Origin of the sequence: Olivibacter sp. SDN3 (assembly GCF_014334135.1) — a bacterium.
Taxonomy (GTDB): domain Bacteria; phylum Bacteroidota; class Bacteroidia; order Sphingobacteriales; family Sphingobacteriaceae; genus Olivibacter.
The window spans coordinates 3921663-3979333 of sequence record NZ_CP060497.1 but is presented as its reverse complement, the minus strand read 5'-3'; the positions used below and the strand labels follow the sequence as shown (position 1 = coordinate 3979333).

Annotated in this window: 52 protein-coding genes (1 of these 52 only partly in view); 29 read left to right on the top strand and 23 right to left on the bottom strand. The window is 39.4% G+C overall.

Annotation, left to right across the window (positions count from 1 at the left end):
• Window positions 1-253: 253 nt before the first annotated feature.
• Window positions 254-568 (top strand): hypothetical protein, encoded by a 315-nt coding sequence (locus tag H8S90_RS16515; protein WP_187338961.1) that lies wholly within the window; start codon window positions 254-256, stop codon window positions 566-568.
• A 550-nt stretch (window positions 569-1118) separates the two neighbouring features.
• Here the strand turns inward: H8S90_RS16515 and H8S90_RS16510 are convergent.
• From H8S90_RS16510 to H8S90_RS16495, 4 genes are all read right to left on the bottom strand, one after another.
• Window positions 1119-2387, bottom strand: coding sequence for a S9 family peptidase (locus tag H8S90_RS16510; protein ID WP_222852118.1), 1269 nt, complete (start codon window positions 2385-2387; stop codon window positions 1119-1121).
• A 158-nt stretch (window positions 2388-2545) separates the two neighbouring features.
• A complete protein-coding gene (locus tag H8S90_RS16505; protein WP_187338960.1) occupies window positions 2546-3007 on the bottom strand; it encodes a PA2169 family four-helix-bundle protein in 462 nt (153 codons plus the stop codon).
• Between the two features lie 49 nt (window positions 3008-3056).
• The gene (locus H8S90_RS16500; RefSeq protein ID WP_187338959.1) at window positions 3057-3689 is read right to left on the bottom strand and encodes a gluconate 2-dehydrogenase subunit 3 family protein; all 633 of its coding nucleotides are present in this window, start codon (window positions 3687-3689) and stop codon (window positions 3057-3059) included.
• Window positions 3690-3695: 6 nt separating this feature from the next.
• Window positions 3696-5432, bottom strand: a complete 1737-nt coding sequence (locus H8S90_RS16495) for a GMC family oxidoreductase (RefSeq protein ID WP_187338958.1) — start codon at window positions 5430-5432, stop codon at window positions 3696-3698.
• A gap of 282 nt (window positions 5433-5714) precedes the next feature.
• Between H8S90_RS16495 and H8S90_RS16490 the strand changes: the two genes are divergently transcribed.
• From H8S90_RS16490 to H8S90_RS16470, 5 genes are all read left to right on the top strand, one after another.
• On the top strand, window positions 5715-6272 hold the full coding sequence (locus tag H8S90_RS16490; protein WP_187338957.1) for an RNA polymerase sigma-70 factor: 558 nt from the start codon (window positions 5715-5717) through the stop codon (window positions 6270-6272).
• Window positions 6273-6341: 69 nt separating this feature from the next.
• Entirely contained in the window at window positions 6342-7514 is a 1173-nt protein-coding gene (locus H8S90_RS16485; protein WP_187338956.1) for a FecR family protein, read from the top strand.
• A gap of 106 nt (window positions 7515-7620) precedes the next feature.
• Window positions 7621-11004 (top strand): TonB-dependent receptor, encoded by a 3384-nt coding sequence (locus H8S90_RS16480; RefSeq protein ID WP_187338955.1) that lies wholly within the window; start codon window positions 7621-7623, stop codon window positions 11002-11004.
• Window positions 11005-11008: 4 nt separating this feature from the next.
• Window positions 11009-12490 (top strand): RagB/SusD family nutrient uptake outer membrane protein, encoded by a 1482-nt coding sequence (locus H8S90_RS16475; RefSeq protein ID WP_187338954.1) that lies wholly within the window; start codon window positions 11009-11011, stop codon window positions 12488-12490.
• 30 nt (window positions 12491-12520) lie between these two features.
• Window positions 12521-13792, top strand: coding sequence for a polysaccharide pyruvyl transferase family protein (locus H8S90_RS16470; RefSeq protein ID WP_187338953.1), 1272 nt, complete (start codon window positions 12521-12523; stop codon window positions 13790-13792).
• A 393-nt stretch (window positions 13793-14185) separates the two neighbouring features.
• On the opposite strand, the gene H8S90_RS16465 is transcribed toward H8S90_RS16470, so the two are convergent.
• On the bottom strand, window positions 14186-15442 hold the full coding sequence (locus H8S90_RS16465; RefSeq protein ID WP_187338952.1) for a PQQ-dependent sugar dehydrogenase: 1257 nt from the start codon (window positions 15440-15442) through the stop codon (window positions 14186-14188).
• Window positions 15443-15967: 525 nt separating this feature from the next.
• On the opposite strand from H8S90_RS16465, the gene H8S90_RS16460 reads away from it, so the two are divergent.
• Window positions 15968-16171 carry a hypothetical protein gene (locus H8S90_RS16460; RefSeq protein ID WP_187338951.1) on the top strand — a complete coding sequence of 68 codons (204 nt, stop codon included), beginning with the start codon at window positions 15968-15970 and terminating at the stop codon, window positions 16169-16171.
• 105 nt (window positions 16172-16276) lie between these two features.
• Here H8S90_RS16460 and H8S90_RS16455 read toward each other — a convergent pair whose 3' ends face one another.
• Entirely contained in the window at window positions 16277-16792 is a 516-nt protein-coding gene (locus H8S90_RS16455) for a DUF892 family protein (RefSeq protein WP_187338950.1), read from the bottom strand.
• 718 nt (window positions 16793-17510) lie between these two features.
• Here H8S90_RS16455 and H8S90_RS16450 point away from each other — a divergent pair.
• From H8S90_RS16450 to H8S90_RS16440, 3 genes are all read left to right on the top strand, one after another.
• Entirely contained in the window at window positions 17511-18833 is a 1323-nt protein-coding gene (locus tag H8S90_RS16450; RefSeq protein WP_255501634.1) for a BamA/TamA family outer membrane protein, read from the top strand.
• 296 nt (window positions 18834-19129) lie between these two features.
• A complete protein-coding gene (locus H8S90_RS16445; protein ID WP_187338948.1) occupies window positions 19130-20206 on the top strand; it encodes an acyl-CoA desaturase in 1077 nt (358 codons plus the stop codon).
• Between the two features lie 451 nt (window positions 20207-20657).
• Window positions 20658-21749: an adenylate/guanylate cyclase domain-containing protein gene (locus H8S90_RS16440; RefSeq protein WP_187338947.1), complete on the top strand. Its 1092-nt coding sequence runs from the start codon at window positions 20658-20660 to the stop codon at window positions 21747-21749.
• Window positions 21750-21782: 33 nt separating this feature from the next.
• Here the strand turns inward: H8S90_RS16440 and H8S90_RS16435 are convergent, their stop codons facing one another.
• The 6 genes from H8S90_RS16435 to H8S90_RS16410 form a co-directional block, all read right to left on the bottom strand.
• Window positions 21783-23078 carry a hypothetical protein gene (locus H8S90_RS16435; protein ID WP_222852117.1) on the bottom strand — a complete coding sequence of 432 codons (1296 nt, stop codon included), beginning with the start codon at window positions 23076-23078 and terminating at the stop codon, window positions 21783-21785.
• 22 nt (window positions 23079-23100) lie between these two features.
• Window positions 23101-26280, bottom strand: coding sequence for a GH92 family glycosyl hydrolase (locus H8S90_RS16430; protein WP_187338944.1), 3180 nt, complete (start codon window positions 26278-26280; stop codon window positions 23101-23103).
• Window positions 26267-27667, bottom strand: a complete 1401-nt coding sequence (locus tag H8S90_RS16425) for a sugar porter family MFS transporter (protein WP_187338942.1) — start codon at window positions 27665-27667, stop codon at window positions 26267-26269. The genes H8S90_RS16430 and H8S90_RS16425 overlap by 14 nt, the downstream gene beginning before the upstream one ends.
• 7 nt (window positions 27668-27674) lie before the next feature.
• Window positions 27675-29414, bottom strand: a complete 1740-nt coding sequence (locus H8S90_RS16420; protein WP_187338938.1) for a class I mannose-6-phosphate isomerase — start codon at window positions 29412-29414, stop codon at window positions 27675-27677.
• Window positions 29415-29575: 161 nt separating this feature from the next.
• Entirely contained in the window at window positions 29576-30304 is a 729-nt protein-coding gene (locus H8S90_RS16415) for a GntR family transcriptional regulator (RefSeq protein WP_187338937.1), read from the bottom strand.
• Between the two features lie 65 nt (window positions 30305-30369).
• On the bottom strand, window positions 30370-32196 hold the full coding sequence (locus H8S90_RS16410) for a beta-N-acetylhexosaminidase (protein ID WP_187338935.1): 1827 nt from the start codon (window positions 32194-32196) through the stop codon (window positions 30370-30372).
• A 179-nt stretch (window positions 32197-32375) separates the two neighbouring features.
• Between H8S90_RS16410 and H8S90_RS16405 the strand changes: the two genes are divergently transcribed.
• On the top strand, window positions 32376-32567 hold the full coding sequence (locus H8S90_RS16405; RefSeq protein WP_187338933.1) for a hypothetical protein: 192 nt from the start codon (window positions 32376-32378) through the stop codon (window positions 32565-32567).
• Between the two features lie 216 nt (window positions 32568-32783).
• On the opposite strand, the gene H8S90_RS16400 is transcribed toward H8S90_RS16405, so the two are convergent.
• Together H8S90_RS16400 and lspA are read right to left on the bottom strand one after the other, a co-directional pair.
• A complete protein-coding gene (locus H8S90_RS16400; protein ID WP_187338931.1) occupies window positions 32784-33362 on the bottom strand; it encodes an O-methyltransferase in 579 nt (192 codons plus the stop codon).
• A gap of 231 nt (window positions 33363-33593) precedes the next feature.
• The gene (gene lspA, locus H8S90_RS16395; RefSeq protein ID WP_187338930.1) at window positions 33594-34091 is read right to left on the bottom strand and encodes a signal peptidase II; all 498 of its coding nucleotides are present in this window, start codon (window positions 34089-34091) and stop codon (window positions 33594-33596) included.
• A gap of 58 nt (window positions 34092-34149) precedes the next feature.
• On the opposite strand from lspA, the gene H8S90_RS16390 reads away from it, so the two are divergent.
• The gene (locus tag H8S90_RS16390) at window positions 34150-34323 is read left to right on the top strand and encodes a hypothetical protein (protein ID WP_187338928.1); all 174 of its coding nucleotides are present in this window, start codon (window positions 34150-34152) and stop codon (window positions 34321-34323) included.
• Window positions 34324-34499: 176 nt separating this feature from the next.
• On the opposite strand, the gene H8S90_RS16385 is transcribed toward H8S90_RS16390, so the two are convergent.
• On the bottom strand, window positions 34500-34688 hold the full coding sequence (locus tag H8S90_RS16385) for a hypothetical protein (RefSeq protein WP_187338926.1): 189 nt from the start codon (window positions 34686-34688) through the stop codon (window positions 34500-34502).
• A 356-nt stretch (window positions 34689-35044) separates the two neighbouring features.
• On the opposite strand from H8S90_RS16385, the gene H8S90_RS16380 reads away from it, so the two are divergent.
• The 4 genes from H8S90_RS16380 (at window position 35045) to H8S90_RS16365 (ending at window position 36811) form a co-directional block, all read left to right on the top strand.
• On the top strand, window positions 35045-35251 hold the full coding sequence (locus H8S90_RS16380; RefSeq protein ID WP_187338925.1) for a hypothetical protein: 207 nt from the start codon (window positions 35045-35047) through the stop codon (window positions 35249-35251).
• 70 nt (window positions 35252-35321) lie between these two features.
• Entirely contained in the window at window positions 35322-35474 is a 153-nt protein-coding gene (locus H8S90_RS16375; RefSeq protein ID WP_222852116.1) for a hypothetical protein, read from the top strand.
• Between the two features lie 445 nt (window positions 35475-35919).
• Entirely contained in the window at window positions 35920-36561 is a 642-nt protein-coding gene (locus H8S90_RS16370) for a LuxR C-terminal-related transcriptional regulator (protein ID WP_187338924.1), read from the top strand.
• Between the two features lie 19 nt (window positions 36562-36580).
• A complete protein-coding gene (locus H8S90_RS16365) occupies window positions 36581-36811 on the top strand; it encodes a hypothetical protein (RefSeq protein ID WP_187338923.1) in 231 nt (76 codons plus the stop codon).
• Window positions 36812-37288: 477 nt separating this feature from the next.
• Here H8S90_RS16365 and H8S90_RS16360 read toward each other — a convergent pair whose 3' ends face one another.
• Complete coding sequence (locus H8S90_RS16360) at window positions 37289-37498, bottom strand: hypothetical protein (RefSeq protein ID WP_187338922.1); 210 nt, start codon at window positions 37496-37498, stop codon at window positions 37289-37291.
• Between the two features lie 73 nt (window positions 37499-37571).
• On the bottom strand, window positions 37572-37748 hold the full coding sequence (locus H8S90_RS16355) for a DUF6496 domain-containing protein (RefSeq protein WP_187338921.1): 177 nt from the start codon (window positions 37746-37748) through the stop codon (window positions 37572-37574).
• Window positions 37749-37905: 157 nt separating this feature from the next.
• Between H8S90_RS16355 and H8S90_RS16350 the strand changes: the two genes are divergently transcribed.
• From H8S90_RS16350 to H8S90_RS16320, 7 genes are all read left to right on the top strand, one after another.
• The gene (locus H8S90_RS16350) at window positions 37906-38766 is read left to right on the top strand and encodes an SDR family oxidoreductase (RefSeq protein WP_187338920.1); all 861 of its coding nucleotides are present in this window, start codon (window positions 37906-37908) and stop codon (window positions 38764-38766) included.
• Window positions 38767-38845: 79 nt separating this feature from the next.
• Window positions 38846-39589 (top strand): nucleotidyltransferase, encoded by a 744-nt coding sequence (locus H8S90_RS16345; protein ID WP_187338919.1) that lies wholly within the window; start codon window positions 38846-38848, stop codon window positions 39587-39589.
• A gap of 4 nt (window positions 39590-39593) precedes the next feature.
• Window positions 39594-40331: a metallophosphoesterase gene (locus H8S90_RS16340; RefSeq protein ID WP_187338918.1), complete on the top strand. Its 738-nt coding sequence runs from the start codon at window positions 39594-39596 to the stop codon at window positions 40329-40331.
• A gap of 72 nt (window positions 40332-40403) precedes the next feature.
• On the top strand, window positions 40404-41054 hold the full coding sequence (locus H8S90_RS16335) for a response regulator transcription factor (protein ID WP_187338917.1): 651 nt from the start codon (window positions 40404-40406) through the stop codon (window positions 41052-41054).
• 208 nt (window positions 41055-41262) lie between these two features.
• On the top strand, window positions 41263-41904 hold the full coding sequence (locus H8S90_RS16330; RefSeq protein ID WP_187338916.1) for a response regulator transcription factor: 642 nt from the start codon (window positions 41263-41265) through the stop codon (window positions 41902-41904).
• A 73-nt stretch (window positions 41905-41977) separates the two neighbouring features.
• Window positions 41978-42421 carry a hypothetical protein gene (locus H8S90_RS16325; RefSeq protein ID WP_187338915.1) on the top strand — a complete coding sequence of 148 codons (444 nt, stop codon included), beginning with the start codon at window positions 41978-41980 and terminating at the stop codon, window positions 42419-42421.
• 74 nt (window positions 42422-42495) lie between these two features.
• A complete protein-coding gene (locus H8S90_RS16320; protein WP_187338914.1) occupies window positions 42496-43122 on the top strand; it encodes a LysE family translocator in 627 nt (208 codons plus the stop codon).
• 18 nt (window positions 43123-43140) lie between these two features.
• Here H8S90_RS16320 and H8S90_RS16315 read toward each other — a convergent pair whose 3' ends face one another.
• A complete protein-coding gene (locus tag H8S90_RS16315) occupies window positions 43141-46203 on the bottom strand; it encodes an SbcC/MukB-like Walker B domain-containing protein (protein ID WP_187338913.1) in 3063 nt (1020 codons plus the stop codon).
• Window positions 46200-47423, bottom strand: coding sequence for an exonuclease subunit SbcD (locus H8S90_RS16310; RefSeq protein WP_187338912.1), 1224 nt, complete (start codon window positions 47421-47423; stop codon window positions 46200-46202). Before H8S90_RS16310 ends, H8S90_RS16315 begins: the two co-directional genes overlap by 4 nt.
• A 689-nt stretch (window positions 47424-48112) precedes the next feature.
• Here H8S90_RS16310 and H8S90_RS16305 point away from each other — a divergent pair.
• From H8S90_RS16305 to H8S90_RS16290, 4 genes are all read left to right on the top strand, one after another.
• Complete coding sequence (locus H8S90_RS16305; protein WP_187338911.1) at window positions 48113-48946, top strand: sulfite exporter TauE/SafE family protein; 834 nt, start codon at window positions 48113-48115, stop codon at window positions 48944-48946.
• Window positions 48947-48948: 2 nt separating this feature from the next.
• The gene (locus H8S90_RS16300; protein ID WP_187338910.1) at window positions 48949-49335 is read left to right on the top strand and encodes a DUF1634 domain-containing protein; all 387 of its coding nucleotides are present in this window, start codon (window positions 48949-48951) and stop codon (window positions 49333-49335) included.
• Between the two features lie 67 nt (window positions 49336-49402).
• The gene (locus H8S90_RS16295) at window positions 49403-50380 is read left to right on the top strand and encodes a D-glycerate dehydrogenase (protein ID WP_187338909.1); all 978 of its coding nucleotides are present in this window, start codon (window positions 49403-49405) and stop codon (window positions 50378-50380) included.
• Window positions 50381-50497: 117 nt separating this feature from the next.
• The gene (locus tag H8S90_RS16290) at window positions 50498-52258 is read left to right on the top strand and encodes an aromatic amino acid hydroxylase (protein ID WP_187338908.1); all 1761 of its coding nucleotides are present in this window, start codon (window positions 50498-50500) and stop codon (window positions 52256-52258) included.
• 4 nt (window positions 52259-52262) lie between these two features.
• Here the strand turns inward: H8S90_RS16290 and H8S90_RS16285 are convergent, their stop codons facing one another.
• Both H8S90_RS16285 and H8S90_RS16280 read right to left on the bottom strand, forming a co-directional pair.
• A complete protein-coding gene (locus tag H8S90_RS16285) occupies window positions 52263-53147 on the bottom strand; it encodes a flavin reductase family protein (protein WP_187338907.1) in 885 nt (294 codons plus the stop codon).
• A gap of 3 nt (window positions 53148-53150) precedes the next feature.
• On the bottom strand, window positions 53151-54146 hold the full coding sequence (locus tag H8S90_RS16280) for a fumarylacetoacetate hydrolase family protein (RefSeq protein ID WP_187338906.1): 996 nt from the start codon (window positions 54144-54146) through the stop codon (window positions 53151-53153).
• Window positions 54147-54454: 308 nt separating this feature from the next.
• Here H8S90_RS16280 and H8S90_RS16275 point away from each other — a divergent pair, with 308 nt between their 5' ends.
• Window positions 54455-55615 carry a homogentisate 1,2-dioxygenase gene (locus H8S90_RS16275; protein ID WP_187338905.1) on the top strand — a complete coding sequence of 387 codons (1161 nt, stop codon included), beginning with the start codon at window positions 54455-54457 and terminating at the stop codon, window positions 55613-55615.
• Between the two features lie 58 nt (window positions 55616-55673).
• A complete protein-coding gene (gene hppD, locus H8S90_RS16270) occupies window positions 55674-56804 on the top strand; it encodes a 4-hydroxyphenylpyruvate dioxygenase (protein WP_187338904.1) in 1131 nt (376 codons plus the stop codon).
• Between the two features lie 68 nt (window positions 56805-56872).
• On the opposite strand, the gene H8S90_RS16265 is transcribed toward hppD, so the two are convergent.
• The gene (locus H8S90_RS16265; RefSeq protein WP_187338903.1) at window positions 56873-57070 is read right to left on the bottom strand and encodes a cold-shock protein; all 198 of its coding nucleotides are present in this window, start codon (window positions 57068-57070) and stop codon (window positions 56873-56875) included.
• A 353-nt stretch (window positions 57071-57423) separates the two neighbouring features.
• Window positions 57424-57671 carry the 3' portion of a peroxiredoxin gene (locus H8S90_RS16260; protein ID WP_187338902.1) on the bottom strand. It continues 388 nt past the right edge of the window, so 248 of the gene's 636 nt are visible here — the last part of the coding sequence; the start codon falls outside the window, past its right edge; it ends in the stop codon at window positions 57424-57426.

Genomic DNA, 57671 nt, shown 5'->3' with positions numbered 1-57671 from the left:
CCAAAACACACAAACTTTCACACAGTTGACCATTCAGTTACTGATAAATTCTCCGCTAGATTTGTGTTTTTTAACTAAAAGGTTTTCATTTCTTTTTTTCGTCTTTACTCCGTTCCCTAATCTTGTTAACAAATGTTAAATCCATATTCTTCGAATAATAAATCGAACAGTTGGAATATTTTTTGACCCATCTTTTGTTACGAATAAAAATCGTGGTAAATCGGAATTAGCCGTTGTTAATAAAAAAAATTAAATGAGATATACTATAGGTGTCTTAATAGCATGCTTGTTAATTTCTTGCAGCAAAAAAGAACTAGATTCATCAATGGCCAGTGAAGTTCACAAATGGAACCGTGAGTTATATAAAGTTAACACACCTTATCAATACATTAACGATGTAAAAGTAAGCGGAAACCCTATTGAAGAATTTGTCTCTTATAAAATTATTTACTTAAATTCGAAGCAAGCACAGAAACAACAAGATAGCTTGTTTCAAACGTCAAATGGCAAATATATATATCGGTTCAAGAGAGTAGATGATTTAACAGCAAAGGGATTAATGAAATAAAAAAGCCCTGCTTGGGGACGCAGGGCTCTAAACATATTAATATGTTTTAATCAACCTAAACCTAAAATAGTAAACGTAATGGAATATCGATTATTATCTATTAACTACAAAATTATTCCATACGGCAACGTTAAAAATCCATCGGACGAAAAGCACCTCCTAAGTTCCTTGTCCTTCTCACTATTGTTCTTTATAGTGTATCCGTTTTTTCAATTGAAATAAAAACATCACAATCAGCAATTTATCTTCCATCATTCCATCAGCTGGTTTATGAGTATACGAAGCAAAAATTTTTTACAGATCTATGGAATACCAGACGTTGTGAAAAACTCACCCTTAATCACACATCGGTTAACACATGGATTGCAATTCATTCGCCTCAGGAGAATGCCGCTAGCTTTGCTGTTACCTCAAGAAATGGATATACATATAAACGCGATTGCTTGTGTGCTCGGTTATGCTAAGACCAGTAACTTCATACAAGCTTTTAAGAGAAAAATCACATCATCAAAAAATACTGAAAGAAATAGAAAAAATCAAACCGATCAAGCTACAAATGCTTATCTGCAAAATCTAAAAATTTCGTCCAATCGTAAACCGTGATATCATGTTTACCGGGTCGAATATGGTACCCCAAATTACCTTTCGTAACAGCTTTTCCAACTGGCGGAGGGTCTGCTTCACTCAGTGTTTCCTGCCCATACAACTGATAAACAGGCCCTGCATGGTAAAGAGATAAATATTCTCCCAATGGGTCCGCCCACAAATCGTCTGATGCACTCGCTACATATAACGGTCTGGGTGCTACGAGTCCTAGCAACTGATGGAAATCAACTGGCAAATTGTCTTCATTACCATTGAATTGTTTAAAATTATCGCAAAACCAATGAGGGAAGGATTTATTTATTCTTTCAATCGTTTCGCCAAACCGTCGTCGCGTAATAGCAGCACCACCTTCACCAGAGTTATTTGCAATGGCCATGGCAAAACGCTTATCCTGAGCAGCCGCCCATAGTGCTGCTTTACCTAAACGCGAGTGGCCAATTACGGCAACACGTTGAGCATCTATTGTGGCATCCTCAAAAAGGTAATCCAATGCTTTGCTGAGCTCCCAAGCCCACACGCCAATAGCTCCCCAGCTGTCGGCCTCTTTTTTCTTTCCTGTTTGTTCAAAAAACCATTTATGAAAACTTTCTTCTGACTGATCAATAGTTGGTTTATCTAGCTCCACATCACCATAATACGCTGTTGCCAAACCATAACCTTTAGAAAGAATTAATTCTACCGGCCATCGAGACGATCGCACGCCCCTGCTCTCTTCTGTGGCATAACCTGATTCCGTGAATCCTGGTTTTCCACCAAAAGCTGTCCATTGCTTAGAAATGGTTATTCCGGTATCTGGGTAAATAGCTTGATTGCCAATAAAGTTTAATCCAAGAAATACCGGAACGGGTTTATTCCTTTTAGGCAGATAAATCAATAAGGCTATTTTTTTTGATTTATCGGACGATAAATAGATAGTCACTTCTTTTCTTATAGCTGTTCCGTGTATTGCCTGCGTGTCTTCAGAAGTGACTTCATAAGTAAAAAGATCTTCACCTAAGGTCTTACCATAAACATTTTTCTCAAAAAGCATCTGGGTCTCTGGACGCCCCCATCGCTCCCATTCAGCCACTGAATGAACAGTTTGCCCATTGCTCCTTTTTAAAATATCAGGAAGCGAATACGGTGGAATCTGGTCTTCATCATAAAGCCCCTCTTGCCCGTATAACATGGTAAATATAAAACCGAGAAATATCGATAGAGCTGTTTTCTTCATAAACTTGTATGCTTTACAGAATACGGCTATAAATGGGTAAAAATGTCAACTAGTTAAAATTATAAAAGAAACTTTAGGCAAACAATATACAAATTAATAGAAAATACTTTATAAGCAAAAAGCGGACAAATTTGTCCGCTTTTTGCTTATAAAGTATTTCATGATTCATTATCTCGTAAATCCCGAATTTTATCATGACCTTGCAGTTGCTCGTCAGCCTGATTTCTAATTAACTGCTGCACCTCTGTTGGAAAATCTATCGCCTCGCCTAATGCATCGTTATATGCTTTTTTACTGGCATCTTCTCCTCTTTCGCATTCCTGTAAAATAGATTGCCGGTCTTTCCCTGTAATAGTTGTCTTAAGATCGATCCAAATACGGTGCAATTTCCCCGTCGTCGTCGTTCCTTTATCCGGCAATTCACCTGCATACTTAGCAACAGCTTCTGAGAGCTCTCTATTAAATTTTTTAGTTTGTGCTACATAAAACTCAAATAATGCTTTCAAATCAACGTCGCTCCAGGAAGTATCTTCTACTGCGGTTTGGTAACCTTTGATCCGATCATTGTTGATTTTTATTAAATCATTTAATACATCTGCAATTTTCTCTCTTGTTTCCATTGATTGTGTGTTTAACCAAGAAACAAGTAATTAACCTAAATGTTTCGTGTCAGTCTTCTCCAGTAAAACCATATTGTTTCAACACATCGGGAGGAACCCCATCCCAGAACTCAGGTTTATTCCCTACATAACCAATGTCTTTTACTCCAATTTCACTGGTGAAGAAGCCAGAAGCTGTTAGATTACGTATCAGACTAAAAAAAGTCACCCCCTGTTGCATTGCCGGTTCGGCCTTATTAGGATAAGCAATTTCATCCAACATTTCCAATTGTTCCTTTGCATCGCACTCGATAAAAACGTGATTATATCTTTTTAAGCACTGTATATCTAACCATTTTAATCCTCCACGCATAGGTATTTTATAAGCTGGTATATCTTTTACCATGAACTCAATAAAATCAGGCACACCTGTCGTAGAAGCACTCTCGGAAAATTCATCTTTAGGAATAATAATATCTGACAAAATGCTGATTGTCGCCATTTCGTGATCATCAAAGAAACGTTCACTATTTAACCGATTATTCCTTGCATGCTCAAAATCCTGTACGCCGGGCAGCTTTTGCTTTTCAGCATTTTCAGTGAGCGTTTGTTTTTTTGAATCGCCCTGTTTACACGATTCCAGCAGTAAGCCTGTACCAACTGTGGTCAGACCTAATGCTTTTAGAGATTCCCTTCTATTCATAATCGTTTATACGTTTAGTTTATTTCGCTGGTCTAAAATATATTCCGCTGTACGCATCGATAAAGCCAAAATAGTCCAAGTTAGATTTTTATCTCCTTGTTGTACAAATGGCGCCGCATCTACTACGAATAGATTTTTACAATCGTGCGCCTGACACCATTTATTGACTACCGATGTATTTGGATCATTTCCCATTCTTGTTGTTCCACCCTCATGTATAATCTTTCCCGGGGTCTCCAATCCATAAGACGTATCGGCCCCCTGCTCAGGCGAAGTAACAATGGCCCCCATTTCGTGCATAATAGATTTAAAAGTTTCCTGCATATGTTTGGCTTGTGCGACCTCCTCCCTTGCCCATTTATAATGGAAACGAAGTACCGGAATCCCATATTTATCCACCCTATCCGGATCTATTTCACAGTAATTATTCTTATGCGCCAGTGCGGTACCCCTCCCCGCCATCCCTACATTCGCTCCATAAAAACGTCTATAATCATTCTTCAATGAAACGCCATACCCTCCCTGCTCTTTTTTGGAACCATCTTTTGCAGGCACCATACCATTAACCGCAGGCACCCAATCTAGAAAACCATAAGCGGGCATATGTAAACCACCGCCATATTCAATATGATAACCTCGTGGAAAATCAAGCTTTTTATTATCCAGCCACCAGGGAGAATAAATATGCACACTGCCCACTCCGTCCTCATTGTAACGTTTTCTTTCCATAAGTTCAGGAATAAAACCAGACATACTAGATCCTGTAGAATCATGGAGATATCTCCCCACTAAACCACTACTATTTCCTATGCCACTTGGATGTGTTTTAGACTTAGAATTAAGCATTAACCTAGCAGATTCACAAGCACTTGCGCCGAGTATCACCATCTTAGCTTTAACAGTATACTCCTGAAAATCAACAGTATTAACATAAGAAACCCCAGTAGCAAGACCTTCATCATTCGTTAACACTTCTCGTACCATGGCATTATCTACTACCGTCAAATTCTTCGTCTTCATTGCTGGAATAACCAAACAAGAAGAAGAAGAAAAATCTCCATATACCTTACATCCCCTACCACACTGACCACAAAAAAAGCAAGTACCCCTCCCTTCCATGCCCGGCAGCGCTTCGGTCAAAACGGAACCTCGTCCAGGAATAACAGTAACGCCTGCCTTTTTTGCTCCGCGTTTTATAAACAACTCATTAAGCCTAGGTTTTGGTGGCTTTAGGAAAATGCCATCGGGTTCATTACGAATTCCTTCCACTGTACCATATATACCGATGAAGCGGTCTACCTTATCGTAATAAGGTTTTACCTCTTCGTACGTAATGGGCCATTCGTCAGTCACTCCATCTTTAGGCTTAAAATCATCCGGTCCCATCCGAAGCGAGATACGTCCCCAATGGTTCGTTCTACCTCCCAACATGCGAGCTCGAAACCAAGTGAATTCGGTACCTTGCGCAGTGGTATAAGGTTCACCATCCAACTCCCACCCACCATAAGCGGCATCAAAATCGCCAAAAGGTCGTATTGTCGACGCTCCACGCCTTGGTGATTCCCAAGGCCATCTCAATTGTAAAGCATCCTTTGCAGGGTCAAAAAAAGGACCTGCCTCGAGCATTAACACTTTGAGCCCTGCTTTTGCGAGCACATAACCCGCCATGCCGCCCCCGGCACCTGAACCTACAACAATCGCATCATAAAGCTGCTCCTGCTCCTGTATTTCAAACTGTCTCATCAGATTATATATGGTTATTTAGCAATTAGTATTTAACGGCAATGAAATTACTATTATTATTTAATAAATCATTGCTAAAACGTTTTTTAAATTGATCATTTCTCATAAAACCAAGAAAATTAATCCAATACCACAGCTGGAACTCTTGGGTTTACACTTCAAACATACATAATAATCACTAAATCTTATTTTTTTCTTACCTTTACTGGTATAAATGTGTAACGGAGACCTCCGCCGCCTGTAAACAATTATAAACAAAACACAACTGCACAAGCAAAAAATATGATGACCAACGTTATAAACTTAGGAGAAAGTGTCGTATTTGAGGAGGTTTATAAGCTATATTACCCTTCACTTCGATTCTTCGCCGCCAAGTATGTAGGAGATGAAGAAAGTGAAGATATTATCGAGAACTTATTCTTTCGTTTATGGACGCAAAAGAAAACATTTATGAATGTCTCGCACATGCAGGCTTCTCTATACCAATCTACTAAAAATGCTTGTCTGGATTTCATAAAAATGTCGGGTAGGAAACACCGTAATCTTGACTTCATCAATCTGCAGAGTAGTACGATAGAAAACGACCATTTACATGATATCATCCGTTCAGAAGTGGTATCAGAAATTTATAGAGCAATTAACAATCTCCCGCTACAATGTCGCAAGGTAATCCATTTAGAGTTTATAGACGGTTTAAACAATGAAGAAATAGCCAAGGAACTGGCGCTATCCATCCAAACTGTCAAAAATCACAAGGTACGGGCCTTAAAAATACTGAGACAACAGCTTTCTGGAAACGGCATTGCTCTAGCGCTAGTTGTGCATATATTATGTCGTTAAAAAAATAAAGCATCTATAGGTACGTTTTTGGGTTACTGTCGTATTAACCTATAAACCAATTTACCTGAGATGGCATACGATTCTTTTCACGAGATAGAACGGATGATATACTTATTATCCAAAAGATTGCAGCAACAGCTTTCAGCAGAAGAAGAGCTGGAGATCCAGCGATGGAAGGCCGAGTCTGCAAAAAACAAATCTCTTTTTCATGAACTGGAACATGAACAGTCCGTCCACCGCTTAGTAGAAAAAATGCAAAAATATGATGTGGAAAGTTCTGTTAGTCGACTTAAACATCGTATGGAGGCTTATCGTACCAAACGGAAGTGGTCCCGGTATGTGCTAGCTGCATCTGTCATGTTAATAATAGGTGTAGGTTTATTTTTGATATCGCACGACAATATTTTTTACTCCAAATCGGTAACAGACATACCCCCAGGTCAACATAGCGCCCAATTGCTTTTGCAAGACGGCTCTGTAGTGGCATTGGATAGCATGCGCATAGGTGAAACAACCAATAAAGCGGGCATGGTCATAACCAAGGCAGCCGATGGCAAGGTTAGCTGCGATTACAGCAAAGCCACACCTCAAGTTGCACATCCTGCCTATCATACCATCTGCACTCCACTTGGAGGAGAATATCAGATTACGCTGCCCGATGGTTCGACAGTATGGTTAAATGCAAACTCCTCTCTTAAATTTCCTTCACAATTTCAAACAGGAGAACGTTATGTAGAGTTAGCCGGAGAGGGTTATTTTGAAATAACAAAGGATAGCAACAAACCTTTTATAGTTTCCACTAACAAACAGACCATCGAAGTTTTAGGCACAAAATTCAATGTATTTGCCTACAATGATGAGGTACTCATGCGAACAACGTTGGTTGAAGGCTCTATCAGCGTTCAGACAAGTGCAGACCATCAGATTTTGAAGCCTGGCCAGGAAGCGAGAAGCTCCCGGCATTCAGAACATCTATCCGTTGTTCCTGGGGATATTCAAGAAGCCACAGCTTGGAAAAATGGTTATTTTCTCTTCAACGAAGAAAACATAGAAACCATTATGCAAAAAGTAAGTAGATGGTATGACGTGGAAGTGGTTTATGAAGGTAATGTTAAAGATAGCCTGTTTGGTGGCACCTTTTCAAAGAATAAAAGTCTTCAGCAACTCTTAAAAAGTCTAGCATCAACCGGACAAATTCGTTACAAATTAACAGGAAGGAGGGTAACAATCATGTCTGAGTAAATTACCAAAAGAATATCAGGAGTGTTGGCGCACTCCTGATAGAAAAGCGATAGCTTAACATTAGGTAAAATTCGCAAAAATTCATTCATTATAACCTAATATTCAAATGTACAAAAAAAATGCTGCATGGAATAGCTGGCTATGCCACAGCTATTCCACAAAATTATTTGTAGTGATGAAACTCATTTTCATGCTAACTATTCTATTTACACACAGTTTTGCATCCATCAAAGCACAGCTCGTTACAATAGAAGTAAAGCGAGAACCAGTTAAAGCCGTTTTGCTCAAGCTTAGTAAAATCAGTGGTTACGATTTCATCTACAACGCCGATTTGATACGTGAACTCCCCAAGGTTACTTTAAATGTCAAGAGGGAACCTATTGAGAAAGTTTTGGCTCAGTGTTTTGCGCCACTCCAAATTGACATTGTTTCTAGAGAAGATGAAACCATCGTTATCAAACTAAAAGAGGCTATTCCTCCCTCAAACATATATACAAGTTATAACCTCCAACAACTAATCATAGAAGGAAGAGTTTTAGATCAACAAGGTGATCCTTTGGAAGGGGTATCTGTGATCGTAAAGGATCAACCTAAAATAGGTACAGCCACCGATAAAGATGGATATTATACCCTTAAAGTAACAAGTGGTAACACCTTGGTATTTTCATACACGGGCTACCAGCGAGTAGAAGAAACCATCAATAACCGAACACAGATTAATATGACTTTGATAGAACACGAATCGGCTTTGGATGAAGTGGTAGTGGTTGGGTACGGCTCCGTAAAAAGAGGAGATCTCACAGGAGCTGTTTCTACGGTGGGTGAAAAAGACATACAGGCTACTCCCATTGTTGCTTTAGATCGCGCCATGCAAGGGCGTGTAGCAGGCGTCAATGTTACCACAAATTCTGCCCGTCCAGGCGGTGCAACCACCGTTCGGATCCGTGGAACAGGTTCTGTAAACGCCGGGAATGAGCCACTATATGTTATTGATGGTTTTCCAACTGGCAATCTAAATTCAATCAATATTAACGATATCGAATCCATGGAAGTACTAAAAGATGCCTCAGCCACTGCCATCTATGGTTCAAGAGGCTCCAATGGCGTGATCTTGGTTACTACGCGCCGTGGTAAAGCGGGGCAGTCGATTATCACTTACGACGGCTATTATGGTCAACAATCCGTTCGTCGCAAAATCCCATTGCTAAATGCACAGCAATTTGCCGAGTTTGTGAACGACGCTTATATAAACAACGGATCTGCACCCTATTTTGATGGCAGTAGTTCGGAAAGACCGCTTCCTTCCTCCTTGGGGGTTGGTACTGACTGGCAAGACGTGATCTTACGAACGGCCCCCATACAAGATCATCAGTTAAGTGCCATGGGAGGTTCTGACAAAACCAGGTACGCCATATCGCTTGGCTACTATGGACAGGAAGGGATTGTCCATAATTCCGACTTCAATCGTTATTCATTACGGGCTAATCTAGACAGTGATGTCTCCTCTCGCCTAAAAGTTGGGTTATCTGCCCAGGGAGTGTATACTCACGGCAACAATGCCCGTACAGAAGTAGATGGTAACACGTCTTATGGGAGTATCATACCCTCGGCCCTGAATTATTCTCCTACTTTTCCCGTATTCAATGAAGATGGTTCCTACTATAATAATTCAGGACCGCTCAATGGCTTACAGGCCGATAATCCCTATGCTATGACACAGGAATTCACCAATAAGAATGCACTCATCCGCTTTTTGGCGAATTCCTATGCTGAATTTCGAATTACCGATGACCTGAAATTTAGAAGCACTTTAGGTGCAGACTTACAAGCGAACAAAACAAGTTCCTATATATCACGGTTGGTCATCGCCGGCGCTACCCTCGGTGGCAGTGCTTCTGTTGCTTCCTCCCAAACTATCAATTGGCTTAATGAAAACACCCTAACCTATGATAAACAATTTGGAGAAGTACATCAACTAAATGCGTTATTGGGTTATACCTACCAGCAGTCTGACTATGAAACGGCTACTGCCAGGGCCAATACCTTCAATGATGATTTTGCAGAATATCATAACCTTGGCGCAGCATCCACTTTGGTTCCTCCTGTATCTGAGGCTAATCAGTGGCGCTTAATTTCCTATATTGCGCGGGTAAATTACGGTTATGACGATCGCTTCTTGCTCACCTTAACAGGGAGACGCGATGGTTCTTCTCGTTTTGGACCAAATAACAAGTTCGGATTCTTTCCTTCAGGCGCATTGGCTTGGAAGTTTAATAACGAGCAATGGATGCAAGGAATACAACCACTGTCGGATGCTAAATTAAGAATAAGCTATGGTTTGTCTGGGAACCAGGAAATCAACAACTATCGATTTCTTGCCAACATTGCGCCATACGCTTATGTGCTGGGCGGTGCATTGCTATCTGGAAATGCGCCCTCCGGTATCACCAACCCCAACCTCAGATGGGAAAAAAATGCTCAGCTAGACATTGGGCTTGATATAGGCCTATTCAATAACCGCCTGTTACTAACGTCAGACTATTATATAAAGACAACATCCGATCTATTGTTCGATGTAGGTGTACCCACTAATTCCGGCTTCTCTAACATGCTACAAAATATTGGCCGTGTAGAAAACCGTGGGTTTGAACTAGCTATTAACAGTACCAATATCGATCGTGGAGGCTTTATGTGGACCACCGCATTCAATATCACGTTTAATAGAAATAAAGTACTGGCACTGGATAATCGGAACGAATTCAGGAGCGGCACAGCTTCTGATTTACATAATACCACAATGACACCTATCCTGATGCGTGTTGGCACACCCATTGGCAATTTTTTTGGCTTCCGAACAGATGGTATCTTCCAGAATGAAGTGGAAATTAACGCCTCTGCACAACCGAATGCTCAACCGGGTGACCTCCGCTACATTGATATGAATGGCGACGGAGTGATCAACGATGATGATCGAGATATCATCGGAAATGCCAATCCAGACGCCTTTGGCGGATTAAATAACACCTTTTCTTATAAGGGTTTTGACCTTAACATTTTTATTCAGGGCACCTTTGGTAATGAAATTCTGAACTACGGCACATTTGACCAGATGAACATGACGGGAGGTAATAACCAATCGTCGCGCGTATTAGATCGCTGGACGCCAGAAAATCCTGGTAATACCGTACCACGTGCCAATGCTGCCGGAGGGTCGCGCTTATTATCAACCTTACATGTAGAAGACGGCTCTTATATTAGGTTTAAGAATATATCTATTGGTTATACTTTCCCGAAAAAGTGGTTACAATCGCTCTCTGTTAGTGAATGCCGTGTATATCTTACCGGACAGAACCTCTTCACCATCACTTCCTATACTGGATATGATCCGGAAGTTAACCGCTTCGGAAATGCTACGATCAGTCAAGGGATCGATTACGGGGCCTATCCGGCCGCAAAAACCTATCTTTTTGGTTTAAACCTTAAATTTTAGCAAAATGAGTATGAATCTTAACAAACAGATAGTCTCAACAAAGATATGCTTCGGCATGATCATACTATCCTTTTTACTCGCTTTTACCTCATGCGAGAAACGCCTGGACGTCACACCGCTGTCGAATCTGACAGACGCAACCTATTACAATACCGAAGAAGATGCAAAAGCAGCATTGGGTGCCTGTTATGCAAACATTAGTAATCCAGATGTCTTTATTGATTTGGCTATGGCAGATGATGCAGTGCCTTTTCTTACCGGCGACGCTAACCGACCGCTACTTTGGCGTTACGATATCACACCCGATAATGGTTACATACGCTTTTATCCCGGTGCCTACAATAATATCAATCGTTGTAATATCGTCATCAACCTCATACCCAACATTGAAATGGACGAAGGTCTTAAACAACGTTATGTTGCGGAGGCCAAATTTTTACGTGCGCTAGCATATTTCAATCTGGTAAGATTGTATGGGGGCGTACCAATTGTCACTACGGCAACCGAAGGTGCAGAAGGACTGGAAGCACCCCGGGCAACCGTGGAAGAAGTGTATACATTGATTGAAAGTGATCTGCAAGAGGCTGAACAAATACTACCCGAAAGCTACGACGCCACCGATAGAGGTAGAGTAACGAAAGGCGCTACACGGGGCTTGTTGGCCAAAGTGTATCTCACTAGAGCAGGTGCCGATCAGGGGTCTTCATACTGGGCACAAGCCGCAGTTAAAGCGGAAGAGGTAATCAACGGTGGGGTGTATAATCTATATCCGACTTTTGCCGAAGCATTTGCCTTATCAGCTAGAGGAGGTATAGAAAACATTTTCGAGATACAACATATCACGGATGTAAGGGGACATAGTTTGGGTAGGGGTTACGGCGTCCGAGCTGCCCCCATCTACCCGGGTACCGGCGCTGGTATTGCGCGAGTGACAGCAAACCTTTTCAATCTTTATGCAGATGATGATCAGCGCAAAGCAGTAACTTTCCTTACCTCTTATACTTACCAAGGCAACACGGTAGAACTCTCAGTAACTGACCCCAATCCTGCCAATGCCGTATCCTTCCAAAAACTATGGGACCGAACGGCCACCACAAATGGTGGCGAAGGCACAAGTATTCCCATATTACGTTTTGCAGACGTACTACTGATCTATGCGGAGGCTCTAAATGAAGCCAGCGGAGGCCCTACAGCAGAAGCTTATGAAGCGATTAATCGCGTACGTTTCAGGGCAGGATTAAATCCTTTGGCTAATCTCGACTACCAAAGTTTTAAAGAAGCTGTATTGTTGGAACGAAGATTGGAACTTACCTTTGAAAATAACCGTTTTTTTGACTTGCTTCGAACCGATAAGCTAGTGGAAACCATCCGTGCGGATAATAGCTTTAATCGGAATGCTCAAATACAAGTCCATCATGTGTTGCTTCCCATACCGCAACTCGATATGGATGTCAATCCGTTGTTGGAACAAAACCCAGGTTATTAATTAATTTTAAAAAAAGAAAAAGAACAAATCATGTTAACACGTAGAGCATACTTAAAAAATTTAGGAACCCTCACAGCAGGAGTACTTTTAGGAAACAGATTATTTGCCGTTTCGCGACAAAGAAAATCCATATTATTACGATCATCTTGGCAAACGGTTAATATAGGTGATATTGGGCATACACCAGGTGTATTAACCCTCTTAGAAAAACATCTACCTGATATAGACATTCGCTTATGGCCAATGAGTGTAACCAACGGAGTCGATGCTATGCTAGAAAAGCGATTTCCGCAGGTAAAAATCATCCAAAGCGATGAAGAAGTACAACAAGCTTTCAGGGAATGCGACTTCCTACTTCACGGCTCCGGCCCTTCGCTAGTTGCCGCACGTGATGTTAGCAGATGGAAAGAAGAAACAGGTAAGCCCTATGGTATTTATGGGATCACCTTTCCGGGATTCTATGGTCCACCAACTCCTTCCCAGGAACAAGCGTTGGATCAAAACATCGAGTTGCTAAGTCAAGCCAATTTCTGTTATTTTCGAGATTCCGTATCGCTGGAATTCGCAAAACAAAATGGCGCCAACTGTCCTGTCATGGAATTCGGCCCCGATGGTGCTTTTGCGGTAGACCTTAGCAATGATGAGGCCGCTGAACAGTTCCTAAAAGAATATGAACTGGAAGCGGGCAATTTTCTATGTGCCATTCCACGGCAACGCTATACCCCATGGTGGGAACTCCCTGAAAAAAATGCCACTTTTGACGAGCGAAAGAATGCACGTAATGAGGAAATGCGAGAACATGATAATAAACCCATAAGGGATGCAATTATAGAGGTAGTACGCCAAACCCCCATGAAAGTGCTGGTATGTCCAGAGGACGCTACTCAAGTAAAATTGGGAAAAACAGCCATTATCGACAAGCTTCCGGAAGACGTACGCGATAAGGTTGTTTGGAGAGATCAGTATTGGCTTACAGATGAAGCTTTAAGTACTTATAAGCGATCTGCTGGTTTGTTCGGTCTAGAAATGCACTCGCCTATTATGTGCATTGGCAACGGCATACCGGCACTTGTTGGCAGATTTGAGGAGCAGACCTCCAAAGGTTATATGTGGGCGGATATCGGACTGGAAGATTGGCTTTTTGATGTTGATGTACCAGCAGATGTCGAAAGAATTACGCCAGCAGTACTATCATTGGCACAGGACCCCGTATCGGCTAAAAACAAAGCTTTACAAGCAAAGGAACGCGTTGATGAGCTTTTCGCAAATAGTATGAAATTACTGGGAGAGCAATTATCTTAGACTATACCTCATTACGTCAACTACAACTTCAACCCTAATATCGGTCGATGTGGGGTTGAAGTTGTAGTTCCTGTAACCCAAAAAACATTATATTCTGCGAATAGCGACCACCGAAGATGATCGCATACTGGTTATATGGCATAGGGCACCTGAATTTATTGAATTATTTTTTTGAATGTTTCCCAGAATACGCCTTAATCATTCGGATAAAATACCTCAGGTGATAAATAACATCAACATTTAACAAAAAACATCCAGCAGGATATACAAAAAGGGACAAAGGCTCCGCTTTTTGGGAAAGCTAGAGCCTTTGTCATATAATCAACCTAAACCTAATATTAAAAACGTAGCGATAGACAAATTATTGTACGCTAGTTAATGAATAACAGAAAATTAATCTTGATCTTCTTTCTTTCCTATTCTGAATAACCACCCCGAATCTGTAACAGCATATAAAGCGCCATCAGCTCCTTCAGTGACATCTCTGAAACGTTGCGCTTGATCAGAAAGCAATCTCTCCTCTCCTACGATCTTATTGTTATCATCGATTACCAATCGCGCGATATGCACCCCACTCAATGCTGCTATAAATAAATTATTTTGCCATTCTGGAATAACATCACTACTGTAAAATGTGATGCCACTGGGTGAAATTACGGGGTCGTAATAATAAACAGGTTGCTCCAACCCTTCTTTCTGCTGGATACTATCACCCACTTTTTCTCCACTATATTCAATTCCATAGGTAATAGTAGGCCATCCATAGTTTTTACCCGGTCTTATCAGGTTTACTTCGTCGCCCCCTCTCGGTCCAAATTCAGTCTCCCAAAGGTCACCTGTCACTGGATGAAATGCTAAACCCTGTACATTTCTATGTCCATAGGAATAAATTTCTGGTCTGGCCTCAGCGTTTTCTTCAAATGGATTTCCCGGTGCGGGCTCGCCATCTTTGGTAATACGTATGATCTTCCCTAGTGCCGACTTTAAATCTTGAGCTTGCGGCCTTGTTTCCAAATCAGAACGTTCCCCGGTACTGAAAATAATATTCCCTGTTTTGTCAAATAAAATACGGGAGCCGTAATGCAATTTGCCATCATAAGCGGGAGTAGCTTGGTATATAACCTTTACCTGTTCGATAGTTTTCTCATCTTCAGACAATTTTCCTTTGGCTACAGCGGTGAGGTTTTTACCGTCCAACGGTTCAGAAAAAGTCCAGTAAACCATGCTGTTTTCTGAAAAATCAGGATCAAGCGTCAGGCCAAGTAACCCACCCTGTCCTCTGTGGTCCACTTTAGGCAAACCTTTAATAGCCTCACTTAAAGTACCTTCTTTAGACACGATACGCATTGTACCCTCTTTCTCGGTAATTAAAAACCGTCCATCCGGTAGGGCAATAATTCCCCAGGGTTGCTTAAGATCTTTATTTAATACCGCAACATCATATGGAGTCGTAGTTTTCACTCCTCCAATGCGTGTTTGTCCATCAAAAGCCGGTTGATAATCACTATTAGGAGCTCCGGTTTCCACCGGGTCCAAACGTGCAGAATCTAATGCCGTTTGGTCATTGTTCTTGTTTGCAGAAGAACTGCAGGAGGCCATAACTATTGCTAACCCGGAGGCAAGCCCCAAAATATTAAAGGTTCTTGACATAAAATAATTTCATTTTAGATTATAAATCTATTAATATTTATTTATTTTCTCAACAAAATGGCAAAATACTCGCCAGACACATACAAATTAGACCGATCATCTAACACTTTCTAAACCTTATGCAATTTCGGTTGTAAAAATATGCCTATAACATTATATAAATTTCCTCGAATTGCTATGGGAGCTTTACATAGACATTGATGATTTATTGAAGTTCTTCATACGCTTTCTCCAAAGAAGTTTCTAAACTATCGCTGCCCATCCTGAAAATCTTAGATGGGCTCTTGCTTATACTTTGGATTTTATCCGGGGAGAACGCCCGACACTAATTAGGCCGATAATTAGACTGTTCATACATAACCGATCCTGAAAGAGATAAACCCGAGAATGACCTTTAAAAGCTAACGAACAGCAAACTCGTATCGATAAGTTAATACGATGGTGAGCTAAACAATTTTGCGTCTTAACTGTATTAATTATAGTAATTCATTTGATACTACACAAATACATATTAAAACGAAAATTATGAAAAAAATAACCGGTTTGTTTATCCTATTAGGACTTTTTGCCATTTCAAGCTGCGGTCAATCTACTTCAGAGAACGACGAAGAAAGTGATTATCGCGACACCGTTGAATCTTCTACCCCCCTTAATGATAATAATATGCGAAACGATCAACCTACAGAAGAATTGACAAAAAAAGACTCGCTCGGTCAAGACTCTATCTAATTTTGAAAATCGCTAATAACGATGCATTTAGTAACGGTTAATCGATTTGTTAAAAACGTATTGCTTGCCGAAAATTTAATTGATATGAACTCCATATAATAGCTTTCATTCTTTAGACTCTCGATCAGTTTCGATATTGATATCATTTTTAGCTATTGCTGTTAAAGATGAATCCATTTTTTCTGATTCAACAAGGTTCTCGTGTAGAACTTCATCCATGTGTTCATAAGTTATAATTTGGCTTAATGTTAACAATGCTCCATAAGTTGCGATACCATAGTGCACCAGCTTCTTTGCCATAAAAATTATTCCTACATCTCGTAGTACTGATCTTCCTTGAGTATCATCCATTATTTTGTTTCCTTCAGCTAAAATACCGATAATTTCTTGGCATCTTTTTGTAGCTGGGGGTTCATCTGCTCGGGAGAAAGCATGCTCTAAACGAATAATATGGTTCTTCTTTTCTTCTAAAAAAATGGTCAAAATTTCTTTAAGTTTAGCAATACTCGCCGCCTTTTGCAGGGCAGGAAGCACTTCTACTATTTTTTTATCAGCCCAATAAGCAACTTTTAATTGTTCTATTAAAAATGCTCGAAAATTTGAATCCTGTTGTGTTTCCATAGTAAGTAGCTAGGTTCAAAAGTTTACCTCTAACAATAAATAGATGCTACATATTGAATGTAGTGACTAAGTTCTGGTGATACATAAATAAACTGGTCGATCGCAGCGGTATCAAATACCCTTTCTTACGGGAACTTAAACATATCCCAAAATCCATGTATACCTGTACGATTAAACACTTCTTTTAGATTATTGTTTATAGAGATTTATTCATATAGCTAATAAAAAACTGTCGCGTCAACATATTATACAAAAAAAGATCAATGAAAATATACTAAAACCTTTCAAAAGCATTACTTTGCTTTTATACATAGTCATTAAATTTGAAACAAGAAGGGTAATATGGTTGTATTAATCTTGGTCTATTGTAGTATTCCAGTGCTCCAAAACACTGGAAAAATACGAAGCATTTAATAAAAGCAAATTTGGGGAAAGTACTCATCATAATTGGTCATTCAAGAAAAAACAGCCTTATCTTTTGCAATGGCAGCTGCTTACATGCAGGGGCATTAGATACTAAATGAAAGTTAGTGTTTAAATTAACGGATATGGTTTTTAATCCGAAGGTGAAAAGTGTTCCTATTGGTGATCAACATGTAGAACCAGAAAACATATTCACTTAAACATATTTGTCAATTTTTGTGTTGTAAAGATGATGAAAACCGAAGACTATATATAAATTAACAGTGTATATCGGTTACCTTTGTAAATTAAGCTTTTGAAATTAAATATAAGCACTTTTGTGAATAGTTATCCTATTAAAAGACTTTTTATTTTTTGCAACGTTATTATAGCTATCATTTTATTGGCTCCAAACAAAAGACTGTACGGACAGGAGAATAATAGTAACGATTCTACCAAAACAATTAATTCAACTGCTTATCAGTATGATATTAGCGACCTTTTTCGCAACATTTTCCACCCCAACCGTCGTATCGACAGTTTTGAAACCAAATCTGGATTGGCATTCTTACCGAATGTTGCCTACAATCCCAGTATTGGCGCTCAAATTGGTATCAAGGCTGTAGGTGGCAAAATACTTGGCAAACAACCATCAGAAACACTCATGTCTGTTGCCGCCAGCTCTGCGTCCATTACAACCCGTGGGATCTTGGTTTTTTATATTAGTCACAATATATTCACTCCCGGCAACAAGTGGAATCTCCAAGGCAATTGGCGAGTGGCAAATATGGTTGCGCTTGACCACGGACTGGGTATCGGTAATAAAACAGGAGAAAACTTAAACGATAATATTTTACTAAACCCAGATCGCGAACTTTACATGATTCGCTACCATTATTATAATTTCAATGAAAAAATATACAAGCAAGTATACCCCAACCTTTTTTTGGGTGCTGGCATATCGTTCGATATACGAGAGCGAATACAGGATGAACGATTAGAAGATGAATTAACGCCGCACTATTTATATAGTCAGGAAAACGGATTCAACAATAATCACTACGTCGCAAATGGTTTACTTTTTAATATACAATATACCACGCGTGACCATCCCAACCGAGCTTATAAAGGAATACATTCTGATATTGGAATCCGTCTAAATCAATCTTGGTTAGGCAGCAATAAAAGCGCTGTACAACTCACTACCGATTTTAGAAAGTACTGGAGTTTATCTCAACATAACCCAGAGCACGTATTGGCATTCTGGCATTGGGGAAGCTACTTACTAACGGGCACATTACCTTATTTGGAATTACCGGGCACCGGAAAAGATATGTACAACCGCAGCGGAAGAGGGTATACTATCGGCTATTATAATGGAACTTCTTTTTTCTATTCTGAAATCGAATACCGTTTTCCCATAACAAGAAATAAATTCCTAGGTGGAGCTGCTTTTGTAAATATGCAAACCGCCGGTCATCAATTAGACACCAAACTGTTTGAACAATGGCAACCGGCAGCTGGTCTCGGTTTGCGAGTACTCTTCAACAAAAGTACACGTACAAATCTTTGCCTAGATTATGCTTTCGGAAAGTATGGCTCAAGCGGATTCTTTCTTGGTTTAAATGAAGCTTTTTAAATTACATAGTTATTACATACCTCATAAAGAGACCATATAGCACCATTTACCGTATTTCTCGACCTTTTAGGAGGTCCATATCATGGGCAAATTCGCTAGGTGTTATCAAACATCAAGTAAACTTGGATTTCTTGGTTTTTATTGCTATCTTTAACGACGAGTTTGGTTACAAACTTGGGGATGGAAAGCTTATAATAGCTTATGGTGTTTTGAGTAATGAACTATAATTTAGTTACGGTCGATCAATCATTCACAGTGTCCTGTAATTATTTTATTGTTTCATTAAGCAAGAGATCATGACTGCTAAATTAAAATTTACAAACCTACGTCGTTCCTCTTTTTTTTCGACGGTCCGGGAGAAAGTAGACAATTATTTTCAAGAAAAAGATATTTCAAAACACGGCAATACTGCCCTTTGGATCAAAGCATCGATTTTTCTTTTCGGATATTTCCTTTTATATATCCTTATAATATCTAATCCCTTCCCTATTCCTGTTATGCTGCTACTGGCTATTCTTTTAGGAGTATTCAGCGCTTTTATTGGCTTCAATGTCTGTCATGATGCAATGCACGGATCGTTGTCTGCTAACGCTAAGGTAAACAAAGCTTTTAGTTACACATTTCATTTAGTAGGTGCGAACCCATATGTATGGAATATTTCACATAATATAGTGCACCACACTTATACCAACGTAGCTGGGCATGATGAAGACATTGAGATCGCCCCTGGGCTGATTCGCTTATCTAAGGAAGAAAAGTTAAACAAGCTCCATCGTTTTCAACATCTATATGCGTTTCCTTTATACAGTCTCTCATCTTTATCTTGGCTTTTCCGTAAGGATTACAAGAAGTTCTTCCAAGCAAAAATAGGACAGCATCAAGCAAAACACCCAAAAATAGAATACTTCAATTTATTTTTCTTTAAGTTACTCTATTGTTTCATATTTATTGGTGGGCCGCTATTATTAACAGACTTAAGTTGGTGGCAAGTTTTGATTGGCTTTTTTGCACTGCACTTTGCACAAGGACTGGTGATGGGACTGGTGTTTCAATTAGCTCATTTAGTAGAAGAAACAGCTCTTCCAGTCCCCAACAAAGACGGTAATATAGAAGATGCATGGGCAGAACATCAGATGAAAACCACGGCAAATTTTTCATCCAAAAGTAAATTAGCATCATTCTTACTCGGTGGTTTAAACCGCCAAATTGAACACCATCTTTTTCCAAAAATCAGTCACATTCATTATCCAGCTATCTCTAAAATTATCAAAGAAACAGCGGAAGCCTATAAACTTCCTTACATTGAAAACAATACTTTTTTTGGCGCGCTGAAATCGCATTATAATATACTGAAGAGATTCAGTACAGGGTAGCGCATACAGCTAGTCTCTTCTGTTGCCAAACATTTTCTACCGTACTAAGTCAACTGCCTTAATAATGCTCAAAGTGTTGTTTTATTAAACAGGTATTGAGAATAACGGATCTTCCTTCTCATAACGTATAATATGAAGCTGCGATAGCTTATACATACATATATATTGTTTACTTTAGCTTCATGTCTTTTACCCAGTTGATGATTTAATCTACGTTATTAAGGTTCATATATCGCGAAATTATCTAGGTTTATCTGCCCATTATTGCCCGATCGCAGACCCAACCTTTCCTTGAAAAAATCTTACTTGGAATCGCTATAAAATTTATATTTGTAACGAGCTATAGCTGATAACAGACATTATCATCTAAGATACAAGCTTCATTAACAACCAGTTATTCATTCGAAATATTCCATATAGCTCATAAGAACCTTTTTACTGACATCTATTTATGAAAAGAGGAACATATTTAAAGATAAAACAACTAGGTGCTATTATTATTTCCTGGTTAATCATAGGCTTCTTTATAGCTGTATATGACTATCTTGTATTACACACACACGTTTCAATGGGGCCAGCGGCAAATTACTCGTTTCTTATTTCGATACTTCGAAATATGGGGGCGGGCCTTATTGGCGGTCTACTGGGTGGAAGCATTTTAGTTTTCTACGTAAATGAAAAGTTTAATGATAAACCATACGGTTACACTATTCTTATTGTCGGCACTTGTTTTATTTTCATTATCCTCCTAATTACTTTGATTATGGGCGTCACGATTGTACCGTGGCAAACCGGGAGACCCTTAGCCGACCCAATGACAAAAAAAGCTTTTTTTGATTTCGTTACCGACAGCTACCCGCTCAAAAATGGCTTAGTTTGGGCATTTATCGTTTCGCTGACCCAGTTGTTGTTACAGGTAAGTAGTAAATTCGGTCATCAAACATTTCTAAATATTATTACCGGAAAATATAATGTACCTAAAAAGGAAAAAAGAATCTTCATGTTTCTAGACCTCAACTCTTCCACGAGTATTGCCGAACAATTGGGTAATGAAACTTACCATGCCTTACTGAAAGACTTTTTCGCAGATATCACCTATCCCATATTGGAGAACAAAGGTAATATTTATCAATATGTGGGCGACGAAGTAGTCATTGCATGGAATTATAAGGACGGCATCGAAAACACGCAGTGCCTAAAGTGCTTCTTCGATATAAAAATGGCTATTGATAAAAAACGGCAAAAATACATAGAGCGTTATGATTTAATCCCGACTTTTAAAGCGGGTATCCATTCAGGTAATGTCATAGCAGGTGAGATAGGTATCATCAAACGTGATATTACCTATTCGGGAGATGTCCTGAACACTACCTCCCGTATATTAGGAAAGTGTGGAGAATTAAATCAAGAGCTTATTATCAGCTCCGATCTATTATCTATGTTAAATGTCGCTAAAAGCTATCAAAGTAAGATTTTAGGTCATATTCCACTCAAAGGGAAACAACATAGTGTACCCATACACGCCCTACTACAAATGAAATAACCGATAAACCAAAGCAAAATCCCCTAGAAATACTTATTTCTGTGCAAACATTTCAAGCATATGAATAGCATCGAATAACACCCCAGCTTCACCTCTAAAAGTCCCCGATCCTTTTGGCTGGTTATCCACAGTATACCATTCAAAAAAACCATCATTTTTTACCACCCTTGCCGTCATCGGCTTTAGCTGTTCATAGGCTTCTTGATAAAAACCGTTACGTATTAATTGTTGGATCATCCGGCCACCAAACCATGTCCAATCTCCTCCATTCTGATAACCGTAAGGATACATTCCTTCATTTTTAAAAGCTCCTTCTGGATAGGTTGGATACAAAGTAAGGCCTATAGTAGCGGCACCCGCAGCTTCAACATTGGCTATCATCTGATCTAAGGATATTTTGATCTGCTCTTTTGATAGCAGGTCAGCTTCAATGGCAACCGCTGTTCCCCCATGGTAAAAGATAACATCTTCATTGAAATCCTCAGGAAAGGGAGATCCGTTCAGGTAAATGTGCGGAATAAATTTCTTCCGATCATCGTCCCATAAATGCTGCATCACATTTACGGCTATTTTTTCCCGAACCTCTTTCCACTTAACTTTCATCGTAGGCACGAGTTCCATTAAATTATCCAAAGCAATAAGAAGCATGGCATTGTCGTAAATGTCAATCGCCAAATGAGAATCTGAAGTCAGATATACTCCCCATTCGTGTTCCGGCTGCACATCCCCCCAATCGGCGGTAGTAGCTCCCCAAAGTAAGCCATATTCATCGTTATACCGATGATCAATCAAAAAATCCATTGCTTTATCCATACGATCAGCTACCGTATATCCGCCAATTTTCTCGCTTACGAACGCGGTGTCGCCAGTAGCCTGCACATATTTATAAATAGCTTGAATCAGCGAGGTTTCCTGATCCGTTTCCACGGTATTTTTATGTCCGGCATAATCAGCTGCCAATTCGCTGTATAGGTAATCGTAGCCAACAGCGCCGTTTTCTATAGTTGATTTAGGCACAAAGCCATCAACAATATTTCCATCGGCCCCTTGCAGTTGAAAAAAAATAATCAGATTTTCTTTAAGTATTTCTTTCGAGTGTACCTGTGCAGCTAAGTTCATGAAGGTATTAAAATCCCTTATCCATACCTCCCTGTATCCGTCGCCCGCGTTAAAACCGGGAGCCACTATCTCCAGCGCTTTCTCTTTCACGAGGGTTAAATTACTATCAGCGATAATCGCCTCCTTTAAATCGTTTTTAGCTTTATTTCCCGGACCACACGCAACCGCGATAAACAAAAGCAAACTAAAAAAAAACATTTTTCTCATCATATATATCTTTACGATTCTATTTTCACTTAAGTGCTGGAGGTAAACTTGCTGTACCCCATTCCTTATTTGGTTTTTCTCCCATTTCTAAAATCAGTGATCCCCCATTTAATAATTCCGAGGCGTCAAACCAAAAGTTGTCGAGCTTTTTCCCATTCAGCACAGCATGTTGCACATATTTATTCTTTTTACTTGCATGCCTAGCTTCAATAATAAATGTTTCGCCTCTTCCATATCGACGGCCCAGATCAATCGTCACTTGCTCAAAAAGAGGACTGCCGATTTCGTAAATTGGATTTACCCTTGTGCCACCGTCTGTTTGAAATAGTCCTAACGCATTCATCACAAACCAGGCACTCATCTGCCCCTGATCTTCATCACCTAGATAAGCATTAGCAATACCATGACCATAATACCGCTCACCGATGGCCCTGCTCCATTGCTGTGTAAGCCACGGTTTTTTAACCCAATTGAAGAGGAAAGCAAAGTGCATCGATTGCTGGTTTCCCTGTACCACCGGATAATCCCAATATTGATCATTCGGGCCATTAAATCGCCACTTATAGCTTTCACCAAAACCCCATTCCAAACGTTTTAAAAACCTGTTCTTACCGATATATTCTGCCAAAGCTGGAACATTTTGCGGCACGAAAAAAGTTAATTGCCAAGCATTACCTTCTACATAATGTTCATTTGCTCCCGATTTGAAGGGATCAAAATCGGGCAGCCACTCTCCTTTGGCATCCCGCATCCGCGCATAACCTGTTTCAGCGTCAATGGCATTCTTCCACCACCCACCTCTTTCTTTAAACATCTCATATGCTTCCTGTTTATCTAAAGCTTTGGCAAATTGTGAAACCGTCCAGTCGTCAAAACTGTACTCCAAAGAATTAGAAAACCGACCCTCGTCATGGGGAACATAAGCATGTTTCAGATAAGTTGCCAAATCTCTATTGCCAGCGAAGCCGCCTTCCACGGGGGAAGGTAGAGTCGTTTGCATTTTGTACACCGCTTCAAAAGCTTTTTCCACGTCGTAATCACGGATTCCCATCTGATAGGCCCCTACAATAAGTGGTATCTCATGTTCGGCCACCATCACCGGGATATATTCCATACCAGCTGGCCCTTTGGCCAACCATCCGTTGGCATCGTACATTGCCAATTGAGATTTTACCCATTTACTCGACCATTCGGGTGTTACCAGATTCCAAAACTGATTGAGATTCCAGAACGTATTCCAAAAAGCGTCACACCCCAGTGCCCGATCGTCTTTATCAACAAATTCCCTTACCTTCTCATCTGCCGAACGCCAACGACCGTCTACGTCACTGAAGGTATTCCTGCTGGCCAACGATCGGTACATATTGGTATAAAAACGTTCTTTTTGGAGGTAGTCATTCGATCGGATAGCTATACGATCCAAAAGTTCATTCCAGGTATCTTTCTGGCCTTGATAAACGGCATCAAAAGACCATCCATAAGGATCACTTATTTCTTCTTTTAAGTTCAAAGCTGCGTTTTCAACACTAACATAAGATAGACCTGTGCGTACTTGTACAACTTTATTATCACGTGTATCAAATTCAACAAACATTCCGGCATTCTCTACACTATCTGCTACCAAATCTGCCGCAACTTTGACTTCACCGTTTCTCCATGTACCAAAATTTAGAATAGGCTGATCAAATTCCATTACGAAATGCACGATATACTCCTGATCAACCCCTCCCGACCACACATTTCTTGAAATTTGCTGACTGTAACCTACTATACGGTGATCATTCACTTTTTTGAGGCTCACGCCTTGGATTTGATAATCGTACTCCGTGGGAATTTTAAGATCAACCATTACCCTACCGCTATCGCTTTTATGATAGGTGTAACGCTGAAAGCTGCTGCGAGTACCTGCAGTCAGCTCTGCGGTAATATCATAATCCACCAAATCAACCTTATAGTAGCCGAGCGGAGCCTCCTCTGATGCCTTGTCGATCTGGGAGCGATAACCACCACCCGTGTCTTCCTGATCACCCACCGTTGTTTTTAATGGTCCGGTTACCGGAAAAGTACCTAGACCTGTCATAGTCCACTCATGTATATGGCTAAAGGTGCCTACTGATTCAAAGGTTGGATCATAGCCCGCCTGCCAACCGCTGTTTTGGTTATCCGGGCTTAACTTCACCATGCCAAAAGGCATCCATGGGCCGGGAGCAATCATCCAACGGGAATGTGCCGCACCCATCATTGTGTTGACATAATCGGCAGGCGTAACCAAATCTTTATGGCTACGATCAACCTCTCCTTCACTATACAGGGTATCGTCAATATAAACAGAATATTTACTCTTAGTGGTTTGGCTAACAGCTGGCATCGGAGCTTCCAATTGATATCTTCCACTATCAAGTTCTTGTTTGAGAATCGTTTCACCATCGAGCCGAACCTCCAATAACGGGTCTCCGGTTAGGTGACACACGTCTACTAATAGGGGTTGATAATATTTCCCGTCAACCAGTGTTTCATAATTTGCTGTCTCAATCGATTTAACTAATGCATCGGTTGGTTCTTTTACCTTAGCTCTTGCCGGCCCATGAAGCGCCAAGTAATCGAACACCAGCCACCCCCCTGTTAAAGACGTTATGGTTACTTCATTACACCCCGTTTTTATTAGTTCTTTTGGAATATCAATACTTAATTGCTGACGGTCTTCTTCCTTAAAGGGGCCAACAGGATCTTCCCCACCAGAGCCCCGCTTAAGTTCAAAAACATAGGGTTTTTTGTTGATGAGAATCTTTACCTTTGGTGCTTTCTTGGGGTCTACCGCTAAAACGTCCATTACGAAAGTCCACGTGTCAGCAGGAGGAACATCTGCCAATTCAAAATAAATATTTAAGAACTGCGAACGTATTCCGGCGGTTCGACCGGTCCCGCCCCAACTATTGGCAGGACCCGGCAGCACATATGGCCAATCCTTCGCTGGATCAGACGAGCCAATTAGGAAAAAACGATCTTCAAAACCAAAATCCCTTTCAACAAATGCTTGAAAATCATTCGGAGCCAGTGCCATTCCACTCGGCGAGCCATCTTGTTTTCCTATCTGCCAAATAACAGCAGACTCTTTCCCAGATAAAGTGAAAGATTTAGAAAAAAATAAAACGAGTAATAAAAAACGGCCTATAGATAAGCTTAAATTCATATTATATTTCTTCATGCTGTTTCAATTGTTGTTCAATCACTTCTAAAGATTTTCCTTTTGTCTCGGGCAACAGACGATATACCACCACGAACGCTATTAAACAGAAAAAAGCAAATATCCAGAATGTATACCTGGCACCAAAGCTGCTTAACATGATAGGTGTTAATTGCCCTACAATAGCATCTGCTATCCACATAACCATTATACTCATTGCCATTGCCTTACCTCGTATTCTTGCGGGAAATATCTCCGAGGCGACCACAAACTTCAGCGGGCCGATAGAAAAGGCAAAACAGGCAAGAAAAAGGAGTACGGAGAGCATGAGCACAGTGGTGTTCATGCTTGTGTCCGTAAGAAAAAAACCTGTGAGTAACAAGCTAAAAGTAGCACCTAAGGTTCCAATTAAGTAGAGTGGCCTCCTGCCTAGCTTATCGACCTTCCATATAGCGAACAAAGTAAAAAGCATATTTGCCAGGCCGAAAATAAGTTGGCTCGTAAACGAATTTTCCAAACTTATTCCACTTTCATTAAGAATGGTCGGTCCATAGTAAATAATAGCATTTATACCGCTAAATTGCGAGAATAAAGGAAGCAATATTCCCAATAGAAGCATCGCACGCACACCTTTATTTAGTAATGTACGATAGGAGCCCCCGTCATACTGCTCCGTTTTAATACTGTTAAACGTCCGAAATATATTCTCCGCTTCTGCCTGCCCGTACAGATTCTTCATAAGCGACATTCCCTGATCTATTTTCTGCTTTTGCAAAAGCCATCGTGGGCTTTCAGGTAATAGAAAAAGACCCGCTGTAAAAATTATAGCGGGTATAATGCCTACAGCAAACATCCCACGCCAAGGTTCCTGAGAGAAAAGATAATGGTACCAATTAGCATCTGATGGTGAGGTTTCTAAATTGACAATTATTGCATTACTGATATAAGCCACTAAGATACCAAATGTTACCGCGAGCTGATAATAGGTAACCATGCGGCCGCGAATATTACTTGGTGCCATTTCTGAAATGTATAAAGGCACGATATTCGAAGCAACACCAACACCAATCCCACTTAGCATTCTCGCCAGAATAATTAACGGATAATTGGGTAAAAAAGCGCAGCCTACCGCCGAAACCAGAAAAAGCACAGCAGCTACTACCATCATTTTTTTTCTGCCTAAGTTGTCTACAAGCACACCCGATAATCCTACACCTGTAATGCATCCCACAAGTGCTGAGGAAACAAACCACCCTAGCTGTCCCGGACTCAATGCCAATTGTTTCTGTATAAATGGCAAGATCCCCGAAACAACGGCCATATCAAACCCAAAAAGGAAACCACCGAAAGCGGCTATGCTTCCTATCCAATATATTTTATTGGAGTATTTTCTATTATCGAGTGCCATGTTATTGCTACTTTAAAAAAGCTTTCACTACTTTTATAGGCTCTTCATCGAGATTGATGATTGTGTAGCTTCCAGCTGCAGCCGGAATCACAAAAGTTTCTGCGTAATTATAGGTTCTTTTTACACCATCAGCTGTCTCAACCATCAGACGCGCTCCGTCGACTAGCATCAAAACACGGCATGCATTTTCGGTTGATTCTTGGTAGAAAGTGCTTATCACAATCTGGTGAACATCATAAAAGTGTTCAGCATGGGTGGGATAATGAAAAAGCTGCCAACCATCTTCATTTTTCAGCAAATAGGGTTTAGCTTTTAATTCATCCTCAACTACCGAACCTTTTCGGTTAAAATCTAAGTTTTGGAAAGCATGGTCAATATTTATTGGCCTTGGTTTACCGTCTAAATCCATTCGCAGCCAATCGTACATCTTAAATGTAAAAATATAAGGTGTCGCACTGATTTCAAGTACAAGATTATTCTTTCCTGCACTATGCACGGTACCATTGGGAATAAGAAATAAATCATGCTTTTCTGCTGGAAGTTTCTGCACGTATCGTTCTATATCTACCTCTTTTCCATATATTTGACTATCCATCAGATCTTTTCTAAATTCTTTCGGATCAATATCCTCCTGAAAACCAATATATACACTTGCCCCTTCTCCAGCATCCATAATGTAGTAGGTCTCATCTTGCGTTATACGTTCTCCAAATTTTTCACGTATATATTTCAACGAAGGATGACATTGAATCGAGAGATTTCCACCGTCGAATGTATCTAAAAAATCGAATCGAATCGGAAAAGCTGTCCCATACTTTGTCACATGTTTTCCAAGTACAGCTTCAGCTCTGGCAAACATCAACCAGTCGAATGATATCTCCAAAAGATGACCGTTGCTTTCAAAAAGCAACCCATTTTCGGGCACGATCAATTCAAAAGACCAAGCATAATTTACAGCTTCCTGATTGAGATCTTTAATGTGCCGCTTAAGCCATTGTCCGCCCCAAGCGCCAGGTTCAAACCAAGGCTTCACACGGAACACTGATGTTGATAATTCTTTTAAACCCTCTATCAGCTTGTCCATGTAACTCCAGGTAACGGTATCCTGATGCTGCCCGTCAATCATCACGTCAACCTTGTCGAATATTTGTTCCTTATGTAGATTAAGCACCACCCAATCCACAAAATAAAACCTTTTATACATCGATTGTGCGTCATCAGGCTGCACTGCTCCCAAGTTTACGATTTCCTTACGACGCATGCGATACTGCAATTCGTTCTTAGGTAGATCTATATAGAGAAGCTTAGCATGAGCAGTAGCAAACGACGACGCATTAGGCCCGATAGTTATAGTCAAATCCGCTTCTTTAGTAAAGGATTTACTTTTGATAATTTTCTCCTGATCAAAAAAATCTGCTAGCGTTAAATCCGTTTTCTTGCCCCAAACCGTACTAGCTCCACCCAAAAAAGGCCTTGTCATTTCATCAATTTCATCCTCATTTTTAAGGGCATCTGCTGTATCGACCCAATGTATAGAAAAACCTTGTTCTTTTAAGCGAACATCAAGTTGGTGTCGAATATAGGCCCAATCTACCCCTACATAACCGTCGATATTAACTGCTTTATTCGCGACGATATAAGAAACAAGTGAATCAAAACCCTTATGAATTTGGTCCTGTCCGAGATGATGTACAGGCAAAATTTCGTACGACTTAGATTTTGTTGATAAAATACTGGAATTATTCATGTTTATATGTATGGCTTATCAATTACATAAGCAAACATACATATGTACATACATATAAGCAAGGTTTTTGGAATATATTTTCAGATGTTCGGATCAACCAATTGAAAATCAGGAATAAGCAAAAAAATAGAAAATTAAATATGTATATACATACAACTATTTTAGCGAGCGCTATCAAAGGTAAGCACAAAACTTTCTGCCTTGTAATAGCCTAAATTATATTCAATGGGATTTTGATCCTGATCATATACCAATCGCCTTCTACATAATACCGGGCTTCCCTCTTCAATATCCAGCTTAACAGCAAGCTCTTTACCCGCAGCCATCGCACTAATCTCTTCTCTTGAAAGCTGTGCCCGCACATTATAATCGTGCTCCATAATATCATAGAGCGGGCGTATAAAGTTTTCTTCACCCGTAAAACCTATAGATGGGTGGAAATAGGAAACAAACAAAACGAAAGGTTGGTGAAGATTTCCTCTAAGCCGTCTAAGCATCAGCACCTTTTCAGTAGGTTTTATTTTAAAAAAATCAGCTACCTGTTCATTCGGAGAAACCCAACTTACCAATAACTCGTAATTTTTAATAGGAATTCCCCGAGCTTTCATTTCCTGTGAAAAACTTAGCCATCTATTGGATTTTGAACTGATTACCTTATCGGCGACTTTCGTTCCAGCGCCCTTTTTACGCACCAGAAGTCCATCATATACCATTTTATTCAGCGCTTGACGAAGCGTAGTCCTTGAAATTCCCAGGGAAGCAGCTAATTCCAGCTCATTAGGAAGATAGGCACCCTCTGCGTAGGGCAACTTCCTGATCATATCCCTAATCAGCTCTTCCGCTTGGATATGTAAGGGTTTTTTATTTTTGGAATCCGAATGAAGTTTCATGTATAAACAAACAAATATATATGTTTATACAATAAAAGCAAACCGCTTATTTATTCTATGTATCATTATTCATACTTCATTTGATATATCGCACTCTTTCTACCCGAGGGTAAAACCTGGAAATACTTAACTGTAATCGGCCCTTCAGTCAAATTCAAAAACACAGGCTCTGTAAACTCATTTTGCTGTAGGCTAGGATCACTCCCGTCCAAGGTATAAAAGACACGCGTCCCTTCAACTACAGGTGTTAAATCTACGGTAACCTGTTGATTATTGTCTGCAGTAACCGTCGAGTCTGCCAAGTTTAAAAATGCCAATGGTTCCGGAATACGAAACACTATGCTTTGCTGGTCTAAATGCGCTAACGGCTTTGATAATTTGTTTATAAAATGATTATAGTCTTTTTTTGTCGACGGCGACCAAGCAATTTCAGCTAGGGCTAAAGCCCTGGGCCACGTCATATAATCTACTTTGTCTTCCGTATGAATATATTCCATCCAAACATTTCCTTGTATACCCTTGATGAACTTTTGTTCATCCAAATGCAGTTTTTCCGTGAAAGGTTCATAACTATAAACTTTTGATAGCGGAAGATCCCCCCCAATATTTACTGGTTCAGCTTCATGATCTTTAGATTGGTAGTAATCAAGATAAAGATAATTATTAGGTGTCATAATTACTTCGTGCCCCTGCTTAGCCGCAGCTATCCCACCTTCTTCACCACGCCAGCTCATTACAGTAGCATTTGGAGCTAAACCGCCCTCCAATATTTCATCCCAACCAATAATATTTCTTCCTTTACTATTAATATATTTTTCCACACGATGAATAAAATAACTCTGCAGCTCTTCTTCATCTTTCAATCCTTCTTCTTTCATCCGCTGCTGACAAGTAACGCACTCTTTCCACCGACTTTTAGGTGCTTCATCACCACCGATATGTATATATGGCGATGGAAAAATAGCTATTAGCTCATCTAGTACGTCGTTTACAAAAGCATAGGTTTCTTCTTTTCCCACGCACAGCACATCTTCTTTAATACCCCATTTAACAGGTACTTCAAAAGGCCCATCGGTACAGCCAAATTCGGGGTAAGCGGCCAACACAGACATCGTATGCCCAGGCATATCAAACTCAGGAATTACGGTAATATTTCTTTCTTTGGCATAAGCTACGATCTCTTTGGCTTCTTCCTGCGTATAATAGCCCTCATGAGGAGTTGGATCAAAGTCCTCCGGTTTATGGCCAGTTTGCGTACCTGCACGTTTTGAACCAATTGCTGTCAAACGCGGATATTTTTTTATTTCAATACGCCAACCAGCATCTTCTGTCAGGTGCCAATGGAAGACATTCAGTTTATACTGAGCCATCAGATCAATAAATTTCTTCAAGTAATCGGTAGAAAAGAAATATCTTCCTACATCTAACATCAGGCCGCGGTAGGCAAAGCGTGGTTCATCATCGATTTTCACATAAGGCAGGTATAAAGATTGATTACGGTCTAAAGGCATCAACTGTTGTAAAGTTTGCAACGCATAAAACAGTCCGGATGTACTTCCCTTGATTTTTGCACCTTCATTATCAATATCGATATGGTAAGCTTCATCCTTCATGCTTTCATCCAGCACAAAATCTATGGTGTTTCCTTTTTCGTTTCCGGTATATCTGCGCAGTTCAAAAGCATAATTACTTTTAAGGAACTTTTGAAATAGCTGCGCAACCTGCTCTTCTTCTGGTTTCTGATACTTGATAAAAACAGTTTGGTCAAGTATCAAATTTCCGTTCATCACTTCCAAAGACATCGGTTCTGGAATTACTGAAACCGTCGATTTATGCTGGGCATAGCCAAGGCAACTCCATACACAACAAAAGAATATTAAAAACAATCGCATAAAATTCAGGTTTTATATATGTGGAGATCAAATATAAGCTTCAAACAAGGCATTAACAAATCCATTGTAAACGCAACCGATTGCCTAATTTTTGATGGCGTAAAATATGCTCATTCACAAGTTTGAATTTCAAATACAATATGCTAAGTTTGATAGGTAAAACATTAATTGAATACGTTATGAACGAAGAATTTTCAAAAGAACAAATTGAAGAATATGCCGATGGGCTATTAAATGATTACAAGGATGAGACAAAAAAAGATGAACCTTTCAGTTTCGATATATCTATTGGGGAAAAAAAATATAAAGTATCTTATGCTAAAGACGAATTAGGGTCATGGAAATTCCAAGATTACGAAGAATTAAAATAATCCCGTTATAAAAAAACCCGGCATTGGGGTAGCCGGGCAAAACTTATGTTTTTTTAATCAACCTAAACCTACCATGCTAACAAATGTCCTAAAAAAATGTTTTCATTTTTTGTGAAATAATGTGAAATATTGAGAAACAAGATCGAATTACATAAAATAGCAAATAGTTACCTTTAATATAAATCGTCATGAAAATCTCAATTTGAAGGAAATTTGTCACTTTTTCACTGCTACAACTATTCCAGTCGCCCAAGTTTGCTTAGTTAATAATAAATCATCCCTACTTTCCAAATATTTAATAAGAGTGGTCGCTTTTTCTGAATGCCCACTCGGCCAATTAGGTTGAGGCAGCATATCATCTATGATATAAAGGCCTCCTTTATTTAATAGCGCCAAAACCTCCTCCAATAGGGTATATTTACCATGCCAGGTATCTGCAAAAATGTAATCAAATTTCTGTCCCTTATTGTTGGTGATCCATTCTCCGCTATCCGTATTTATGAGATTCAGCTGCTCATTCTTACCGAGAAAACGGTGAGCAACTTTTATAAATTGAGCATCATTATCAATAGAGATGAGATAGGAACAACTATCCATACCATCTAAAATCCAAGCAGTTGAAAGCCCTGTTCCTGTTCCCAATTCAAGAAATCTACCTGACGGTTTTGTTCCTGCAAGCGTTCGGAGCAGCGAACATGTCAATATATCAGAAGCCATTGAAAAACCGGACTGCTTGGTTGCTTCTCTTATATCGTTATAAGCCACTGGTAACGGCTGATTTATCTCTTCATTCATATAAATTAACGTATTAAGATTAATAAAAGATTATTTATCGTAACCACGATTTAACCAAAATAATGCTTTTATCAAGCAACACAAAATTTTATATATGAAAACTGGGTTATAACAATATGCCTATGACGTGTTAGAACCCTCAGTATAGGTTTTAAAACATTCACCCCCCCCTGCCATCCGCTCTCCTGCTCTCGCAGGACGATGTACAAAAACGACAATTAGAGGAGGTGTCTACGACTTCGACCCTTTGGCGAGATAAATATGGTAAAACAGTAGAGCTATTCCAATCAAAATAGAAACATCTGCCATATTGAAGATACCTGTTTGAAAAACAATAAAATCAATATGTAAAAAGTCAGTAACCGAGCCGTACAATAGTCTATCAATCAAATTTCCGATCCCACCTCCAAGGACGAAACTTAAACCTATCATAAATACGCCCGGTGTAGACCGCCGTACAAACAGCAGATATAAACCGTAAGCCAGTACCAGCAAAGGTAACAGTGTTAATAGTGCCATTCTCAATATATCCGGCAGTGCTGAGCCTAAACTAAGAAAAGCGCCAGCATTTTCCACCTTTGTCAGTGTAACGTAATTTGGGATGACAGGTATTTGATCATAATAAGCAACATGCTCACGAACAATATTTTTCGATAGCTGATCACAGCTAATATTACATATCACTAACAGTAGGGCCAATGTACTTCTTGAAATACTTTTCACTTTCATACATCCTATCTAAACATTACACAGGTTTAGTTGTAATTATACAAAATAACTTAGTATTATGAAAAAAGTAATCCAAGCAATTGTTTTGTCACTGATAATATGTATTTCCTTCGCTTGTGGGCGATCTGGGTCTGGTACCGAAGCTTTTGACCGGGACACGGCCACCGCAAAAGCGCCACTAATGGACACCACGATAAGACAAGATACTTCTGCTATCGATTCGATCAGGTGATTTTTTTTCGACAAACCATTTGTCGGATAGGCCTTACATCAACATTTATGCAATTATCACTTTGCTGTTTCGCTAATGGCTAATTAAATCGCGAAAACGTATTTGTAACAAGAAATACAACGTATTTATACCTGTCCGGTAAAATACAAGTGGATATTTTTGGCCCTTGTAATCCGTTAAAACATGTTCCAAGGACTGATATGTTCTTCATCGACTACTTTCCATTCCCCACCTTTCTGCGTCATCACAAAAAAATCTTTGCTCGGATAAATAATCCGAAGACCTTGCTCGCCATTGTAATCTTCTGGCACCACCTGTAGTGTAACGTCCATTTCGGTACCTGGTTCTTTCATTGTAATTTCCATAATCTGCCTTTTTTAAATTTATGATGTGTTAGCTATAATATTTACGGGATTGACACGAATTACCTCAGGATATGTTAATAACAAATTCAATATTTCTGCCAATAGTTGAGATTCGTACAGGCGGGCATCTGCATATCCTCAGCGACTAAAGAAGCAGTACCATGCCACGAATTTGGGAATCAATATGAACAACATACTCAGAAAAGAGCGACAACTTATATAGATTTTAGTACATAGTAAAAATCAGTCCAAAAACACACAAATAATCAAAAACTTCTACCAATAATCAATAACCACGCGAAGTAAACTTATTACGCCAAACATTGTTGAATGTAAACAACAATCCATACACCGTTATGAGAAACATAATTTATTCAATCGTGATGTCGAGCGTATTTTTTTCAGGCTGTGGTTGTGATAGCCAATCACCTGATGACGTGGAAGAGCAATTTGACGCCGATACGATCAACGCACCCGCTCCGCCAGATTCTACTTTGTCAGAAAAAATGTATCCCATGCAAACAGATAGTATCGGTAAAGAGACAGATACAGGAGGGCAATAATTTAGGAAGATCGAATATTTGTCGAGTATGGCAAAGGAGTGTGGTTTAAATTTTGTACCAGTTACATCATATGGCACGTATTATTAATAACCTGATAAACATAAATGTTATAGCCAAGAATCATGGAAAGCAAATCAGGGACGATAAAAAGTATGACGCATTGCGAGATGACGGAATGAGCAAAGAAAAAGCCGCCCACCTGACAGCGGTAAAAAAGGTATGACGGCCGACAGAAAGAAAAGATACTTTCAAGTTACCTCCACACGCCATCCCCTTCCCATTCAGTCCCTACTTAGCCCCTATTAGTTCACTAATAGTACGCTTTTAGGGGGGTAAAAGCGGATATTAGGCGGATCACATGGGGATCACGCGGGGATCTCAGGTGAATAGAAGACAAATGATGCCATTTACAATAGTAGATTTACTGAGACAGCAAACGTTAAAGGAGCTATCAAGCAATTAGCGATAAAACAGATAAGCTGAACGAATTCAATATTCTCGCCAAACACCAATGGTGAGTTGGCGGTACAAGGTATAATGGATCCAACAATTTCACACCCCCTTAATCGTAAGTCAAACACTTATACCGGTCAGTTGTTATTTAGTTATTAAAACAACTTAAAGGAGTTAAAGGAATTATAATTGGTTTGTAACTATTATCTCTTAATATGAAATATAAAATAGCGATAGGAGATGAAAATTCCATTCGTCGATATGCATTAGCTGAGCTACTTCTGCAAGAAAAAATTGATATTGGTAAAAACGAGTCTCTTACGGCTATCTCAGCTTACGATTTTTACGGTATAGACGTCTTATTACTGGTAGTTGATCAAAATGTCGACACCGTATTGCATATTATCGAAAATGCTAAATTAACGAACAATCAATTAAAGATTGTTGTGATGGACGACATCAACGGTATTAAGCACGCTTTAAAACTCATAAGTGCCGGCGTAAATGGTTATATCGCCAAAAACTTAGATAAGGATGGGCTACTATTTGCTTTAAATTACGTCTATCAAGGCAATGATTATATTGATGTCGATCTAACCGCAAAACTTTTTCACCGTTTGAGCGAATTCGAGGCACATATCGCATCATTTAATGCAAACGTTACCTTAACCGAAAAAGAAAAGGAGATATTAGATTTAATGGTATACGGTCATGCTAATCGGGATATCGCCTATAGACTTTTTACGACAAAACGAAAAGTAGAAGAAATTCGGGAACAAATGATTAAAAAGACTGGAGCAAAGGACAATTTGGGACTCATCCTTTATAGGCTGCACAAAGAATTTATTCGATGTTAAAGAGGCTAATTTAATTCATATGAACAAAGTATTTAACAGAATTTTTGAAGAAGATGAAATAAGTCGTCTATCAAAGGAAAACCCGGACTTAACCCCTTTGACAGAAAATTTTTTTTCTTCCATAGCGCAACAGGAACATCCTAATACAAAAGTGGTTAACATTACCATAGGCGATCCAATGAAAGTAGTTGTAGTGCTGGAAAAAATGGATAAAGAAGGGTTGTCTTCCGTACGTTTGCGTTCCCCGTAATGATCAGTGGAATCTTCTATTGTTAAAAGTACGCTATTTTGATTCTGTTCAAAATTGGCCAATTTTTGGAAAAAAATCGTCATAAGGTAGCCCATCGCATAGTGCATACTCCATCCCAAAGGCACTAATAACGGGACGTTTTTCTTCGCTAACATCCGTCGTATTAATTCTCCTAGCAATACCGGTTCCTTAAAGTTCCTACCTTTTGACATCGTTACCAAATAACTGAACATAGACTAGGCTGCTATACTTTAACGAAAAATTATACGCCGGAAAGATGATATGGAAATCAAGTAATACGTCGTTTATAAAAAGTGGCTATAATTGCTACGCTAATGCTTACAGCAAAGGCCCGGTAACCGCAAGTGAAACGAACAACCGTTTGGTTTCACGAACAAAATACTCAAGATAAAAGCTAAAGACATTGATTTTCTCAATGAAGTGGATCGGTCGACTGACACTGTCTCCGATCAGTACTCACTTTAAGCGATCATTTTCATTTACATTTTGTTTATCTTCTGTCTTTTTCGGAATGCGGTTCAATTGGTCCTGCTGAGAATCAACACCAGCCTCATAAGACCGATCAACATCAATGCGCTCCCCCCCTTTTTCGGTTTGCTTCGCCTCCCTTTTCTTAAAAGGTTTATCTTTAAGCGGAGATAGGTGCCTTTCTTTTCGTATGGCCATCTTAATTGGGATTTTTGTGATGTGTATAACCTCGTTGCTCTTTACACTCCAATAGCACGGTTAACATCGTAATTTACGACTTTTTCTTTGGAACTTTAGCACCTTCTTTTCTAGCTTCAGACAGGCCTATGGCAACTGCCTGATCTTTCGAAGTTACCTTTTTGCCGCTGCCGGTCTTTAGTTTTCCTGCTTTCATTTCCTTCATAGTCTCCCCCACTTTTTCACTTGCCTTCTTCGAATACTTTGCCATAACAGTTCTATTTTATTTAATATAGGAAGAACAAACACATTAGACGATATGTTTTAAAAGAAAAAACGACGTAGCAGTCCAATAAGAACCCCGTTTTTCTTGCGACATTTTATCTTCTTCGTTTCTGGTAAAGAACAAACGGATAAAAAAGAAACAAATGAAAAAAGACAGTAAAAAACAAATAAGGCCCAAACAATCTCAACAAAAGCAGCCTGGCGAAGAAACTAAAATGCGCCCGCGTCCACAGACAGTCCCGACAGACTCTTCTCGAAAGTTAGCGGGTAAAATTGCTATTATAACTGGTGGAGATAGTGGTATTGGAAAGGCTGTAGCGCTGGCCTTTGCCCAGCAGGGGGCGCATTTGGTGTTAAGTTACCTCAACGAGCATCAGGACGCTGAAACAACTGCTAAAGAAATCAAAAAGACAGGTGCTAAAGTGCTATTGATGGCAGGCGATGTGGGAGATGAAAGCCACTGTAAGAAAATAATCGAAGAAACGATTAAAACTTTTGGAAAACTAGACATTTTAATCAATAACGCCGCTATACATTATCCCAAGGAGCATCTAACAGAAATTACCGGCCGACAGTTAAAGAAAACGTTCGGCGTCAATGTCTTTTCACAATTCTATCTGACGAAAGCAGCACTTCCCCATCTAAAAAGAGGCAGTGCCATTATATGTACTACTTCCGTTACCGCATACAGAGGCAGTCATCACTTAATCGATTATGCGGCAACCAAGGGAGCTATCGTTTCCTTTGTACGATCCTTATCAGCATCATTAGCGGACATGGGTATTCGAGTAAATGGTGTCGCTCCAGGACCTATTTGGACTCCCTTAATCCCTGCGAGCTTTCCGGAAGATCACGTCGCTAAATTCGGCTCTGATGTTCCCTTGGGCCGCGCAGGTGAACCCAGCGAAATTGCACCATGTTATGTATTTCTTGCCTCGAATGATGGTAACTATATGACCGGACAAATCCTTCATCCCAATGGTGGGGAAATCATTAATGGCTGAATGATACTGATGACAATGGTACGGGTCGCCTCAACAAATTCAGTGTTGCACTGTTATAACTAGCTAATAATAAAAAAAGATGATCGAGACACAAGAACAGCGAAATTTGTCGAACGCATTCTTTAAAGAATCGCTCAAGCTGCTCAATAAAGCTAAAATTCAGTATATGTTGGGCGGAGCCTTTGCGATGTTTAATTATACTGGAATTTTTAGAAACACAAAAGATTTAGATATTTTTTGCAAATCCAGTGAGTACCCTCATCTTTTAAAATGTTTTGCTACAGCGGGTTATCGAACAGAACTCACAGATGTACGATGGCTGGCCAAAGTATTCAAAGGAGATTATTTTATCGATATCATTTTCGACACAGTAAATAACATTTGTACTGTTGACGACACTTGGTATACGTATGCACAAGATGGAAAACTAGTAGGTGTTCCCGTTAAATTCATCCCTCCCGAGGAACTCATCTGGTGCAAAATGTATGTGCAAAATAGAGAAAGAAATGACAGTGCGGATATAAACCATATCTTCCTGAGGTATGGTAAACAAATTGACTGGCAAAGACTACTTTCAAGGCTCGACCAGCATTGGCACTTATTACTTGCGCAACTATTAACATTTCAGTTCGTATATCCGGCAGACTACAACGAAGTTATTCCAAAATGGCTATTCGATGAACTGATTCGTCGAGCAAAAGAGCAGTATGAGTTACCTCCCCCTGTCGAGAAGGTTTGCAGAGGTCCTTTAATTGATCAGACCCAATACCAGATAGATATCAAAGAGTGGAATTATAAGACATGCACAATAACTACCATCTAGTACCATGGCAAAGAAAACTAAAATAAATATCGCAGCAATTGCAGATATCCATACTCGAATAGGCGATAAAGGTCGTTGGGCCGACTACTTTTCCCATATATCGAAAAAGGCCGACATTCTACTGATCTGTGGAGATCTTACAGATACGGGCGACGAAGAAGAAGCGCAAGTGTTGGCCGAGGAACTGAAATCGTGCACCATCCCAGTTATAGGAGTACTCGGGAATCACGACTATGAAAAAGGACGGCAAAAACTTATTCGACAAGTACTGCACGAAAACAGCATGACAATATTAGATGGAGAAGCCATTGTGATTGAGGATATCGGTTTTGCCGGAACAAAGGGGTTCGGTGGAGGTTTTGATAAGTATATGTTGTCTATGTTTGGAGAAGATGCCATGAAAAATTACGTACAGGAGGCAGTAGACCAGTCATTACTGCTTGATAGAGCGCTGGCTAGGTTAGAACAAGATAACCCGGGAATTGTAAAAATTGCGCTGTTACATTATGCCCCTATAAAAGAAACTGTAATTGGCGAACCGGAGCAGATCTTTCCTTTTTTGGGATCTTCTAGACTGGCAGACCCTTTGCATAGGAGAAAAGTATATGCCGCATTCCACGGACATGCGCATGCAGGCCAACTAAATGGGGTAACGTCTGGAGGTGTAAGGGTGTTCAATGTAGCGCTTCCAATTTTGAAAAAATCGGGACAAAAATTCCCATTCCAATTATTGGAAGTTTGAAATAACACGAAAATCTTAACACTAATTACATATAGTATTTTATTTTTATGGTGTACTGGTAAATAATAAAACATGATAAATATCATTTTAGTTGATGATCACCACATCGTGCGACAAGGTATTCGAACACTTTTAGAAATAGAGGCTGATATTACGGTGATAGGGGAAACCGACCAACAGGAAGAATTGATAACTTTTATTGAGAAGGGGCAGCCAATAGACGTCATTATCATGGATATCAATATGCCTAAAACAGATGGAATAACGCTTACTAAAAAAATAAAGGAAAGTTATCCTCACGTCCAAATCATTGTCCTGTCTATGATGGATCATGAAAAATATGTGGCACAAGCCATGGAGGCTGGTGCAAATGCTTATTTAATTAAAAATGTTAGTAGGGATGAATTGTTATTTGCCATAAGGCATACCGCGAACGGAGAATACTATATCTGTTCTGAAATAAGTATGAGGTTACTAAAACAAGCAATAAAAGTATCGAAAAAAACACCAAATAGTGAAGCCACTTCATTACAATTAAATGATAGAGAAATGGAGGTGCTGGGTTTGACTGCCGAGGGATTCACTAATCAAGAAATAGCCGAGCAGCTATTTACCAGTAAACGTACGGTTGAAGGATATCGGCAAAGTTTACTGGAAAAAACAAATGTCAGAAATACAGCGGCGTTGATAAGATTTGCCTTTCAAAACGGTCTGCTTAGTTAGCGTAAACTTCCTCCTTTTTTCCGATCACCTGAATCAATTAACGTATTTACCGAGGCTGCAATAGCGTATTTATACGTATATGTATTTTTTCTTAATCTTAAATTTGTTGTTGTCAGGACTTTAGCCGCAAAAATTTAACTGAACGTTGCCTTATTGGTAAAAATGTTAAAGTCAATATGTTTAAACTCCAAAATTGGACAACAACCATATGAAAATTAGACTAGCTATTGCAGATAATAGCCTTATACGTAGAGATGGTATTAAAGCTATTTTGCAACAACATGGCTTTGAAGTAAACTATTCATTTAATTGCACTGAAACGTTAAATGGCCACTTAACGGGGGTAGACATATTGATCTGGGGAGCCGATCCCGAGATACCGATAGATAAAAGGTTTGTGCAGACACTTAAAGATAGTGCTCCGAACTTAAAAATTGCTATACTTGATGAGGATAATGGCATACAACCTGCCATTAAAGCAATCAATTCCGGAGTGAGTGCATACATCACTGAAAATGTACAAAAAGATGAACTACTTTTTGCTATAAAGTACATTTCACAAGGTAAAAAGTACATTGATCCGTCGTTAACCATGAAGTTATTCAATAAATTGAGTGATTTCGAAGATTATATCAGCTCATTGAATACAAACCTTACGTTATCACAGAAAGAAGACGATGTACTAGATCTCATGCTTTCGGGTTATGCCAATAAAGAAATTGCCTTCCGTCTTTTTACTACCAAAAAAAATATTGAGGACTTACGCCAAAACCTGATACATAAAACAGGAGCCAAAGATAATTTGAGTTTAATCCTTTATAAATTACACAAAAAATTTATTCAAAGCTGATAGCAAGTAATATCTTCTTTTTAAATATGGATTTTGTCGGTACCTTTGATCCGGATAAGCACTTACTGTAAGCATGGACAAAACCTATTATCACCATGAATTGCATATTAATGTAACTTTCGAAAAACAAATTATCCGTATAAAAAACGATATTTATTTTTGGCAATTTCTAAACCAGAATATAGAAAAACGTACGCGCTGGTTGGTGCAAATGATTAAAACTGACTATTTAGATATTTTTGGAACCCCACTAATCATTGCCGACCAATCGTTTGTCTTAGAGATCTGGGGCCATGTATATATCGAATACTATATGCTGAAAATCAGCCATCTACTAAAGCTATACAATAACAAGGTGCTAAAGCGAGTCAGTAAAAGCTCCCAAATAATCGATTGTGGTGAAAAAGAAAAAGACACTAATCGAAGGCTATGGGATATATTAGCTCCACTTGAAAAGATCATAGCGATGTTATTGCCCAAGTATATTGCCAAAAGTGGGTTGATATCTAGAACCTAATGTTGTACTTCCAGCCAAAGCTTTCTATATTTGCGGCTGCTACCAATTTTTTCCGTTAATATATATAACTATTTATGGGGGTTATACATTTACAAGCTTTCCTAATTACCATGATGGTATTTACGGTAACTCCGGGTGTAGATACGTTCTACATTTTAAACAGATCTGTACAACAGGGTAAAGCAGCCGGTGTTTATTCAACACTGGGTATCGTTACCGGATTGTGTATTCATATTTGTCTAGCCACATTTGGTCTATCTGTAATCTTAGCACAATCGGCCATAGCGTTCACCATTTTAAAATTTGCTGGCGCGATTTATCTACTTTATTTGGGAGTAAATAAAGTATTCGAAAAAGAATCTTCTGCCCAAAAGATAAAAGGTTACAAAAATGAATCATTAAAAAAGATTTACACCTCGGCTATCATTACCAATCTTTTTAACCCAAAAGTAGCCCTGTTTTTTCTTGCTTTCTTTCCTCAATTTATCGATTCAGCTCAAATTAATAATCCCCTGCCCTTCATATTATTAGGCACTGTAACAGTTGTAATAACCTTAATATGGTTCACCTTACTAGCTTTAGGAGCTTCAACGGTTACCCATAAACTAAAAAAACACACTTCATTTCACAAGTGGTTTAGTAAAATTTCGGGACTTGTATTTATTACATTAGGACTAAAAATAGCATTTAGTAAACAATAAAAGATTACTCCGAAAATGCTATAACTCCCAGTTGCCTTTGATCTGTGTGCCTGTAAAGGGATTATTCTCTACTTTCAAAAACACATCGATTTCCTGTTGCAGGTCCTCTACATGGGAAATGATGCCTACGACGCGGTTTTCTTTCCTTAAGGATTTTAATGTATCAAAAGCTATTGATAAGGATGCACTGTCCAGGGAACCAAAGCCTTCATCCAGGAAGAAGAAATTTTGTTTCGACTTATGCTGTTGCTGAACAGATTCTGCCAACGCCAACGCCAGTGAAAGCGATGCCTGAAATATTTGTCCGCCTGACAAGGTTTTTGCTAAACGTACTTTCCCATCGTTTAAATAGTCTCTCACTTGAAATTCATTCCTTTCGTTAATTTCTAATTTAAGTTGTTGCTGGGTGAGCTGGTAAAACCGCTTGTTTGCTGCATCGCATAATTGTTGTAAATAGACTGATGAGAGATAACTCACAAAGGCACTACCTTTAAACAAATTCTTCAAAATATGAAGACTTTCAGCTCGCTCCTGAAGTTTTTGCAAATCCTTCTGTAAAGATTGCTTTTCCGTCAGCAGTTTTAATAAACGCTCTTGATTAGCTCGATCTGCTACATACCGCTCGTGTACCGCTACTACTTCTTTTTTAACCGCATCAAGGGCCTCTTCATATGCTGAAAACTTTTCCTGATCAAATGACTTGCCTTCGACTTGCGTTTGGAGTTTATGAAGCTGTTCCTTTAAGTTGAATAACTGTTGAAAAAATCTTTCGATATTCTTTCTCAGATCATCTGTCACTATATCAGAACCCAGCAGTGTTTTAACCTCTTCTATATAAGTAAACTTAGAATTATAAAGATTAGATTCCACTTTCTCTTGCACAAAATCAAGACGCTCCTTTTCTGCTTCCATATTGTCAACAACGTTGCTAAGCCTAGTTTCAAATGTCACCTTCAGCTGTTGTTGCTCTTGTAGTTGGCGCTGTAAAAACTCATGACGCTCTATGATACCATCGATTTCAGCATGTATATCGGTTATCTTTTGTTCCATATCCACTATACTACTGTTGGCTAAATCCTCCAGCTTTAATAATTTAAGCTGTTTAACCAACAGTTCTAAACTGCCCGATTTTGCTTGATGTTCATGCTCAATCTTTTTAACGGCCGCATCATATGCATCACGATCTGCCTCTGCTTTTTTCAGCGCAACTTCACTTTCATTTATCTCCTGTTCAATAGCCGTTATTTCTACATCTAACCGTTTATATGCCTCCAATTGTCTATCAACAGAGGCCGCATCATGTTTATCATAGGCCGACCAAACAAAGGCATCTAAATGTTCCTGTAAATGTATGCTGGTGGCATCCTGCTTCTCTTGCGCTTCTTGCTGTCTTTTTAAAAGATCTGTTTTCTTGATTTCGAGCACGTCGAACTCGCGCGCATTCGACAGACTTTTTTGCAATATCATTTTTAAATCATCAAATTCCTGATCCGCCGCTACCAGTTGAGACTGGACATTATCTAATCGCAAAATATTAGGATGATCAACTGCCCCACAGAGCGGACAAGCTTCGCCTCTATGCAAGGCAGCAGTGAAATCGCTCAACTTCATCTGAAGCTGCAAATGAGTGATAACCGTAGTTTTCTCTTCCAGCTGTTTTTCAAAACCTGCAATCTTTTCTTGAAGTCCTTCTTTTGACCACGCTTCACCAGACAAGTCCGCGCTCGAAAAGAGTTCATTTATGGCAATATCCGTCACTTTTATTTCCTCTGTTAAGCGGTCTAAGTCTCTTGTCTGCTCTTCCTTATTCTTTTCCAAATGCTCGCGTCGCTGAAACCAGGTCTTTACATCTGCAAGCTGAGATACATCAGGTTTTTCAACTCTTTTATTCTTAAGCCTTTCTCTTAGCTGAAAAATAGTTTTTTCATAGTTTAACTTCTCCTTTTGGGCCGTATTTACAAAATGTTTTCCTTTTTTAATACGGTCGTTCAATTTTGCTAAGGCTTCAGTTATTTCGGTAATGGATATCCCTTTTTCGTAATCGCTGCGCTTGTCTTTCAATTTGTCCAAATTATGGTATTTCGTTGACAAGGTTACAAACTCCTGCTGCAGCTCCATAAGCTGTGTGTCACATATTTTAAGCTTATGTTCATACTCCAATAAACTCTCTTTTCTTTTATTGATTCCATGAACCAATTCGTCCATCCGCATTAAATCAGCTTTAAAATATCGTTCGCAATATTCGTAGTCGGCTAATTTATCTTTTTGTCGGTTATACTCAATTGATTTTGCCTCCATATCACGGTAAACCTCTTCAGTATCAGCTAACTCTCTAAACAATTGCTTTAACGTCTCTTGCTCTTTAAGTTTGGACTCGTGGGTAGATAAGCTTGTTTTTAATTCATCCAGCTTTGTTTGTAACAAACGTAAATGTTCTTCTCCCATTGTAATGCCTTCTGCTGTAACCGAATCAAAAGAACTCAGTTTGCCCTGCAATAGCTGCAGTGAAGCATTATTTTTTTTCTCCAAAGACGCAGCTTGATGGAAAAACTCATACTTATCCAGTTGAAAAATATCTCTCAACATGTCTGTACGCGATTTATCCGTAAGTTGAAGAAATTCCTGAAACTTACCTTGGGGGATAATAATGGTTCTTCGAAAATTATCGTAGCTTAATCTTAAAACATGCTCAGCGTTAACCTGGGCAAGTGGTTGCCACACTTCTCCCGTCCATACATAAGCCGCCCGATCGAAAGTGTTTACCTTATCAAACTTTTTCCCATGCCTCTTCCCTTTTACTACAAATCGGTATCTCTTTTCATCAAAATTGTCAAAAACGAAATCAATCAACAGCTCATCCGATTTCAGATTCATCATATTATAGTTTCTATCATCTCTGGTATTTAGCCTTTCTGTTTCGCCATATAGCGCAAAAGATATCGCTTCCAATATAGATGATTTTCCCGAACCCACAGTTCCGAATATTCCAAATAGCTGTCCTTCTATTAGTCGATCAAAATTAATCGTTTGCTCTTTCTGGTAAGAAAAAAGCCCTTTAATGGTTAATGAAATAGGTATCATTCTTCAATTTGTTCTGCTCTAACTTCCTTAAATAAGGCTAAAATTTCCGGATTGGGCTGTTGTCCAGTTCTATGTGCAAAATATTGCTTAAATAACTCATCTACACTTTGACTGAGGTCAATAACTTCACCCTCCTTCGTAAATGTTTGTCCGTTTCGTACTTCAGGAATGATGGCCACAATACCTCCATGGGTCTGTAATAACAGCCTACGCTCTTCCGCTCGCATAAAATCATCACTAACCATAGTAAGTTCCACCCACGCATCTAGATGTTGACTTAACCATGCTATTGCGGTCTCGGATGTCTCAAATCGCTTTCTATACAAAGGTTTACCAGCACTAATGGCCAAACGCTCAAATTTCGCAGCTCTACCTGGTTCTACATCAACCAATACGGTATATTTTTGTTGTCCGGCCTCTGCAAAACTATAGCTCAACAGGCTACTGCTATATACAATGGGCATACGTGCCTTATCTATTTCCTGATAGCGATGAAGATGACCCAAGGCTACGTACTGAAGCTGCTCAGGTAGGTTTTCACTATAAATAGCCTGGGCGCCACCGATATGCAGTATAGGTTTTTCGTCTGCCGGTTCCTCTGGTCGAGGTTCTCCTTTTTTCATCATGAAAAGATGGGCCATTAATATATTTACACCTGCTGCATCACAATACTTATCCGCCAACTGGCGCCAGTGTTGTTCTAAAAGTAAACGTAACTCATCTTCTTCATTCTTTGCTCCTAGATAGGTCTTCATGCGATACTCATTTGCATAGGGTGTAAGCAGTAAACGCAACGGATAGTCATATTTCGGAAGCTTTAATTCCAAGTAACCAGGTTCGCTATGCGACACGTAAATACCGCTACCCACTTCCCCTACTGCTACGTGAGCATGAGGGTACCCGGCGAAAACAATTCCACAGGCCCGAGCCAGGGAATCTGGCGCGTCGATTCTGTCAGGCGAGTCGTGGTTCCCGGCAATAGCTACTACTGCACGCTTTCCGCCGCTGGTAAGCAACTTCAAGCTTTTATATAAAAGTTCTATTGATTCTGTTGATGGATTATATGCATCAAAGACATCGCCAGCCACCAATACTACATCAATCTCATGATCTTCCGCTACCTGTATGATTTCGTCAAGCACCGCCTTTTGCTCTTCCAGTCGTGAAAACCGGTCTAATCTTTTTCCTATATGCCAATCAGCAGTATGTAATATTTTCATCAGAATAATTATTGATATGACTATTGTTTTATAACGACATCAATGAGGCCGCCTCCTTATATTTTTCCTGTAATAGCAATGAAGCTTGCATGAGCTGCTTTTTTATCTGTTGCTGTTCTTTCAATAACGCACAAAAAAGCCCTTCAGTTATTTATTCCCTCCAGAACGTTAGCTCATACAGGTTCACTGAACATTTTTTAACGCAGATAGTAAATAACGCTATACAATGTATTACTTACATATTAGTGTCATCACCATAGCGTTTCTATTTTATGCATTATAGTAATTATATATAATAAACGAAAATTCTCGCGGAGAATTATTATCAGTCTCCACAGCAAAAGCCATAAGTTAAATTTATTAACGAACAACTGTCTATATTAAAGCAGCAATAGATCTATATAATCCACTAATTACCTATATATGATAGCTTTAAATAAATTTAATAATATTTTTTTAGTGGTCTGCACGCTTACTACCAATAAATTAGGCAGTTACATTAGCCCTGCTGCTGCCGTTTTGCTCCTCTGCGCTTAATTGTTCAGAATATAATCTATAAAGAGCTATATTTACGCTGTAAAACGACCCCTAATTGACACAGGAGAGACCGATAAAATTTCTTTTATATGTCAAGAATTACGTTCATATAAAAGAAATTTTATCTAAGTTTGGGCCAAAATCAATGCTTGATGACGGTATTAACTTTCACGCTTATTATGTTTCTGGGCGCTTGCTGCGCTGGTTTAATAGGTTCATTAACAGGATTGGGAGGGGGGGTAGTTATCATTCCATTATTAACGGTAGTACTTGGAGTTGACATACATTATGCTATCGGGACGGCACTGGTATCGGTAATTGCCACTTCATCGGGGTCGGCGGCGGCCTATGTGAAGGAAGGTATTACCAATATGCGATTGGGAATGTTTTTAGAAATAGCCACTACCGCCGGTGCTATTGCCGGTGCGCTACTGGCTTCGGTTGCTCCTACCAGTTTTATTGCAATCTTATTTGGTTGCACCCTTATCTTTTCCGCTATTAATTCTTTAACAAAAAAATCAGAGCATCATGTAGAAGTATCCAGCAATTTGGCAAATAAATTAAAGTTACCCAACACTTATCCAACCGCTATAGGCGTCACTTCTTATGGTACTAAAAATGTAATCGGCGGGTTCACCATGATGAGCGTAGCAGGCGTGCTGTCTGGCCTATTAGGTATAGGTTCAGGGGCTTTCAAAGTGATCGCTATGGACAATATTATGAAAATCCCGTTTAAAGTTTCCACCACTACCAGTAATTTTATGATGGGGGTTACGGCAACAGCCAGTGCTGTTATTTATCTGCAGCGGGGTTATATCGAACCGGGTATCTGCATGCCGGTGGTCATTGGGGTATTATTGGGAGCAATGGCGGGAGCCCGTATACTATTAAAGGCGAATCCAAAAAATCTACGATTGTTTTTTGCTTTTATTATTATCGGATTGGCTTTTAATATGATCTATAACGGAATAGTTGGTAATATATAAGTATGGAAAGTAAAATACGTGACCGTGATATACAATACATCATAGGCAACTTGTTAAGATACGGCGTATGGATCGCATTAAGCGTAGCGGTACTGGGGGGTATCATTTACCTTTTTAACCATGAACAGGAAACCGTACACTACGGTACGTTTATCGAGCAAAATAAAACAATTTTTGCACTCATAAGTGAGACTATTAGCGGAACTTTCTCAGGAAGTGGTGATGCCATTATACTTCTAGGGATCATACTTCTATTTCTTACGCCCATTTTAAGAGTATTCTTCTCACTGATTGCTTTCTTTATTGAAAAAGATTACCTATATGTATGTATAACTTTAATTGTGATAGGAATTATCTGCTTCAGCATTTTTTACGGCTTTGCCCATTAGTACATTTTTTATCAAAACCTCTGGCTATTTTTATTGTTATTGGTAAAAAGCTTAAACTTTCTCATGTATGACCGTATTTATTGATAGAATAATCCCCCAACTGGGTATCGATTTGTTAAATGACGCAGGAATCACCTTTGAACAACATACAGAAAACCGTGAGCTATCACAGGAAGAACTTATAGCGCGCTGTAGCAAGCACGACGCTTTACTATCTGCAGGATGGGGCCCACTTGACAAAAAGTTCATCCAAGCATGTAAACATTTAAAAGTGATATCCTTACACTCCGTTGGATACGACCGTGTAGATGTAGATGAAGCTACACATCTAAAAATCCCTATTGGTAACACACCAGATGTATTAAGTGAGGCCACGGCCGACACAGCATTTCTACTCATGTTAACGGTTTCACGAAAAGCACTATATCTTCACAAAAAAATTATAAACGGCCAGTGGGGGTTCAGTCAGCCCATAGATGATCTGGGCGTGTCATTAACCGGAAAGACATTAGGTATATTTGGCTTAGGAAATATCGGTTTTGAATTAGCATTGAAAGCAAAAGCGGCTTTTAAAATGTCGATTATTTATCACAACCGATCACATAATGAGAAAGCAGAAAACGAACTCGATGCTCGTAAGGTTACTTTTGAAGAACTTCTTGAACAAAGTGACGTATTGGCTGCTTTTTCAGCACTTACTCCCGAGACGAAAGACAAATTTAATAAAGATGCTTTTAGCCGAATGAAAAAAACGGCAATGTTTATTAACGCATCCCGAGGGGGCGTACACAACGAGAACGATTTGATTGAAGCACTTAAACAGCAAACCATTTGGGGTGCCGGACTGGATGTGACGAACCCTGAGCCGATGCAAGCCGACAATCCATTATTGTCGATGCCCAGCGTTGCTGTGTTTCCCCATATTGGCTCTGCAACAAAAGAAGCCAGAGACGGTATGGCAAAATTAGCGGCAGAAAACGTAATAGCTGCGCTGAACGGGAAAAGATTACCGCATGTCGTCAACCCAGAAGTCTATACAGAATAAACAAACACACAAACAAACAATAAACAGAATATTAAACTGTACAAAACATTTCCAACCAAACAAAACAATATTAATATAGAAAAAATTGCTAAATTAGTGCAATAAACCAATGCGCTTATGAACACCTACGGCAATCCTATATTAGAACAGCTGCCCAACCATTTAAAACAATATGTTGTAGATCAACATTACGAGCGCTACACACCCGTCGACCAGGCTGTTTGGCGTTACGTTATGCGTCAAAATTATAGCTATCTGAAAGATGTAGCCTACTACCCATACATTCCAGGTTTACGGAAAGCAGGTATAAGCATTGAGGAAATACCTCATTTACAGCAAATGAATGATCATCTTCAACAAATTGGATGGGGAGCAGTTACGGTTGATGGATTTATTCCACCCGTAACCTTTATGGAGTTTCAAGCCTATCATGTATTGGTCATAGCCGCGGATATCAGACAACTGGAACATATTGCATATACTCCGGCACCCGACATCATTCATGAGTCGTCTGGCCACGCGCCGATTATAGCGGAAAAAGCATACGCAGAATACTTAAATTACTTTGGCAAAGTAGGGGCAAAAGCCATGTTCTCCTTTAAAGATTTCCAGCAATACGAGGCCATTAGGAAATTATCCATCTTAAAGGAACAGGCAAATGCTACCGACCGGGAAATAAAAGAGGCTGAAGACCATCTCATAGACGTACAGCAGCATATGGGAGAACCTTCCGAAATGGCGTTGCTTAGTAGACTCCATTGGTGGACAGTGGAATACGGCTTGATAGGCACATTGGAAAATCCCAAAATATATGGTGCCGGTCTGCTTTCATCCATTGGGGAAAGTGTATCGTGCATGCGAGCTGATGTAAAGAAACTTCCATATAATTTGAATACCGTAAATTATCCTTATGATATTACCAAGCCCCAACCCCAATTGTTTGTAACACCAAGTTTTGAACACCTGCTGGATGTTCTTAATAATTTTGCCAATACGATGGCTTTTAGGGTTGGCGGAAAAGAAAGTGTAGAAAAAGCAATCGAATGTAAGAATGTTTGTACGGTAGTTTATAGTTCCGGTTTGCAGATCTCGGGAATATTTGTAAGTGCTAACAACCAGCACAGCCTTACTTATGTGCAAACTAAAGGTCCAACTGCACTGGCAGTCAATAATAAGCAAATTAACGGTCATGCAAAAGAACGACATAGCAGTGGTTTTGGTTCACCTGTCGGCAAGCTCGTGGATCATGAGATTTCGTTGGAAGATTTTACCGATGAGTTACTGCAATCTACTGGCATTATAAAGAATCAAGAAGTACAGCTGGAGTTTACTTCGGGCATTAAGGTGTCTGGTATAGTTAAAAACATACTATACAGGTATGGTAAGATAGTATTGATTTCCTTATCCCAATGCACTGTTCGAAATATAACGGATGAGGCGGTCTATTTTAGGCCCGAATGGGGTGATTATGAGATGGCGGTTGGTGAAAAGATCGTTTCTGTCTTTTGCGGCGCTGCCGATAAAAATGCTTATGAAGAAACCATCATACCGACGCAAACCATCATCCCTTCCCCTAATTACTCAAAAGAAACACAAGCCCTCCATCAGCTTTATCAGCATGTAAGAGATATCCGCACAAATAAATCTCCTATTGATCAACTACCGGTCATTTGGGAAAAATTGTCAACGCACTATCCGAAAGAGTGGTTATGTCCATTAGAAATTTTAGAACTACTTTTGAAACATGACGAGCTTCACGAAATAGCTCATGACATCAAACATTATTTACTCACCAAAGCTACTCAGGAAACCACGTTATCCAAGTTGATACACGATGGCTTACAGCTAGCTGCAAGAAATAACTATTCCACTCATTAATTATTTACAACAGTAACACTTTCCAGGCTTTTTCAACATCTCCTACGTCTAGTAGCTCAGCGGCCTTGCGATGTAAATGAATTTCTAAGGTCGCGCGGTCGCCGATAAATGCGTTCAATAAATCCCTAATCTCAGGTTCAAGTCTCAGTGCGTCTACCTGTTGCTCATTTGGTAGTTGTTCTATATTTCCCAATTGTCCCAAATGGTTTCCTGTTAACACGGTCGATTGGCGAATCTGTCGAGGAACTTGATCGACGCCAATTCCAAGTTTTCTCAAAGGCTTTGCCACTTCAAATAAATTTTGCCGGTCAACACGGCAGTACCAATCACCACCAAGCCTTGCCACCAAATCTAACTTCGCTTGATCTATCTCACCATCTTCGCCGAATACTTCTTCCTTGATATGCATCAAAAGAACTTCAGCCAACACCATATTACCGGCTCCAGGTGTATCTCCAAAAGATATAACATCCTTTACCTTGCACTCCAATTGTACTGGTGATTCAGCTACCCTTGGTGGTCTAATCATAGTAGCAGGTATCGGCGTTAACCCCGCTTTCACGAATTCATCAATACCTTTTCCATATTCTGTACTGGCTAGCGACTGTTGTTGCACTAAATTATAATTCACAATATTGATAACCACTTCAGGCACCTCTTTTATATTTTCCAATGTGTGTTTAGTTGTACCATCACGCATGCGTCTCAGTGGAGAAAAAACACAGATCGCCGGATTATGACTCACAATATTAAAATAGCTAAAGGGGCTCAAATTTATATTTCCTTCCTTATCAATTGTGCTTGCGAAACAGATAGGCCGCGGAGCCACAGCATGTTTTAATATATGTTCAAACGCCACTGAAGATGGTGTTAATGTTTTTATCGTCATTATTTATTCTTTTTTTTTGAATATTCGCAAAGTATTATCTTCTGACACAATTGTATTGGTCAAGACTCCCAATCCGGTCACCTCCAAGGTTACCGTATCATTCGGACATAACCACTGTTCCTTATAATCCGGATTCGCACGCTTGGCCGTTCCATTAATTTCGAGTAAACAACCCGTTCCCACAGTTCCTGAACCTATAATATCACCAGGAAAAAGTGTTGCTCCATAAGAACAACGTTCAATAATTTCGGCAAAGGTCCACTGCATATCACACATGTTACCGTTCGAAATCTGTTCTCCGTTTAACGCGGCGGTCATACGAAGATCAAAGAGCTCTCCTTCATGTCCTAAAGGAGTGTCCAATAAATAGGGTGCCAATTCATCTGGCGTTACGAGCCAAGGCCCAAAGGTGGTAGCAAAATCTTTCCCTTTTGCCGGCCCTAAACTAAGCTTCATTTCTTCCATTTGTAAAGAACGAGCGCTAAAATCGTTCATGATCATGTAACCGGCAATATGCTCCCCAGCATCCTGCGCACTGATATTACGTCCTTTCTTATTTAAAACAACAGCTATTTCTAACTCGAAATCCAGCTTTTGAAAATGATCTGGCATACAAAAGATATCACCCTGACCATAAACTGCCTGATGATTGGAAAAATAAAACACAGGAAACTGATCAAATTCAGGAATCATGTCCAAGCCACGATTTGACCTAGAAGTTTGCACATGTTGTCTGAAAGCGTAAGCATCGCGTACTGAAGATGGGTATGGTACAGGAGCTGATAGACACGCTACGTCTACACTTGGAAAGCGGGCCGGATCTTGAAGAATCTGTTCTTCCACGCGCCTGGCTGCATCCATCATTCGCTCTCCTCCCATCAAAAAATCGTTCATATTAGCCATAATTTGATAATTACATGCATTTAAATCATATATACCATTTATAGTATATAAGCCGATACGATAATGTTTATCAAGCAGAAAAGAAACTATTTTCATTTATCAGACTTTTATATTCGCTGGTCGTTTGTTTTTCAAATCTATGATTTTTACAATAAACTACCTTTTTTAAGCACCATTTTTATTAAATTTGTAAAAACCATTAAAACCTCGCGTATGCTTACCATTGTAAACATATTATCTGGCAATAAAAGCATCGGCAAATCACTGTTTACAAGAGCTTTGCTGGCAAAGATTGTATTTGCACAATACTAACATTTTTGCTCATTAGTTTGCTTCATTAACAAACGTTTTCTTTACCAATTTTTACACCTTTAGACAAGTTAAACACTAAAAACTAATTCATTATGCCTATATATCATCAAGCAGGGAATATACCTACTAAACGACATACTGTTTTTCGGAAACCCAATGGCAAACTCTATGCGGAGGAACTGGTATCCACCCATGGTTTCTCCAGTATGTATTCTTTGGTATATCACTGCCATCCACCTACCATGGTAAAACATATTGGCGAGGCTCAACCCATAGCTCCGAAAATAGCACGCGAAAAACATTTAAAACATACCAGCTTAAAAGGTTTTGAAATAAAGCCAGCAGGAGATTACCTAGAAAGCAGAAAACCAGTACTGGTTAATAATGATCTCTATATTTCTTTAGCGGCCCCTCAGCAATCCATGCATAGCTATTTTTATAAAAACAGCCAAGCTGACGAAATTATTTTCATACATGAAGGTAGTGGCATATTAAAAACCGGCTACGGTGAGATCCCATTTTCGTATGGCGATTACCTCATAATACCTAGGGGAATTATTTATCAATTAGTTTTTAATAATACGGAAAATCGTTTATTCATTGTTGAATCGTTCAGCCCAATACGTATACCAAAACGGTATAGGAATGAATTTGGACAACTTATGGAGCATGCACCCTATTGTGAGCGGGATATTCGCAGGCCACAGAATCTGGAAACACATGATGAAATGGGAGATTTTGAGGTCTTCATAAAAAAGCAAGACCATATATACCCCTATGTCTATGGAACACATCCATTTGATTTTGTTGGTTGGGACGGTTACCATTATCCCTGGGCATTTTCTATTCACGATTTTGAACCAATTACCGGTCGACTACATCAACCGCCCCCGGTACATCAAACTTTTGAAGCCGACAACTTCGTCTTATGCAGTTTTTGTCCGAGAATGTACGACTACCATCCCCAATCCATTCCTGCTCCCTATAATCATAGCAATGTCGATTCAGATGAGGTACTGTATTATGTAGACAGTGATTTTATGAGCCGAAAATCGGTATCTCGCGGACAAATCACCTTACATCCAGCTGGAATACCCCACGGACCACATCCGGGAACAGTGGAAAAAAGCATTGGGCAGCAAAAAACAAAAGAATTAGCCGTTATGATAGACCCTTTCCGACCATTGATGTTAACCGCGGAAGCTATTGCAATCGAAGACCCTAAATACTTTAAATCCTGGAACGAACATTAGATACATGGGTTGGACATACGGTAGACCATGCAAGTGAAATAATAAAGATAAAAAAGATATGAATACACCAACATTTGCTGAGAAAATAGCAAAAGCGCAAGACTTCTTACCTATTAATGGAACAGACTTTATAGAGTTTTATGTAGGAAATGCCAAACAAGCGGCACACTATTATAAAACAGCATTTGGCTTTCAATCAGAGGCTTATGCCGGACCGGAAACTGGCGTACGTGACCGGGTGTCTTATGTATTGAAACAAGGTAAAATACGATTGGTATTAACATCAGCCCTTCGATCTGATCATCCAATATCCGATCATATCAGAAAACATGGCGACGGGGTGAAAGTGTTAGCATTATGGGTAGATGATGCCCAAAAATCATATGGAGAGACGATAAAAAGAGGTGCCAAATCCTATCAGGCACTAGAAACCCGTACAGACGGATATGGTGAAGTAAAAACAGCAGGAATTTATACTTATGGAGAAACCGTACACCTCTTTGTTGAAAGAAAAAATTATACTGGGACCTTTATGCCGGGATTTACGCCATGGAAAAGCGATTATCAACCATTTGAAAGCGGTTTACTATATATCGATCACTGCGTGGGTAACGTAGGCTGGAATAGAATGAATGAAACAGTTAAATGGTATGAAGAAGTGATGGGCTTTGTAAATATTCTGTCTTTTGATGACAAACAAATCAACACGGAATATTCAGCGTTGATGAGCAAGGTAATGAGCAATGGGAATGGCTATGTTAAATTTCCTATCAACGAACCGGCAGAGGGTATTAAAAAATCACAAATCGAAGAATACCTGGAATTTTATGAAGGAGAAGGTGTACAACACGCTGCACTCGCAACCAAAGACATTTTATATACGGTGAAGCGATTAAAAGAAAATGGTGTTGAGTTTCTAAGCCCTCCCCCCACATCATATTATGAAATGTTGCCAAGCCGGGTTGGTAAAATAGATGAGGAAATCGAATCATTACAAGCTTTAGGTATATTGGTAGACAAAGATGAAGAAGGGTATCTGTTACAAATATTTACTAAACCTCTTCAGGATAGACCTACCCTATTCTTCGAAATTATTCAAAGAAAGGGAGCGCAGAGCTTTGGAGCAGGAAATTTCAAAGCGCTGTTCGAAGCACTCGAACGCGAGCAGGAAAAAAGAGGAAACTTATAGTACTTATTACAAAACAGCCTAACATAAGTTAGGCTGTTTCTGAAGACTAAGAAAAAATAATATATATATTAAACTTTCTTTACATTTACTGCTTGTTGACCTTTTCTGCCATCAGCAACTTCAAACTCAACATCATCATTATCTCTTATGGCATCAATCCCTCCATGCACATCTTTAAAGTGAACAAAAATGTCGGTTCCATCCTCTTGAATGATAAACCCAAATCCTTTTTGGGCATTAAACCATTTAACTTTTCCGGTTTTCATTAATAAAAATATTTGTTGTGTACTAATTTATTGCGAAGCCTATACCTTAATACCCTTGTGAAGTATTCATAATTTAGGAGTCACAAAGTTAATTCTATAAATCTGGGCTTAAAGAAACGGTCCGCATCAACTACCAACAGAAAAAGTCGAACAACTGGCCGCAAAACGGAACAAAGTTTATTTAAACAATACCAAACCTACTATAAAATTTTTAAAATTTCAATTATTGTATAAAAAATTAAAAAAAGCTAACGGCTTTTAGATATTAGCTGTTAGCTTTTCTATTTTAACGTTTACGAACAAGCAACAGTTAACAATTATTAGCTGAACATTGTGAATAAACTATCGTCTCATTACCTATTCGGCTGCGGCGTGGTGCGTAAATAGGATTTTATCTCCGTATAGCCCTTTGGAAATTTCGCGGGTATATCTTCGGTTTTTATCGCAGGCACGACAATAACGTCTTCCCCGTCTTTCCAATCGGCCGGAGTTGCAACACTATAGTCAGCAGTCAGCTGTAAAGAATCAATCACTCGTAAAATCTCTTGGAAATTCCTCCCTGTTGATGCTGGATATGTAATAGTTAATTTAACTTTTTTAT

What these genes read in the sequence shown, in the direction of transcription:
- H8S90_RS16320 (WP_187338914.1), top strand. Translation starts at nt 42,496, where the DNA reads ATGGGGGTTATACATTTACAAGCTTTCCTAATTACCATGATGGTATTT.
- H8S90_RS16510 (WP_222852118.1), bottom strand. Translation starts at nt 2,387, where the DNA reads ATGAAGAAAACAGCTCTATCGATATTTCTCGGTTTTATATTTACCATG.
- H8S90_RS16475 (WP_187338954.1), top strand. Translation starts at nt 11,009, where the DNA reads ATGAGTATGAATCTTAACAAACAGATAGTCTCAACAAAGATATGCTTC.
- H8S90_RS16400 (WP_187338931.1), bottom strand. Translation starts at nt 33,362, where the DNA reads ATGAATGAAGAGATAAATCAGCCGTTACCAGTGGCTTATAACGATATA.
- H8S90_RS16485 (WP_187338956.1), top strand. Translation starts at nt 6,342, where the DNA reads ATGGCATACGATTCTTTTCACGAGATAGAACGGATGATATACTTATTA.
- hppD (WP_187338904.1), top strand. Translation starts at nt 55,674, where the DNA reads ATGAATACACCAACATTTGCTGAGAAAATAGCAAAAGCGCAAGACTTC.
- H8S90_RS16350 (WP_187338920.1), top strand. Translation starts at nt 37,906, where the DNA reads ATGAAAAAAGACAGTAAAAAACAAATAAGGCCCAAACAATCTCAACAA.
- lspA (WP_187338930.1), bottom strand. Translation starts at nt 34,091, where the DNA reads ATGAAAGTGAAAAGTATTTCAAGAAGTACATTGGCCCTACTGTTAGTG.
- H8S90_RS16375 (WP_222852116.1), top strand. Translation starts at nt 35,322, where the DNA reads ATGGCACGTATTATTAATAACCTGATAAACATAAATGTTATAGCCAAG.
- H8S90_RS16295 (WP_187338909.1), top strand. Translation starts at nt 49,403, where the DNA reads ATGACCGTATTTATTGATAGAATAATCCCCCAACTGGGTATCGATTTG.
- H8S90_RS16515 (WP_187338961.1), top strand. Translation starts at nt 254, where the DNA reads ATGAGATATACTATAGGTGTCTTAATAGCATGCTTGTTAATTTCTTGC.
- H8S90_RS16430 (WP_187338944.1), bottom strand. Translation starts at nt 26,280, where the DNA reads ATGAAGAAATATAATATGAATTTAAGCTTATCTATAGGCCGTTTTTTA.
- H8S90_RS16310 (WP_187338912.1), bottom strand. Translation starts at nt 47,423, where the DNA reads ATGAAAATATTACATACTGCTGATTGGCATATAGGAAAAAGATTAGAC.
- H8S90_RS16465 (WP_187338952.1), bottom strand. Translation starts at nt 15,442, where the DNA reads ATGTCAAGAACCTTTAATATTTTGGGGCTTGCCTCCGGGTTAGCAATA.
- H8S90_RS16505 (WP_187338960.1), bottom strand. Translation starts at nt 3,007, where the DNA reads ATGGAAACAAGAGAGAAAATTGCAGATGTATTAAATGATTTAATAAAA.
- H8S90_RS16490 (WP_187338957.1), top strand. Translation starts at nt 5,715, where the DNA reads ATGATGACCAACGTTATAAACTTAGGAGAAAGTGTCGTATTTGAGGAG.
- H8S90_RS16425 (WP_187338942.1), bottom strand. Translation starts at nt 27,667, where the DNA reads ATGGCACTCGATAATAGAAAATACTCCAATAAAATATATTGGATAGGA.
- H8S90_RS16380 (WP_187338925.1), top strand. Translation starts at nt 35,045, where the DNA reads ATGAGAAACATAATTTATTCAATCGTGATGTCGAGCGTATTTTTTTCA.
- H8S90_RS16285 (WP_187338907.1), bottom strand. Translation starts at nt 53,147, where the DNA reads ATGACGATAAAAACATTAACACCATCTTCAGTGGCGTTTGAACATATA.
- H8S90_RS16500 (WP_187338959.1), bottom strand. Translation starts at nt 3,689, where the DNA reads ATGAATAGAAGGGAATCTCTAAAAGCATTAGGTCTGACCACAGTTGGT.
- H8S90_RS16325 (WP_187338915.1), top strand. Translation starts at nt 41,978, where the DNA reads ATGGACAAAACCTATTATCACCATGAATTGCATATTAATGTAACTTTC.
- H8S90_RS16335 (WP_187338917.1), top strand. Translation starts at nt 40,404, where the DNA reads ATGATAAATATCATTTTAGTTGATGATCACCACATCGTGCGACAAGGT.
- H8S90_RS16435 (WP_222852117.1), bottom strand. Translation starts at nt 23,078, where the DNA reads ATGATGAGAAAAATGTTTTTTTTTAGTTTGCTTTTGTTTATCGCGGTT.
- H8S90_RS16300 (WP_187338910.1), top strand. Translation starts at nt 48,949, where the DNA reads ATGGAAAGTAAAATACGTGACCGTGATATACAATACATCATAGGCAAC.
- H8S90_RS16275 (WP_187338905.1), top strand. Translation starts at nt 54,455, where the DNA reads ATGCCTATATATCATCAAGCAGGGAATATACCTACTAAACGACATACT.
- H8S90_RS16480 (WP_187338955.1), top strand. Translation starts at nt 7,621, where the DNA reads ATGTACAAAAAAAATGCTGCATGGAATAGCTGGCTATGCCACAGCTAT.
- H8S90_RS16340 (WP_187338918.1), top strand. Translation starts at nt 39,594, where the DNA reads ATGGCAAAGAAAACTAAAATAAATATCGCAGCAATTGCAGATATCCAT.
- H8S90_RS16280 (WP_187338906.1), bottom strand. Translation starts at nt 54,146, where the DNA reads ATGAAAATAGTTTCTTTTCTGCTTGATAAACATTATCGTATCGGCTTA.
- H8S90_RS16355 (WP_187338921.1), bottom strand. Translation starts at nt 37,748, where the DNA reads ATGGCAAAGTATTCGAAGAAGGCAAGTGAAAAAGTGGGGGAGACTATG.
- H8S90_RS16440 (WP_187338947.1), top strand. Translation starts at nt 20,658, where the DNA reads ATGAAAAGAGGAACATATTTAAAGATAAAACAACTAGGTGCTATTATT.
- H8S90_RS16385 (WP_187338926.1), bottom strand. Translation starts at nt 34,688, where the DNA reads ATGGAAATTACAATGAAAGAACCAGGTACCGAAATGGACGTTACACTA.
- H8S90_RS16495 (WP_187338958.1), bottom strand. Translation starts at nt 5,432, where the DNA reads ATGAGACAGTTTGAAATACAGGAGCAGGAGCAGCTTTATGATGCGATT.
- H8S90_RS16305 (WP_187338911.1), top strand. Translation starts at nt 48,113, where the DNA reads ATGACGGTATTAACTTTCACGCTTATTATGTTTCTGGGCGCTTGCTGC.
- H8S90_RS16410 (WP_187338935.1), bottom strand. Translation starts at nt 32,196, where the DNA reads ATGCGATTGTTTTTAATATTCTTTTGTTGTGTATGGAGTTGCCTTGGC.
- H8S90_RS16470 (WP_187338953.1), top strand. Translation starts at nt 12,521, where the DNA reads ATGTTAACACGTAGAGCATACTTAAAAAATTTAGGAACCCTCACAGCA.
- H8S90_RS16290 (WP_187338908.1), top strand. Translation starts at nt 50,498, where the DNA reads ATGAACACCTACGGCAATCCTATATTAGAACAGCTGCCCAACCATTTA.
- H8S90_RS16345 (WP_187338919.1), top strand. Translation starts at nt 38,846, where the DNA reads ATGATCGAGACACAAGAACAGCGAAATTTGTCGAACGCATTCTTTAAA.
- H8S90_RS16390 (WP_187338928.1), top strand. Translation starts at nt 34,150, where the DNA reads ATGAAAAAAGTAATCCAAGCAATTGTTTTGTCACTGATAATATGTATT.
- H8S90_RS16445 (WP_187338948.1), top strand. Translation starts at nt 19,130, where the DNA reads ATGACTGCTAAATTAAAATTTACAAACCTACGTCGTTCCTCTTTTTTT.
- H8S90_RS16265 (WP_187338903.1), bottom strand. Translation starts at nt 57,070, where the DNA reads ATGAAAACCGGAAAAGTTAAATGGTTTAATGCCCAAAAAGGATTTGGG.
- H8S90_RS16420 (WP_187338938.1), bottom strand. Translation starts at nt 29,414, where the DNA reads ATGAATAATTCCAGTATTTTATCAACAAAATCTAAGTCGTACGAAATT.
- H8S90_RS16455 (WP_187338950.1), bottom strand. Translation starts at nt 16,792, where the DNA reads ATGGAAACACAACAGGATTCAAATTTTCGAGCATTTTTAATAGAACAA.
- H8S90_RS16415 (WP_187338937.1), bottom strand. Translation starts at nt 30,304, where the DNA reads ATGAAACTTCATTCGGATTCCAAAAATAAAAAACCCTTACATATCCAA.
- H8S90_RS16330 (WP_187338916.1), top strand. Translation starts at nt 41,263, where the DNA reads ATGAAAATTAGACTAGCTATTGCAGATAATAGCCTTATACGTAGAGAT.
- H8S90_RS16360 (WP_187338922.1), bottom strand. Translation starts at nt 37,498, where the DNA reads ATGGCCATACGAAAAGAAAGGCACCTATCTCCGCTTAAAGATAAACCT.
- H8S90_RS16365 (WP_187338923.1), top strand. Translation starts at nt 36,581, where the DNA reads ATGAACAAAGTATTTAACAGAATTTTTGAAGAAGATGAAATAAGTCGT.
- H8S90_RS16460 (WP_187338951.1), top strand. Translation starts at nt 15,968, where the DNA reads ATGAAAAAAATAACCGGTTTGTTTATCCTATTAGGACTTTTTGCCATT.
- H8S90_RS16315 (WP_187338913.1), bottom strand. Translation starts at nt 46,203, where the DNA reads ATGATACCTATTTCATTAACCATTAAAGGGCTTTTTTCTTACCAGAAA.
- H8S90_RS16405 (WP_187338933.1), top strand. Translation starts at nt 32,376, where the DNA reads ATGAACGAAGAATTTTCAAAAGAACAAATTGAAGAATATGCCGATGGG.
- H8S90_RS16370 (WP_187338924.1), top strand. Translation starts at nt 35,920, where the DNA reads ATGAAATATAAAATAGCGATAGGAGATGAAAATTCCATTCGTCGATAT.